This is a genomic window from Micromonospora sp. CNZ286 (genome assembly GCF_014207755.1).
Window position 1 is genome coordinate 3,534,821 of sequence record NZ_JACHIZ010000001.1, and the last position, 57,671, is coordinate 3,592,491.

At 74.9% G+C, this 57,671-nt stretch carries 40 protein-coding genes (2 of these 40 running past the window's edge); 15 read left to right on the top strand and 25 right to left on the bottom strand.

Annotated features, from left to right (window positions below; genetic code table 11):
* The 4 genes in view from FHX31_RS16140 to FHX31_RS16155 are tightly spaced (at most 45 nt apart) and all read right to left on the bottom strand, a layout consistent with a single transcriptional unit that may run on beyond the window.
* Positions 1 to 543, bottom strand: partial view of a hypothetical protein gene (locus FHX31_RS16140; protein WP_071095307.1) — the 5' portion only. 126 nt of this gene lie to the left of the window's left edge; the window shows 543 of its 669 coding nt (coding positions 1-543); the start codon lies at positions 541 to 543; the stop codon falls past the left edge of the window.
* A gap of 45 nt (positions 544 to 588) precedes the next feature.
* On the bottom strand, positions 589 to 1,560 hold the full coding sequence (locus FHX31_RS16145; RefSeq protein ID WP_184976680.1) for a pirin family protein: 972 nt from the start codon (positions 1,558 to 1,560) through the stop codon (positions 589 to 591).
* A 15-nt stretch (positions 1,561 to 1,575) separates the two neighbouring features.
* Complete coding sequence (locus tag FHX31_RS16150) at positions 1,576 to 2,409, bottom strand: hypothetical protein (RefSeq protein ID WP_123110407.1); 834 nt, start codon at positions 2,407 to 2,409, stop codon at positions 1,576 to 1,578.
* A 30-nt stretch (positions 2,410 to 2,439) separates the two neighbouring features.
* Positions 2,440 to 2,781 (bottom strand): MazG-like family protein, encoded by a 342-nt coding sequence (locus tag FHX31_RS16155; RefSeq protein WP_013285966.1) that lies wholly within the window; start codon positions 2,779 to 2,781, stop codon positions 2,440 to 2,442.
* A 92-nt stretch (positions 2,782 to 2,873) separates the two neighbouring features.
* On the opposite strand from FHX31_RS16155, the gene gdhA reads away from it, so the two are divergent.
* Together gdhA and FHX31_RS16165 are read left to right on the top strand one after the other, a co-directional pair.
* Positions 2,874 to 4,205, top strand: coding sequence for an NADP-specific glutamate dehydrogenase (gdhA, locus tag FHX31_RS16160; protein ID WP_013477050.1), 1,332 nt, complete (start codon positions 2,874 to 2,876; stop codon positions 4,203 to 4,205).
* A 152-nt stretch (positions 4,206 to 4,357) separates the two neighbouring features.
* Positions 4,358 to 5,719 carry a hypothetical protein gene (locus FHX31_RS16165; RefSeq protein ID WP_184976681.1) on the top strand — a complete coding sequence of 454 codons (1,362 nt, stop codon included), beginning with the start codon at positions 4,358 to 4,360 and terminating at the stop codon, positions 5,717 to 5,719.
* Between the two features lie 7 nt (positions 5,720 to 5,726).
* On the opposite strand, the gene FHX31_RS16170 is transcribed toward FHX31_RS16165, so the two are convergent.
* Positions 5,727 to 6,500 carry a DedA family protein gene (locus FHX31_RS16170; RefSeq protein ID WP_013285963.1) on the bottom strand — a complete coding sequence of 258 codons (774 nt, stop codon included), beginning with the start codon at positions 6,498 to 6,500 and terminating at the stop codon, positions 5,727 to 5,729.
* Positions 6,501 to 6,566: 66 nt separating this feature from the next.
* Between FHX31_RS16170 and FHX31_RS16175 the strand changes: the two genes are divergently transcribed.
* The gene (locus FHX31_RS16175; RefSeq protein WP_047891978.1) at positions 6,567 to 7,259 is read left to right on the top strand and encodes a carbon-nitrogen hydrolase family protein; all 693 of its coding nucleotides are present in this window, start codon (positions 6,567 to 6,569) and stop codon (positions 7,257 to 7,259) included.
* A 3-nt stretch (positions 7,260 to 7,262) separates the two neighbouring features.
* On the opposite strand, the gene FHX31_RS16180 is transcribed toward FHX31_RS16175, so the two are convergent.
* From FHX31_RS16180 to FHX31_RS16195, 4 genes are all read right to left on the bottom strand, one after another.
* Complete coding sequence (locus FHX31_RS16180) at positions 7,263 to 8,705, bottom strand: serine/threonine-protein kinase (RefSeq protein ID WP_013477053.1); 1,443 nt, start codon at positions 8,703 to 8,705, stop codon at positions 7,263 to 7,265.
* Between the two features lie 62 nt (positions 8,706 to 8,767).
* Positions 8,768 to 9,604 carry an SAM-dependent methyltransferase gene (locus FHX31_RS16185; RefSeq protein ID WP_091331809.1) on the bottom strand — a complete coding sequence of 279 codons (837 nt, stop codon included), beginning with the start codon at positions 9,602 to 9,604 and terminating at the stop codon, positions 8,768 to 8,770.
* Positions 9,605 to 9,679: 75 nt separating this feature from the next.
* Positions 9,680 to 10,567 carry a helix-turn-helix domain-containing protein gene (locus tag FHX31_RS16190; protein WP_030269104.1) on the bottom strand — a complete coding sequence of 296 codons (888 nt, stop codon included), beginning with the start codon at positions 10,565 to 10,567 and terminating at the stop codon, positions 9,680 to 9,682.
* A 105-nt stretch (positions 10,568 to 10,672) separates the two neighbouring features.
* Positions 10,673 to 10,930, bottom strand: coding sequence for a DUF397 domain-containing protein (locus FHX31_RS16195; RefSeq protein ID WP_013285958.1), 258 nt, complete (start codon positions 10,928 to 10,930; stop codon positions 10,673 to 10,675).
* 223 nt (positions 10,931 to 11,153) lie between these two features.
* On the opposite strand from FHX31_RS16195, the gene FHX31_RS16200 reads away from it, so the two are divergent.
* On the top strand, positions 11,154 to 11,789 hold the full coding sequence (locus FHX31_RS16200; RefSeq protein WP_030269102.1) for a GGDEF domain-containing protein: 636 nt from the start codon (positions 11,154 to 11,156) through the stop codon (positions 11,787 to 11,789).
* A gap of 88 nt (positions 11,790 to 11,877) precedes the next feature.
* Here the strand turns inward: FHX31_RS16200 and FHX31_RS16205 are convergent, their stop codons facing one another.
* Positions 11,878 to 12,372, bottom strand: a complete 495-nt coding sequence (locus FHX31_RS16205) for a type II toxin-antitoxin system PemK/MazF family toxin (RefSeq protein WP_013285956.1) — start codon at positions 12,370 to 12,372, stop codon at positions 11,878 to 11,880.
* A gap of 218 nt (positions 12,373 to 12,590) precedes the next feature.
* On the opposite strand from FHX31_RS16205, the gene FHX31_RS16210 reads away from it, so the two are divergent.
* Positions 12,591 to 13,103: an NUDIX hydrolase gene (locus FHX31_RS16210; RefSeq protein WP_013285954.1), complete on the top strand. Its 513-nt coding sequence runs from the start codon at positions 12,591 to 12,593 to the stop codon at positions 13,101 to 13,103.
* A 42-nt stretch (positions 13,104 to 13,145) separates the two neighbouring features.
* The gene (locus tag FHX31_RS16215; RefSeq protein ID WP_184976682.1) at positions 13,146 to 14,360 is read left to right on the top strand and encodes a hypothetical protein; all 1,215 of its coding nucleotides are present in this window, start codon (positions 13,146 to 13,148) and stop codon (positions 14,358 to 14,360) included.
* On the opposite strand, the gene FHX31_RS16220 is transcribed toward FHX31_RS16215, so the two are convergent.
* The 11 genes from FHX31_RS16220 to FHX31_RS16270 all read right to left on the bottom strand — a co-directional run bounded on the left by FHX31_RS16220 (position 14,306) and on the right by FHX31_RS16270 (position 44,398).
* On the bottom strand, positions 14,306 to 15,955 hold the full coding sequence (locus FHX31_RS16220; protein WP_184976683.1) for a DUF885 domain-containing protein: 1,650 nt from the start codon (positions 15,953 to 15,955) through the stop codon (positions 14,306 to 14,308). The two genes, FHX31_RS16215 and FHX31_RS16220, sit on opposite strands and share 55 nt — an antisense overlap.
* Positions 15,956 to 16,049: 94 nt before the next feature.
* Positions 16,050 to 21,536: a non-ribosomal peptide synthetase/MFS transporter gene (locus FHX31_RS16225; RefSeq protein WP_184976684.1), complete on the bottom strand. Its 5,487-nt coding sequence runs from the start codon at positions 21,534 to 21,536 to the stop codon at positions 16,050 to 16,052.
* Complete coding sequence (locus FHX31_RS16230) at positions 21,536 to 24,655, bottom strand: non-ribosomal peptide synthetase (RefSeq protein WP_184976685.1); 3,120 nt, start codon at positions 24,653 to 24,655, stop codon at positions 21,536 to 21,538. Before FHX31_RS16230 ends, FHX31_RS16225 begins: the two co-directional genes overlap by 1 nt.
* Positions 24,652 to 24,840, bottom strand: a complete 189-nt coding sequence (locus FHX31_RS16235; protein WP_013285950.1) for an MbtH family protein — start codon at positions 24,838 to 24,840, stop codon at positions 24,652 to 24,654. Before FHX31_RS16235 ends, FHX31_RS16230 begins: the two co-directional genes overlap by 4 nt.
* 1 nt (position 24,841) lies before the next feature.
* Positions 24,842 to 25,795, bottom strand: a complete 954-nt coding sequence (locus FHX31_RS16240) for a TauD/TfdA family dioxygenase (protein ID WP_013285949.1) — start codon at positions 25,793 to 25,795, stop codon at positions 24,842 to 24,844.
* Between the two features lie 32 nt (positions 25,796 to 25,827).
* Positions 25,828 to 31,278 (bottom strand): type I polyketide synthase, encoded by a 5,451-nt coding sequence (locus tag FHX31_RS16245; protein WP_184976686.1) that lies wholly within the window; start codon positions 31,276 to 31,278, stop codon positions 25,828 to 25,830.
* Positions 31,279 to 31,307: 29 nt separating this feature from the next.
* Positions 31,308 to 34,811: a non-ribosomal peptide synthetase gene (locus FHX31_RS16250; RefSeq protein ID WP_184976687.1), complete on the bottom strand. Its 3,504-nt coding sequence runs from the start codon at positions 34,809 to 34,811 to the stop codon at positions 31,308 to 31,310.
* Positions 34,808 to 37,111, bottom strand: a complete 2,304-nt coding sequence (locus tag FHX31_RS16255) for a lantibiotic dehydratase (protein ID WP_184976688.1) — start codon at positions 37,109 to 37,111, stop codon at positions 34,808 to 34,810. The genes FHX31_RS16250 and FHX31_RS16255 overlap by 4 nt, the downstream gene beginning before the upstream one ends.
* Positions 37,108 to 40,218 carry a thioesterase domain-containing protein gene (locus FHX31_RS16260; RefSeq protein WP_184976689.1) on the bottom strand — a complete coding sequence of 1,037 codons (3,111 nt, stop codon included), beginning with the start codon at positions 40,216 to 40,218 and terminating at the stop codon, positions 37,108 to 37,110. The genes FHX31_RS16255 and FHX31_RS16260 overlap by 4 nt, the downstream gene beginning before the upstream one ends.
* Complete coding sequence (locus FHX31_RS16265) at positions 40,215 to 43,664, bottom strand: AMP-binding protein (protein WP_486481680.1); 3,450 nt, start codon at positions 43,662 to 43,664, stop codon at positions 40,215 to 40,217. Before FHX31_RS16265 ends, FHX31_RS16260 begins: the two co-directional genes overlap by 4 nt.
* A 341-nt stretch (positions 43,665 to 44,005) precedes the next feature.
* Entirely contained in the window at positions 44,006 to 44,398 is a 393-nt protein-coding gene (locus FHX31_RS16270) for a DUF2267 domain-containing protein (protein ID WP_013477067.1), read from the bottom strand.
* 148 nt (positions 44,399 to 44,546) lie between these two features.
* Between FHX31_RS16270 and FHX31_RS16275 the strand changes: the two genes are divergently transcribed.
* Together FHX31_RS16275 and FHX31_RS16280 are read left to right on the top strand one after the other, a co-directional pair.
* Complete coding sequence (locus FHX31_RS16275; RefSeq protein ID WP_184976691.1) at positions 44,547 to 46,661, top strand: molybdopterin-dependent oxidoreductase; 2,115 nt, start codon at positions 44,547 to 44,549, stop codon at positions 46,659 to 46,661.
* A gap of 94 nt (positions 46,662 to 46,755) precedes the next feature.
* The gene (locus FHX31_RS16280; protein ID WP_184976692.1) at positions 46,756 to 47,460 is read left to right on the top strand and encodes a CBS domain-containing protein; all 705 of its coding nucleotides are present in this window, start codon (positions 46,756 to 46,758) and stop codon (positions 47,458 to 47,460) included.
* Positions 47,461 to 47,507: 47 nt separating this feature from the next.
* On the opposite strand, the gene FHX31_RS16285 is transcribed toward FHX31_RS16280, so the two are convergent.
* The 3 genes from FHX31_RS16285 to FHX31_RS16295 are packed head-to-tail and all read right to left on the bottom strand — an operon-like array spanning position 47,508 to position 50,697.
* The gene (locus FHX31_RS16285; RefSeq protein WP_071095336.1) at positions 47,508 to 48,845 is read right to left on the bottom strand and encodes an MGH1-like glycoside hydrolase domain-containing protein; all 1,338 of its coding nucleotides are present in this window, start codon (positions 48,843 to 48,845) and stop codon (positions 47,508 to 47,510) included.
* Positions 48,842 to 49,660, bottom strand: a complete 819-nt coding sequence (locus FHX31_RS16290; RefSeq protein WP_184976693.1) for a sugar phosphate isomerase/epimerase family protein — start codon at positions 49,658 to 49,660, stop codon at positions 48,842 to 48,844. Before FHX31_RS16290 ends, FHX31_RS16285 begins: the two co-directional genes overlap by 4 nt.
* Positions 49,660 to 50,697 (bottom strand): zinc-binding dehydrogenase, encoded by a 1,038-nt coding sequence (locus tag FHX31_RS16295; protein WP_123110394.1) that lies wholly within the window; start codon positions 50,695 to 50,697, stop codon positions 49,660 to 49,662. Before FHX31_RS16295 ends, FHX31_RS16290 begins: the two co-directional genes overlap by 1 nt.
* 121 nt (positions 50,698 to 50,818) lie before the next feature.
* Here FHX31_RS16295 and FHX31_RS16300 point away from each other — a divergent pair, with 121 nt between their 5' ends.
* Genes FHX31_RS16300 through FHX31_RS16320 form a run of 5 tightly spaced genes read left to right on the top strand, consistent with a single transcriptional unit; the run spans position 50,819 to position 55,295 of the window.
* Positions 50,819 to 52,210 carry an ABC transporter substrate-binding protein gene (locus tag FHX31_RS16300; RefSeq protein ID WP_123110393.1) on the top strand — a complete coding sequence of 464 codons (1,392 nt, stop codon included), beginning with the start codon at positions 50,819 to 50,821 and terminating at the stop codon, positions 52,208 to 52,210.
* Complete coding sequence (locus FHX31_RS16305) at positions 52,207 to 53,166, top strand: carbohydrate ABC transporter permease (RefSeq protein ID WP_123110392.1); 960 nt, start codon at positions 52,207 to 52,209, stop codon at positions 53,164 to 53,166. Before FHX31_RS16300 ends, FHX31_RS16305 begins: the two co-directional genes overlap by 4 nt.
* On the top strand, positions 53,166 to 54,032 hold the full coding sequence (locus FHX31_RS16310; protein WP_013285935.1) for a carbohydrate ABC transporter permease: 867 nt from the start codon (positions 53,166 to 53,168) through the stop codon (positions 54,030 to 54,032). The genes FHX31_RS16305 and FHX31_RS16310 overlap by 1 nt, the downstream gene beginning before the upstream one ends.
* A gap of 22 nt (positions 54,033 to 54,054) precedes the next feature.
* On the top strand, positions 54,055 to 54,657 hold the full coding sequence (locus FHX31_RS16315) for a phosphatase PAP2 family protein (RefSeq protein WP_013477075.1): 603 nt from the start codon (positions 54,055 to 54,057) through the stop codon (positions 54,655 to 54,657).
* A 32-nt stretch (positions 54,658 to 54,689) separates the two neighbouring features.
* Positions 54,690 to 55,295 (top strand): class I SAM-dependent methyltransferase, encoded by a 606-nt coding sequence (locus FHX31_RS16320; RefSeq protein WP_184976694.1) that lies wholly within the window; start codon positions 54,690 to 54,692, stop codon positions 55,293 to 55,295.
* A gap of 39 nt (positions 55,296 to 55,334) precedes the next feature.
* Here the strand turns inward: FHX31_RS16320 and eccB are convergent, their stop codons facing one another.
* Positions 55,335 to 56,744 (bottom strand): type VII secretion protein EccB, encoded by a 1,410-nt coding sequence (gene eccB / locus FHX31_RS16325; protein ID WP_184976695.1) that lies wholly within the window; start codon positions 56,742 to 56,744, stop codon positions 55,335 to 55,337.
* 258 nt (positions 56,745 to 57,002) lie between these two features.
* Here eccB and trxA point away from each other — a divergent pair, with 258 nt between their 5' ends.
* Both trxA and FHX31_RS16335 read left to right on the top strand, forming a co-directional pair.
* Positions 57,003 to 57,353: a thioredoxin gene (gene trxA / locus FHX31_RS16330; protein WP_013285931.1), complete on the top strand. Its 351-nt coding sequence runs from the start codon at positions 57,003 to 57,005 to the stop codon at positions 57,351 to 57,353.
* A gap of 53 nt (positions 57,354 to 57,406) precedes the next feature.
* Positions 57,407 to 57,671, top strand: the 5' portion of a protein-coding gene (locus FHX31_RS16335; protein WP_013285930.1) for a metal-sensitive transcriptional regulator. 5 nt of this gene lie beyond the right edge of the window; 265 of the gene's 270 nt are visible here — the first part of the coding sequence; it begins with the start codon at positions 57,407 to 57,409; its stop codon lies beyond the right edge, outside the window.

Sequence of the window (57,671 nt, forward strand, 5' to 3'; positions counted from 1 at the left end):
CCCGAGCCGGCGGGCCGCCGCGAGCGCACGCCGGTCGGCCACCGGCGCCGCCTCGCGCCACAGCGCCTGCGCCTCGCGCAGGAACAGGTCGCACACCTCGTCGTCCACTCCGGGCAGCGCGGTCAGCAGCCGCCGTTCCTCGCCCGCATCCTGGTGCGCGGCGGTCCGCAGCCGGCGCAGGTCACCCCGGTACGCCTCGACGATCGTGCGGGCCAGGTCGCCGAGGGTGTCGGCGATCGCGGGCAGGTCACCGCGCAGCCCGGCGGCGCGCAGCACGCGTACCCGGTCCTCATGGCGGGAGCGGGCCATCCGGGCCGCGGTGTCCCACCCGGCGTCGCGCAGCGCGGTGGCCGCGTCGACGGACCGGTGGAAGTCGCCCCGGCGGGCCAGCAGAACGGCCAGGTACAGCACCTGGAACAACTGGGCCGGGTTGTTGGTCACCCGGAACCCGAAGCACTCGGCGAACCCGCGGCCGTCTCCGGCGAGCCGGCGGGCGAGCCGCTTCTTGTCCGCGACGTCGCGCGGGGCGGTGGTTGTCGGCATGCCGCCGACTACCCCGGCGACGGCGCGGCATTCGGGGTACGACGGTCAGCCGCGGACGTCACCGCCGCGATCACGGGCCTTGAGCCGGGTGGTGGGCAGCGCGGGCGCGGGCAGCGGCGGCGCCGCGTCGTCGGCGACCACGCCGAAGCGGCGGCCGGCCATCCAGTCCTCCCGGGCGGCCACCACCTCCTCGTGCGAGCGGCCGACGAAGTTCCACCACATCACCAGCGGCTCCTCGAACGGGGTGCCGCCGAGCAGCAGCAGCCGGGTGCCCGGCTCGGCGCGCAGCGTCAGCGCGTTCCGGCCGAGGCCCAGGTAGAGCAGCGCGCCGGGGGCCAGCGCAGTGCCGTCGCACTCGGCGGCGCCGGACATGGCCAGCAGCCCGTACTCGAAGTCCGGGCGCAGCGGCAGCGTGGCCGGCGCCGGCCCGCGGACCTCGATCTGCGCGCCGACCAGCGGGGTGTGCACGACGGCGGGCGAGCGTTCCCCGCCGAGGTCGCCGACGAGCAGCGTGACGTCCAGGTCGCCGTCGCGGAAGCGGGGCAGGTCGGCGTGGTGGGCGAAGTCCGCGTCACCGGCGCGGGCCGGGTCGGGCAGCGCCACCCACAGCTGCACGCCGTGCATCAGCGGCGGGTGGACCAGCGGGGAACGCTCGGAGTGGGCGATGCCGCGCCCGGAGGTCATCACGTTGAGCTGGCCCGGTCGGATGGGCTGCACGTTGCCGAGGCTGTCGCGGTGCAGGATCTCCCCGTCGAGCAGCCAGGTGACGGTCTGCAGCCCGGTGTGCGGGTGCGGCGGCACCTCCATGCCGGGCCGGTCGGCCACGTCGTCGGGCCCGAAGTGGTCGACGAAGCACCAGGCGCCGACCATCCGGCGCTGCCGCTGCGGCAGCAGCCGGCGCACAGTGGTGTAGCGGCCGAGCGGGACGTCGTGGCCGGGCAGCAGCACGCTGCCCGGGTCGGTCGGGCCGACGCCCGGCGGGAGCGTCTGCGCGGGCAGGGATTCGGTGCGGTCCACCGCCCGACTGTACGCTCACTCCGCGGTGACGCTCACCGCGTTCGCGCCCCCGACCAGGTCGAGGTAGAGCCGGTCGGCAGCCCGGTCCCAGCCCGGTGAGCTGACCAGGTCACCGGCGGCGATCCCGCCGCGACGCTGGTCGTACAGGGTCAGGGAGCCGGCGCCGGAGGCCACCCGCACCCGGGCCGGCGGCCCGCCGGGCACGGTGACCGTGAGTTCGCTGACCCCGCCGGTCATCCGGACGGTGAGCGAGCCGTCGAGCCGTGGCAGCAGCAGCCGGGTACGCGACGCGCCGCCGACCAGGTCGATCCCGGCGAGCCGGGCCTCGCCCAGGTCGAGCCGCTGCTCGCTGACGCCGCCGAGCAGCCGCAGCCGCCAGGTGACCCGGGAGTTGAGCACCACCTCGACGGCGGCCGGGCCGGGGCGGCCGTTCTCCTCGATCCGCAGCCGGACCCGGTCGCCCACGAGCTGCGGGCGGGGCGTCACACCCGAGCCGTCCGGCGCGCCGATCCGGTAGAGGTCGTCGCCGAGGTCGGCGGCCCGCAGCGTGAACCGGGTCAGCCCGTCGACCAGCTCGAACTGGGCGCGCTGCCGGTTGCCGCGGGGCGCGGCGAGCGTCTCGGCGCCGGCCACCTCGGCGGCGCCCGCCCCGCCGGAGCCGCCGCCGGGAGCGGGCGACGGCGGGGCGCCGCCGGAGAAGACCACGCCGAGACGGGCCGGGTTGGACAGCGTCACCGCCACGGCCACCGCGCCGAGCACCACCACCAGCACCGCCGCCGCCGCGAGCAGCCGGGCTCCGCCGGACCAGCGGGGCCTGGCCAGGCCGGGGTCGTCCTCGAATGCGGTCATGGTCGTCCCCTCTCGCCGGTCCCCATCGGGTCATACGTCTGCGTCGGCGTCTCGGTTCATTCCCACTCCGGTACGCGAGCGCACCTTGCCGGCGCACGCGGCCAGCACGGCGTGCGCGTCCAGACCGAGACTCTCGATGGCGACCAGCGCGGTGAACGCCACGTCGGCCAGCTCGGCGGCGACCTCCTCGCGGGTGTGCGTCACCCCCTTGCGCGGGTTCTGCCCGAGCAGGCCGATCCAGGCCGCGGCGACCTCGCCGGCCTCCTCGCCGATCTTGAGGATGCGACAGGTCAGTTCGGTGTCGCCGCGGCCGTTCGCGGCGTCGAGCCAGGCGCGCGCGTCCCGCGCCGTCGTCCAGATGGTGGCGTCCACGCGGACCAGTGAACCGCACCCCACACACCGTTCGTATCCTGGGGCGACGCAGGCCGGAGGGCCTGCGTCCCAGGCGAGAGGAGGTGCCCGTGATGCCGGAGATCGTCGAGTCGGTGTTCGCCGGCGTGGTCGCCCGGAACCCGGGAGAGCCCGAGTTCCACCAGGCGGTCCGCGAGGTGCTGGAGAGCATCGGTCCGGCCCTGGCCCGGCATCCGGAGTACGCCGAGGTGGTCGAGCGCGTCTGCGAACCGGAGCGGCAGGTCATCTTCCGCGTGCCGTGGGAGGACGACCGGGGCCGGGTGCGGGTCAACCGCGGGTTCCGGGTGGAGTTCAACAGCGCGCTCGGCCCGTTCAAGGGCGGCCTGCGCTTCCACCCGTCGGTCTACCTGGGCATCGTGAAGTTCCTCGGGTTCGAGCAGATCTTCAAGAACGCGCTGACCGGGCTGTCCATCGGCGGCGGCAAGGGCGGCGCGGACTTCGACCCGAAGGGCCGCTCCGACCGCGAGGTGATGCGGTTCTGCCAGAGCTTCATGACCGAGCTGTACCGGCACATCGGCCCGCAGACCGACGTGCCCGCAGGTGACATCGGGGTGGGCGGCCGGGAGATCGGCTATCTGTTCGGGCAGTACAAGCGCATCACCAACCGGTACGACGCGGGCGTGCTCACCGGCAAGGGCCTGGCGTACGGGGGCGCGCAGGTGCGCCGGGAGGCGACCGGGTACGGGGCGGTGTTCTTCGCCGACGAGATGCTCCGCCAGGCCGGGGACAGCCTGGAGGGCAAGCGGGTCGTGGTGTCCGGCTCCGGCAACGTGGCCATCTACGCGATCGAGAAGGTGCACCAGCTCGGCGGCACCGTGGTGGCGTGCTCGGACTCCGGCGGCTACGTGGTCGACGAGAAGGGCATCGACCTGGCGTTGCTGCGCGAGCTGAAGGAGCAGCGCCGGGGACGGCTGGCCGAGTACGCGGAGCACGCGCGCAACGCGGTGGCGGTCGCGGACCGCAACGTGTGGGAGGTGCCCTGCGACCTTGCGCTGCCCTGCGCCACGCAGAACGAGATCGGCGGCGCGGAGGCGGCCGCGCTGGTAGCGGGCGGCTGCGTCGCGGTGGTGGAGGGGGCGAACATGCCCACCACGCCGGAGGCGGTGCGGATCCTCGGCCGGGCCGGGGTGCGGTTCGCCCCGGGCAAGGCCGCCAACGCCGGCGGGGTGGCGGTGAGCGGGCTGGAGATGCAGCAGAACGCCAGCCGCGACACGTGGACGTTCGGCGAGTCGGAGCAGCGGTTGCGCGAGATCATGCGGGACGTGCACGACAGGTGCTGGGCGACCGCTGAGGAGTTCGGCCTGCCCGGCGACTACGTGGCCGGGGCGAACATCCAGGGGTTCCGGCGGGTGGCCGAGGCGATGCTGGCGCACGGCCTGGTCTGAGCGGTCCGCGGGACGGACGCCGGCGGAGCGGTCACTCAGCGATTGACAGCTCTCGACGCCCGGCCTAGGTTCAGGGCGCTACCGGCCGGTAGGCATCCGTCCCGCGTCGTCACCCCCGTCCCGGGGTGGCACCCGTCCCCCGGGGAGCAGCGATGCAGCCCTCACCCGTCCGTCGCCGGCTGCTCGCCGTCGGCGCGGCCCTCGCGCTGACGCTCGGCCTCACCGGCGCGGCCCCCGCCGCCGCCACCACCGGCCGCGACGACGGCAGCGGCCCGCTGCCCGGCTACACCATCGTCAACCCGCCGCTGCCGCCGCTCGTGGTCGGCGGGGCCGCCACCACCGTGCGGCAGGGCGTGCACGCCAACGCCGGGTACGTCATCGAGATCCCGGCGCGCTGGAACGGCGAGCTGGTGATGTGGGCGCACGGCTACCGCGGCCAGGGCACCGAGCTGTCGCCGGAGCCGCCCGGCTTCGACCTGCGGCAGCGCCTGGTGGCGCAGGGGTACGCGTGGGCGTCGTCGTCGTACGACCGCAACGGCTACGACGTGCGCTCCGGCGTTCGCGGCACCCGCGCCCTGGCCGACCTGTTCAGCCGTACCGTCCGGCGCCCGCACCGGGTACTGATCGCCGGCGTCTCCATGGGCGGTCACGTCATCGGCCGGTCGCTGGAGCAGTACCCGGGCTACTACGCCGGGGCGCTGCCGATGTGCGGGGTGCTCGGCGACCAGGAGCTGTTCGACTTCTTCCTGGACTACAACCTGGTCGCGCAGGCGCTGGCCGGGGTGCGCGCGTACCCGACGCCGCCCGACTACCTGACCTCGGCGGTGCCCCGGATCCAGGTCACGCTCGGCCTCGCCGGGCTGACCCCGGGCGGCGCGGACACCACCAATGCGCTGGGCAAGCAGCTGCGCGCGGTCACAGTGGACCGTTCCGGCGGGCCGCGGCCGGGCGCCGACGCCGCGTTCGCGGTGTGGAAGGACTTCCTGTTCGGCATCGCCGTCGGCGAGGCGGACGGCTCCCCCGCCCGGCGGCCCGGCCAGCTCGCCACGAACCTGTTCACCAGGTACACGCCGAACCAGCCGGTGAACCTCAACGCCACGGTGCAGCGGGTCGCGCCGGAGAACCTGCGCCAGCGGCTCGCGCCCGGCCTGACCGAGGTGCCCCGGATCGCCGGGCGGCCCACCGCGCCGGTGCTGAGCCTGCACGGGCTCGGCGACCTGTTCGTGCCGTTGCGCATGGAGCAGGCGTACGCCCGGGACGTGGCCCGGCACGGCCGGTCCCGGCTGCTCGTGCAGCGGGCGGTGCGCACCGCGCAGCACTGCGAGTTCAGCCCGGCCGAGGCCGGCGCCGCCTGGGACGACCTGGTCCGCTGGGTCCGCACCGGCAAGCGGCCGGCCGGTGACGCGGTCACCGACCGGCGTGCGGTGGCGGCACCGGACTTCGGCTGCCGGTTCAGCGACCACGCCGCCCGGGCCGCCGGCGCCGGCACCCGCCCGCTCTACCCGCCGTGCTGACCCTGCCTCAGTCCTCCGCCCGGGAGTACCAGCCGCCCCGGTAGACGGTGCCCTGCGGGGTCGGCTGCGGCTCCGGCGGCGCCTCCGCCTCCTGCGGCACGTCCCCGGCGGTGCGGCGGGAGCGGCGGACCCGGCTGACCACGAACCAGCAGACACCGGCCACCACGGCCACGATGACGACCTTCTGGAACGTGCCCGCGTACGCCTCGACCACGTGCCACTGCTCGCCGAGCAGGTAACCGGCGAGCACGAACGTGGTGTTCCAGATCAGGCTGCCCAGCGCGGTGTAGAGCAGGAATACCGGAACCGGCATCCGTTCCACTCCGGCCGGGATGGAGATGAGACTGCGGAAGATCGGAATCATCCGGCCGAAGAACACCGCCTTGACGCCGTGGCGCAGGAACCACGCCTCGGTGCGGTCCACGTCCTCCAGCTTGATCAGCGGCAGCCGCGCGGCCAGGGCGCGCATCCGGTCCCGCCCGAGGGCCGCGCCGATGTAGTACAGCGCCAGCGCGCCCACGATCGACCCGAGCGTGGTCCAGAAGATGGCGCCGGCCAGGCTCATCCGGCCCTGGCTCGCGGTGAAGCCGGCCAGCGGCAGGATCACCTCGCTGGGGATGGGCGGGAACAGGTTCTCCAGGGCCACCGCGAGGCCGGCGCCCGGCCCACCGAGCCGTTCCATCAGGCCGGTCACCCAGCCGGCTACTCCGTCGCCGGACGGTTCCGCGGCCCGCGCGGTGCTCGCCCGGGGGACGGCGAGCAGCTGTGCGTTTCCGATCATCGGACCAACGTTACGGGGCGAAGCCGCGGACGACCACGCGTCATGGAAACCATTATCGTGTACGTCATGCGTACGCCGTTGCGGATCGCCGTCGCCCAGCCGCTGACCCGCTCCCACGACGTCGAGGGCAACGCCGCCCGGCACGCCGACGCGGTACGCGCCGCCGGGGCGCGCGTGGTGGTCTTCCCGGAGATGTCGCTGACCGGGTACGAGCTGACCGCCGCGCCGCTGGACCCGGCCGACCCGAGGCTCGCGCCTCTGCGGGCGGCCTGCGCCGAGACCGGCACGCTGGCGCTGGCCGGGGCGCCGGTGCCCGGCCCGCACATCGGGGTGCTCGTGATCGACGCGGAGGGCGTGCGGGTCGCGTACCGGAAGATGTTCCTGGGTGGCGCGGAGCCGCGGCACATGCGACCGGGCCGGGAGCCGGCGGTGCTCGATGTGGACGGCTGGCGGCTGGGGCTGGCGGTGTGCAAGGACACCGGCACGCCGGAGCACGCGGCGGCCACTGTGGCGCTCGGCGCGGACGCCTACCTGGCCGGGGTGCTCGAGTCGGCCGACGACGCGGCCGTGCCGGACGAACGCGCCCGCCGTGTCGCCGCCGAGCACGGTGTGTGGGTGGCGACGGCCAGTTTCGCCGGCTCGACCGGAGGCGGGTACGCGCGGGCCGCGGGTGGTTCCGGGATCTGGTCACCGGCGGGTGAGCCGGTGGTCCGCGCCGGCACGGGCGTCGGCGAGGTGGTCACCGGGACGCTGCGCTGACGGTCAGCCCTCGTCGGCGCCGCCGCGCAGCCGTTCGTAGCCGTCGATCAGCTTGCGCAGCGCGGCGGCGGTGACCGGATCGATCTTGTCGTCCTCGGCCGCGTCCTCGATCTTCTCCCGCAGGTCCTCGACCCGCTTGTCGCGGTCCTTCGGCTTGCCCCGGTCCAGCTCGGCGGCCTTCTTCCGCAGGTCGTCGGCCGTCTTGCGGTCGATCAGCCCGATCGCCTCGGCCCGGTCGAGCAGCTCACCGAACCGGTCGCCGAGCTGACGCAGCGTCACCGGCTCGGCTGCCGCCGACGTCGGCGCGGCACTGCTGGGCTCCGGGGCGGGCGGTTCGGCGGCACGCGTCGACGGGCCGGCGGTGGGCGCGGCGGCCGGCGGCGTGCCGGAGCCGTCGCCCCACACCAGCGAGCCGACCACCGCGAGCAGCAGCACCACGGCACCGGCGACGAGCAGCCCGAGCAGCCGGTTCGACGAGACCGCCGGGCGCGGCGGCGCGACGGGACGTGCCGGCGGGACCGGGCGGGACGCGGCGGCCGGGGACCGCTCGACGAGGGTGGGCGGGTGCGCCACCGGCGCCACTGTGGGCAGGATCGCGGTCGGCGGGTCCACCGGGCGGCCCGCGCCGAGCCGGTCGGCGAGCCGGGCCGCGGTGGGCCGCCGCTCCGGGTCCGCCGCCAGGCAGGCCAGGACCAGGTCGGCGATCTCCGGCGGCAGGCCGGGCACCCGCAGCGGCGGGACCGGCGGCCGGTTGCGCCGCACGTCCAGCACGTCGTCCCAGCTGCGCACCGGCAGCGGCGCCTGACCGGTGAGGCTGCGGTACAGCAGCACGCCGAGCGCGTACACGTCGCCGGCCGGGTTCGCCGGGCCGGGGTCGAGCCGTTCCGGGGCGAAGTAGGCGGGAGTGCCCATCAGCAGCGCGCCGGTCTGCCCGGTGACCGGGTGCGGGCCGGCGGGCGCGGCGATGCCGAAGTCGAGCACCTTCGCGCCGGTCTCGGTGAGCATCACGTTCGCCGGCTTGACGTCGCGGTGCACCACGCCGATCCGGTGCGCCGCGGCCAGCGCCCCGGCGACCTGCCCGGCCGTGCGGACCGCGTCCGGCCAGGCCAGCGGCCCGCCGGCCAGCCGGTCGGCGAGCGTCTGGCCCTCCACCAGCTCCATCACCAGGTACGGGACCACGACGCCGCCGTCCAGCGTCGCCTCGCCGTAGTCGTACACCTGGGTCACGTGCGGGTGGGTGAGCCGCGCCGCCGCGCGGGCCTCGCGCTGGATGACCGCCCGCAGTTGCGGATCGGCGGCGAGCTGCCCGGCGAGGGCCTTGACCGCGACGGGCCGGTGCAGCACCTCGTCGTCGGCGCGCCACACCTCGGACATCCCGCCGAGGCCGATGCGTTCGCGCAGGACATATCGGTCGTGCAGGCGCAGGGCGGGCGTGAAAGGCGACATGATGCCTCCAGTCTGCCCGTCCGGTCCCCGTGCCCGTCAACCGCCCGGCGCGAGGGCCCGGGTCAGGGCTTGCGGGCGACCCCGCCGTACATGCTGACGTCGACCACCGACGGGCGCGGCTCGGGCTCGCCGTCGGCGCGCCACTCGGCGACCGAGCAGACGCCCGGCTCGACCAGCTCCAGGCCGTCGAAGAAGCGCACGACCTCCTCCCGGCTGCGCAGGTTGATCACGCCGTGCGGACCGCCGCCGCGGGCTGCCGCCTTCGCCTCGGCGGCCAGCTCGTCCGGCAGGTAGTCGTGGGTGGCGTGCGAGGCGGCCAGGTAACTGCCGGCGGGCAACGCGTCCAGCAGGCGGCCGACGATCGCGTACGGATCTTCGCCGTCGGGCACGAAGTGCAGCACCGCCAGCAGCATCAACGCCACCGGCTGGGAGAGATCCAGCGTGCGGCGCAGGTCGGGGTGGGCGAGGATGCGCTCCGGGTCACGCAGGTCCGCGTCGAGGTAGGCGGTGGCGCCCTCGGGCGAGCTGGTGAGCAGCGCGCGGGCGTGGGCCAGCACGATCGGGTCGTTGTCGACGTAGACCACCCGGGCGCACGGGTCGGTCGACTGCGCCACCTCGTGCGTGTTGTCGGCGGTGGGGATGCCGGTGCCGATGTCCAGGAACTGCCGGATGCCCGCCTCGCCGGCCAGGTGCCGCACCGCGCGACGCAGGAACCGCCGGTTCTCCAGCGCGCTGATCCGGATGGTCGGGAACCGGGCGGCCATCGCGTCGCCGGAGTCGCGGTCGGCCTGGAAGTTGTCCTTGCCGCCGAGCCAGTAGTTGTACCGGCGGGCGGGATGCGCCACCGTGGTGTCGATCCGGCCCGACTCGGATGCCGTACCTGGTGCGTCGCTGGTCAAGGCCGCCTCCACGACTCGCGTGCCACCGTCCACTGTCTCCGGTCGCCGTCATGCTACTGCCCGGCGCCGCGCCGCTCAGGCCGGGTACAGCTCGTCGCGCATGCGGGCCAGCAACTCGGGGGTCCGCTCCGGCGGCGCGGCCTCCACGCACAACCTCTCCATCGCCTCGGCGTAGAAGTCGAGGTCGTCGCGCTTGTCCAGGTAGATCGCGCTGGTGAGCTGCTCGATGTAGACGATGTCGGGCAGGTCGGCGTCACCGAAGCGCAGGATGCTGAACGCGCCGCTGGCCGCGGCGTGCCCGCCGGCGGCGAACGGGACGATCTGCAACCGCACGTGCGGGCCCGAGGTCGCCTCGATCAGCGCGTCCATCTGCTCGCGCATCACCGCGGTGCCGCCGATCGGGCGGCGCAGCACCGCCTCGTCGAGCACCGCCCACAACTGCGGCGGGTTGGGGCGCCGCAGCAGTTCCTTACGCTGCATCCGCAGCTCCACCCGCCGGTCCAGCTCCGCCGCCGACGCGCTGCGGTGGCCGAGCAGGATCACCTCCCGGGCGTACGCGGCGGTCTGCAACAGGCCGGGCACGAACTGCACCTCGTACGTGCGGATCAGCGCGGCGGCCGCCTCCAGGCCCAGGTACGACTGGAACCAGGCGGGGAGCACATCGCCGTAGCGGTGCCACCAGCCCGGGCTGTTCGCGTCCCGGGCCAGCTTGAGCAGCGCGTCACGGTCCTCCGGAGCGGTGACGCCGTAGAGCGTGAGCAGGTCGGCCACGTCGCGCTCCTTGAAGCCGACCCGGCCCAGCTCCATCCGGCTGATCTTCGACTCCGACGAGCGGATCTCCCAGCCGGCCGTCTCGCGGCTGACCCCGGCGCTCTCCCGCAGCCGGCGCAACTGCCCGCCGAGCAGCATGCGCAGCACTGTCGGACCGCTTGTCGGACCACCCTCGACGGGCACCGTCGCCACCTGACCGCCCTCGCATCCCGACCGCCCCGGCCGGGCACCCTCCCGGACCGACGAGTAAGCATGCCATGAACCGACAGTGAGGTGAACTCCTCCGGACGGACGGAGTCAGTCCCGTGTACGGGACGGCGGGATCAGGTGGTCGAAGTCGCCGTCCCGGGCGCCGAGCACGAACGCGGCGATCTCGTCCACTGTGTAGATCAGTGCCGGACCCTCGGGGTGCCGGGAGTTGCGGACCGCGATGCCGCCACCGCCGGGCAACTCGGCCAGTTCGACGCAGTTGCCGCTGGGGTTGCTGCGGCGGCTCTTCAACCAGCGCATCGGTGGCAACTCGGTCACGGGCACGCCGTTCGGGGGTTGCTGCATGGGCGTCCTTCGGGATGAGCCAGCCGAGGCCGCGGGAGGAGCGGTGGGTGGCGACGTCTGTCGACTGAGGAGTGAGATGCACGTGCATCTGCTATTGCATCTGCAATGGACAGAGAGCATGATAACCGAAATACGGTGTGCCGGTTCGTTCACGCACGGTGACCCGAGCCCGGCCCCGGGACGCCGCTCCGCGCGGCTTCGGGACTGCGGTGAGGAGGACGCGTTGGCGGATCCGATGACCATCGCCTCCGGCATCTCCGCGGCGGGCGCGCTCGTCTCCGCCTGGCAGTTACGCCGCCGCGCGCTGCGCGCCGAAGCCGAGATCGAGCTGCTCCAGGCCGAGCTGGCCGCCGAGCGGCACGCCGCCAGCCACGATCCGCTCACCGGGCTGCCGAACCGCCGCGCGTTCTTCCGGCTGGCCGCCGCCCTGCTCACCGACCCCGCCGGGCAGCCACTCGTCGCGGTGGTGCTCGACCTGGACAACTTCAAGCAGGTCAACGACCGCTACGGACACGCCGCCGGAGACCAGGTGCTGGTCAGCGTGGCGCAGCGGCTCGCCGCGTTCGCCGGCCCCAACCTGGTGGCCCGGCTCGGCGGCGACGAGTTCGCCGGTCTGCTGGCCAGCCCGACGGCGGACCGCCGGTGGATCGAGCACGCCACCCGGCGGCTCTGCGAGGCGCTCGCCGCGCCGATCCCGCTGGGCGCGCGCAGCATCCAGGTCACCGCCTCGGTCGGGCTCGCGCCGGTGCACTGCCCCACCCAGCTCACCGACGCGCTCTGCCGCGCCGACGCGGCCATGTACGAGGCGAAGACGCTCGGCGCCGCCCGTCCGGCCCGCCAGCTCGTCGCGGAGTGCTGACCGGCCCGGTCCGGCGCTGCTCCGTGCCCGGTCGGTCCGCGTGCCCGGTCGGTCCGCCTCCCGGTCGGTGCAGGTCCCGGGTGCGCGGTCAGCGCCAGCCGTAGCCGGCGCGCAGCGCCTGCCCGACCCGGTCGAACCGCGGCCGGTCCAGCACCGCGCCCTCGCGGCGGATGCTGTCCTCGCGCATGGTGAGCACCCGGTCCAGGCGTACCCAGCTCGGCCGACTGTCCCGGTCCCACTCCCCCGGGCCGAGCGCCAGCCAGTGCCGCTGGCCGTCCCGGTCGCTCTGGCTGGACAGCATCAACCCGAACAACGTGCGGCTGTGCCGCCCCACCACCAGCACCGGACGGTCCTTGCCCTGGCGGGGATCGTCCTCGTAGGGCACCCAGGTCCACACGATCTCGCCCGGGTCGGCCTGCCCGTCCGGCTCCGGGGCGTACGACAACTCGCGGCGCTGCAACGCGCTGACCTGGCGGCGGCGCGCGACCTGCGCCGGGATCGGCCCGCCCGTGCGGGCCGGGGCGGGCACGACCCGGGTGATCCGGCCGAGCCGCGACGCCACGTTCTTCAACAGACCTGCCACGGCGGGCAGCCTAGCGGCCGGGGTGCGACCGCCCGGGAATCGGGTCGCCGGGCCGGGTACGCGATGCCATCATGCGCCGGTGACGGTGCCCCGCCACCAGATCCGCGCCGCGTCCACCGCCGGCGCCGCCGGCGGGGCGCCTCGCGAGGCGCGCTGTTAACAAGGGGCCCTTCTACTACCGGAGGCGTTAATAGGGGGCCCTTCCTTACGCTGGGGGCGTGGAGTTGCCCGACGATCTGCCGCTGTTCGAGCGCAGCGCGGTGCGGCTGGTGGTGCTCGACGCCGCCGACCGCCTGCTGCTGTTCCACACCCGCGACCCGGACCACCCGGACCTCGGCGTGTGGTGGGAGCTGCCCGGCGGCGGCCTGGACCCGGGTGAGACGTACCGGGAGGCGGCGGTACGCGAGCTGCGCGAGGAGACAGGTATCGCGATCGGCCCGGACGAGGTGGGCGCGCCGACGTGGCGGCGGCGGGCCAGCTTCCGGCACCGGCAGCGCCGCCACCTCCAGGACGAGGTGGTGGTGACGGTACGGCTGCCCGGCCCCGGGCCGGACGTGGACGAGGCGCTGCGGCTGGACTACGAGGTGGAGGACTACTTCGGGTTCCGCTGGTGGCCGCTGGCCGAGGTGCTCGCCGAGCGGCCGCGCTGCTATCCCGGGCGGCTGCCCGAGCTGCTGCCGGCGTTCCTGGCCGGGAAGGAGATCGATGAGCCGTTCGAACTGTGGTCGTGACCGGGGCGTGCCACCGGGCGCGGCGGCGGGCAGAGTGGAGCCGTGACTCCTCTGCGCGCACCCCTGGCCCGTTACGCCGAGCGGCTGCACCGCGCCGCCGGTGACACCCACCACGTCGCCTCCCCGCTGGGCGCCTGGCTGCTGCTGGCGCTGGCCGGCCCGGCCGCCGCCGGCGACGCCCGGGCGGCGCTGACCGAGGCGCTCGACGCCGACCCGGACGACGCCGCCGCCGAGGCCCGGGCGCTGCTCGCCGCGCCGCACCCGATGGTCGCCGCCGCCACCGCGCTGTGGGAGCGCACCCCGGCCGACGAGCTGGCCGCGTGGCGGGCCGCCCTGCCGGAGAACACCGAACGCGGTCCGCTGCCGGACCAGGCGGCGCTGGACGCCTGGGCCCGGGAGCGTACCGGCGGGCTGATCGACCGCTTCCCGGTCGACGTCGCCCCGGACACCCTGCTGGTCCTGGCCAGCGCGCTCGCGACCCGGGTGTCGTGGGCCGACCCGTTCGACACGGCCCCGGGCACGGATCTGGGCGCGGGCAGCGCCTGGGCCGGGCGGCTGAGCCGGGTGCTGCGGACACCGCCGTTCGGGCACCGCTGCTGGGTGGCGGCCACCGACCGGGCCGGTGACGTGGCGGTGCACGCGGTGCCGGCCCGCACCGGCGACGACGGCGCGGGGATGCTCGTGGTGTCGGTGGCCGCCGCGCCCGAGGTGCCCGCGGCCGACGTGCTGGCCGCCGCGCAGGAGCTGGCGAGTGCCGCCGCGCTCATCCCGGACTCCGTGCCGGGCCGCCTGTCACTGTTCGACCTGCCGCTGGGCGAGACGCCGCTGTGGACGCTGCGGGAGAAGCCGGTCAACACGTTCGCCCCGGACGGCCGGGAGGAACGCGCCACGGCGGTGCTGCCCTGCTGGTCGGCGCGCAGCGGGCACGACCTGACCGCACCCGGGTTCGGCTTCGACGCGGCGGCCCGGGTGCTCGGCGAACTGCTGGGCCTGGCCGGGCCGGGGTTCGACGCCGCGCAGTCCGCGGTGGCCCGGTTCGGGCGCTACGGTTTCGAGGCCGCCGCGGTGACCGCGTTCGGCATGGTGGCCGGCCTGCCGCCGGAGGGTGTCGCCCGCGTCGCCGAGCTGCGGTTCGGTCACCCGTACGCGGTCGTCGCGGTGACCACCGACCCGGCCGGTGGGCCGTGGCACGCGCTGCCTGTCTACTCCGCCTGGGTGGCCGACCCGGAGGAGCTGCCCGCCGACGAGGCCGGATAGGCGGCGAGCGCGCTCGTGAGCTGGTCCAGTCCCAGCGAGCCGAGTTCCAGCGCCCGGTTGTGGAACGCGCGCCGGTCGCCGGGGAACGCCGCGCGGCCGTCCCGCCACACCCGCTCCCCCACCTTGTAGGTCAGCGCCTGCCCGGGCCGGCCCAGGTAGCGGGCCAGTTCCAGTGGCGCGTACGGGCCCTGGTGGCAGCGCTCGCGCAGCAGGTCCAGCGCGGCGTCCGGCGTCCACCGCGCGCCGCCGCCGGAGGGCATCGGCAGCTTCAGGTGCAGGCCGATGTCGAGCACCACCCGGGCCGCCCGCAGCAACTGCATGAACAGGTGTCCCAGCCGGGCGCCCGGCTGCTCGTAGAGTCCCAGCTCGTCCATGAACCGCTCGGCGTACAGGGCCCAGCCCTCCTGGGCGCCGGAGAGCCCGCCGAGCAGGTTCAGCCGCTGACCGGGGCCGCCCCGGCACGCCTCCGAGCCGAGGTGCAGGTGGTGGCCGGGGACGCCCTCGTGGTACGCGGTGCTGTACGCCCACCAGGTGGAGAAGTGCTCCCGGCCCTCGGGCAGCAGCCACGAGACCCGGCCCGGCCGGGTCAGGTCCCGCGACGGCGCGATGTAGGCGGTGCCGCCCGACGTGGTGACCCGTGACTCGATGCGCCGCAGCGGTGCCGGGATGTCGAAGTGCGTGCCGTGCATCCGCTCGGTGGTGGCCTCCAGCAGCTCCTGGAGCCAGGCGGCGAACGCGTCCCGGCCGCGCAGGACGCCCGGCGCGTCGGGACGGTCGAGCCGGTCCCGCACCTCGGGCACGGTGCCGCCCAGGGTTCTCGCCTCGGCGATCAGTTCCGCCTCGATCGCGGTGAACTCGTCCCAGCCCCACGCGTACAACTCGCGCAGGTCCGGTTCCGCGCCGAGGAAGGCCCGCACCCAGAGGGCGTACCGCGCCGGGCCGAACGCCTCGTCGTCGTGCGCCCGGGGCGTCAGGTCCGCGGTGAGCGTCGCGGCGAATCTCCGGTACGCCTCCCGCGCGCCCTCGGCCGCCGCCTGCAACGAGGCGCGCTGCGGACCGTCGCCGTACCGCTGCACCAGGGCGATGTCGTCGTCGATCCAGGCGCGGCAGCGCCGCGTCACCAGCTCCACCTGACGCCGGGCCGGCAGGTGACCGCGCGCGGCGGCGAGCACGAGGCTCCGGGCGTACCCGTCGAGTGCGGCCGGGATCGCGGCCTGCCGCGCGCCGACGCGGGCCCAGCCGTCCTCGGCGGCCGCGTGCCCGGCGTCGCGGCCCGGTACGGCGGACTCGACGCACTGCCGGATGAGCTGGAGCGGGCCGGTGGCCGCGGCGTGCAGTTCCCGCAGGTCCTCCCCGGCGTCGTGGAAGGCGATCCGGGCGCGCAGCCGTTCGGCGAGGTGGGCGTGCAGCGGGGTCGCGGGCAGCGCCTCGATCCGGCGCAGGGCGCGGGCGGCGAGGTCGGCGCGGGCCTGGTGACCGTCCGGGCTGTAGTCGGTGAGGCCGTCGACATCCTGCTCGCCGGCCTCGACCACTGCGGCGCACGGATCGAGGCGCCCCATCTCCCGCAACAGCGCGTCGGTGACGTCCTCGCTCATCGCACCGATGCTAGCCCCGGTGATCAAGGAGTTCGCGCCGGCCGGAAGCCCGGAACCGACGCGAACTCCTTGATCAACCTGATGGGAGGCAGGGTCAGACCGAGACGAGTTCCTTCTTCTCGGCCTTGGCGGCCAGGCGCTTCTCACGCTCCTGGGCACCGATCAGGTCGTCCGGCAGGGAGTCCTCCACCTCCAGGTCGAACCGGCGCAGCAGCCGGATCGCGAACCCGCCCAGCGTGATGAGGATCAGCGCCGCGCCGAAGCAGATGTACGCGAAACCGATGCCCCGGCCCGGTCCGGTGCCGATCACCGCGCCCACCGAACCGGCCAGCGCCCCACCGGGTGCGAGCATCGGCTCGAACAGCGCGGTGGCGCCGGGCGCGAGCAGCGCGAACCCGATCGGCAGCGTCGACCAGGAGATGGTCTGGTTGAGGCTGAACACCCGGCCGTGGAAGCGCTGCGGCACCTTCACCTGGACGATCGTCGCGTAGATCGACTGCGCGGTGGTCATCGACATGGCCAGCCAGCAGAAGCCGACGCAGATCATCGCCACCGACGCGTCCAGGCCGATCAGCACGCAGCCGATCGCGGTGCCCAGGTTGCCGATCAGCACGCCGATCATCCGGCGCTTGCGCGGACCGCCCCACAGCGACATCAGCACGCCGCCGAGCACCGCGCCGACCGCCTCGGCCAGCGCCACCTGCGCCACCTGGGTCGGGCTGCCGAACGACAGCACCAGCGGCGTGATGAGCACCAGCGCGGGCGCCAGGAAGATGTTGCCCAGCGCGAAGTAGCCGAGCATCAGCCGGAACCCGCGGTGCCGCCACGAGTAGCGCATGCCGTTGGCGATGGCCACCAGCAGCCGTTCCCGGGGCCGCCAGCCCAGTGCGTCCGGGAAGCGGACCACGGCGAGGGTGAGCACCGCGAACACGTAGCTGGCCACGTCGACCAGCAGGATGCCCTTCAGCTCGATGGTGGCGAGCAGGCCGGCCGCGAACGCCGGCATGAGCAGCGTGGCCACACCGGTGGACAGCTGGGTGATGCCCATGGCGTGCCCGAGGTAGCGCTTGGGCACCAGCTGCGGCACCGCCGACTGGAACGCGATCCGCTGGAACGAACCGGCCACCGAACTGAGCGCCACCAGCATGTAGATGTGCCAGAGCACCAGGTTGTCGGTCCACAACAGGGCCGCCAGCACGAGCTGGACGGACCCGGCGAAGCAGCTCGCCGTCATCATGATCCGGCGCCGGCTGACCCGGTCGACAAGCGCGCCGGCCACCGGCAGCATGAGCACGCCGCAGATCAGCGCGAGCGCCCAGAGCAGGCCGAGGTTCGCCACCGAGCCGGTGCGGTTGAACAGCCAGATCGGCAGCGCGAACGCGGTCAGCGCGGAACCGGTGCTGGAGATGAGCTGACCGGTCGTGATGGCCATGAACCGGCCCATGCTCGGCTTGACCGTCTTGGTGGGCTTGCGGTCCTCGCCCACCCGCAGCGTGTCGGCCACCACCCAGCCGGCGTCCTCGCCCCGGGCCTCCGGCGTCAGCGCGCTGACGTCACCGGCGACCACCGCCGGGTGCACCTGCGTGACGATCTCGGCCAGTTCCTCGGCGCGGTACTTGAGGAAGAAGTGCCCGGCCTGGTCGAGGACGACGAGGCCGAGCGTGTCGCTGAGGAACTGCCACTCGGCGTACCGCTCGCGGTAGTAGTCGGTCACCGGGTCCTCGGAGCCGACCACCGAGATGATCGGCGTCCGGAGCTTCGCCGCCTGCTGGTCCAGCAGCCGGGTGAAGTACTCCTCCGAGGCGCGGGAGTCGGCCCGCATGTTGCTGATGATCCGGTCGGCCTGCTCCGGGTCCAGCTCGTCGGTGTCCACACCCATCGACTTGAGCCAGCTCGCGGAGTGCCTGTTGCTGCTGAGCCGCTCGAGGCGGTCGCGGAGCGCCGCGATCACGCCCTTCGGGCGGGCGAACGGGAACATGGCGCCGATGTAGACGGCCTCCAGCTCCCGGCCGGCCGCCTCGACCTTGCGGGCCACGTCGGCGAGGATGGCGCTGCCCACGCCGCAGTGGCCGTACAGGGCGATCGGTCCCTCGACCCGCTCCAGGATCTCGTCGGCCACCCGGCTGGTCAGCTCGTCGAACGGCAGCGCGTCCTCGCTCAGACCCACGTCGTGGCCGGGGATCGCCAGCGACCACAGCCCGTACCCGGCCGGCAGCGCGTCGGCCAGCGGCTGGTAGACGATCGCGCTGCCGCCGCCGTACGGGACGCAGACGTACGTCAGCACCCGCTTGCCCACCGGGATCGGCTTGGTCAGCTCGTAGAGCAGCCGGCGCGGCCCTTCCTGCGCGGCGTCGCCGGAGATGAACGCGGCGAGGTCGCGGATGGTGCGCTGCTGGAACAGGTCCATCACGCCGACCGCCCGGCCGCCCAGCTCCGCCTTGCGGATCTTGGCGACGACCTGGGTGGCGAGCATCGAGTGCCCGCCCAGGTCGAAGAAGTCGTCGTCGATGCCGAGCGTGTCCACGCCCAGCACCTCGGACCAGATCGCGGCGAGCGCCCGCTCTATGTCGTCGCGCGGCTCCACGAGCGCCACCGACGCCTCGCGGGTGACCACCGGCGCGGGCAGCGCCTTGCGGTCCAGCTTGCCGTTGGGGGTCAGCGGCAGCGCGTCGAGCGTGACGAACGCGGCCGGCACCATGTACTCGGGCAGCGTGTCCTTCAGCGCCGCCTTCAGCGCGGCGTGCTCGGCCTCCCCGACCAGGTACGCGGTGAGCCGCTTGTCGCCCGGGCTGTCCTCGCGGACGATCACCGTGGCCTCGGTGACGCCCGGCTGATCGCGCAGCGCGCTCTCGATCTCGCCCAGCTCGATGCGCAGACCGCGCAGCTTGACCTGGTGGTCGATGCGGCCCAGGAACTCGATCACCCCGGCGCCGTCCGGGCCGACGACCCAGCGGGCCAGGTCGCCGGTGCGGTAGAGGCGAGCGCCCGGCTCGGCGGAGAACGGGTCGGGGACGAACTTCTCCGCGGTCAGCGCGGGTCGGCGGTGGTAGCCGCGGGCCAGCCCGGCACCGCCGATGTGCAGCTCACCGGCCACCCCGACCGGGCACTGCGCGCCGGACGGGTCGAGCACGTGCAGCCGCAGGTTGGCGATCGGCGCGCCGATCGGCACGCTCGTCACCTGCGCGAGCCGGTCCGGCTCGCACGCCCAGGCGGTCACGTCGATGGCCGCCTCGGTCGGGCCGTACAGGTTGTGCAGGCCGCACCAGGGCAGCCGGGCGGTGAAGTCGGTGGCCGAGGCCAGCGGCAGCTCCTCGCCGGAGCAGATCACCCGGCGCAGCGCGGTGGCCGCCTCCACGCCGTCCTCGGCGAGGAAGACGGTCAGCATCGACGGGACGAAGTGGGCGGTGGTGATCCGCTCGGACACCAGCAGGTCGCGCAGGTAACCGGCGTCCTTGTGGCCGCCGGGCTTGGCCAGCACCAGGCGGGCGCCGGTGCGCAGCGGCCAGAAGAACTCCCACACCGACACGTCGAAGCTGGCCGGGGTCTTCTGGAGCACCGCGTCGTCGGCGCCGAGGCCGTACGTCTTCTGCATCCAGTCGAGCCGGTTGACGATGCCCCGGTGTGTGTTCGGCACGCCCTTCGGGCGGCCGGTGGACCCGGAGGTGTAGATGACGTACGCCAGGTTCTCCGGCCCGGCGGCCGGTGCCGGGTCGGTGTCGGGCCGGTCGGCCCAGACCGTGGCGTCGTCGAGTTCGAGCACCGTGGCGCCGGTGTCGGGCAGCACGTCGCGCAGGTGCGACTGAACGAGCACCACAGGCGCGTCCGCGTCGCCGACCATGAACGCGAGCCGGTCGGCCGGGTACTCCGGGTCCAGCGGCAGGTACGCGCCGCCGGCCTTGAGCACGCCGAGCAGGCCGGCGACCAGTTCCACCGACCGTTCCGCGCAGACGCCGACCAGGGTCTCCGGGCCGACACCGGCCGCGCGCAGCCGGTGCGCGACGCGGTTGGCCTGCGCGTTCAGCTCGGCGTACGTGCGGCTGTGCCCGTCGATGGTGACCGCGACCGCGTCCGGGGTGGCCGCGGCGCGCTCCTCGATCGGGCCGTGCAGCGTCTCGGTGCGCGGGAAGTCGGCTGTGGTGTCGTTCCAGGCGGCCAGCAGGTCCCGCTCGGCGGCGGGCAGCAGCGGCAGCCGGGACACCGGGGTGTCCGGCGCGGCGACGACGGCGTCCAGCAGCGCGGTCCACCGCTGCGCCATCCGCTCCACCGTGGCCCGGTCGAACAGGTCGGTGTTGAAGACCAGCTTGCCCCAGAGCCCGTCGACGGTCTCCACCGCGTGCAGCTCGAAGTCGAACCGGGTGGCCTGCAACTCCATCGGGGTCCAGGAGAACGTGACCTCGTCGGTGCGGGACACGCCGCGGAAGCGGCCCATCTCGTAGTTCTGGAGCACGAACATGGTCTGGAACACCGGGGAGCGGCTGACGTCGCGCGGCAGGCCCAGCTCGTGGACCACCTTGGCGAACGGCACCTCGGCGTGCTCGAACCCGTCGAGCACGGTACGGCGGGTGCGCTCCAGCAGCTCGGCGAACGTCGGATCGTCGGCCAGGTCGGCGCGCAGCGGCAGCATGTTGATGAACATGCCGACGACGTTCTCCAGCTCCGGCGCGGACCGGCCGGCCACCGACGCGCCGATGGCGAAGTCGTCCTGGCCGGCGTGCCGGGCCAGCAGCACCTGGTACGCGGCGAGCAGCGTCATGAACAGGGTGCCGCCGCTGTCCCGGGTGAGCGCGTTGAGCGTCTCGGTGGCGGACGGGTCGAGCTGGAACTCGACGAAGTCACCCCGGTAGGTCTGGGTGGCCGGGCGGGGCCGGTCCAGCGGCAGTTCCAGCGGGGTGATGCCGGCCAGCTGCTGCTTCCAGTAGTCGACGTGCGCCCGGGCCTGCGGGCCGTCCAGCTCCTGGGCCTCCCAGACGGCGAAGTCGCCGTACTGGATCGGCAGGGCGGGCGGTTCGCCGCCCCGGTAGAGCGTGATCAGGTCGCGCAGCAGCACGTCCACCGACCAGCCGTCGCCGACGATGTGGTGCTGGGCGAGGAACAGCACGTGGTCGTCGGCGGTCAGCCGGATCAGCAGGGCCCGCAGCAGCGGGCCGTTGGCCAGATCGAACGGCTCGGCCGCCGCCGCGTCGACGAGGGCCTGCGCGGCGGCCTCGTCGGGCGCCTCCACCACTGTGAGCGGCACGTCGGCGGTGTCCGCGACGACCACTGTGGGACGGCCGTCGGCGTCGGCCGGGAAGCGGGTGCGCTGCGACTCGTGCCGGTCGGCGAGCGCGGTCAGGGCGGCGCGCAGCGCGTCCACGTCGAGTGGTCCGCGTACCCGCAGCGGCACCGCGATGTGGTACGCCGCCTCGCCCGGGGCGAGCTGGTCCATGAACCAGACCCGCTCCTGGGCGTAGGACAGCGGCACCTCCGCGCCGGACGGGCGGGGGGTGATCCGGGCCGCGGGGGCGGTCTGGCGGGCGCGTAGCCGTCGGGCGATCAGCGCCTGCCGGGCCGCCTCGCGGGCCGGATCCTTCAGGTCGGTCATCAGTTGGTTCCCTCTTCCGCCGCGAGCAGCGCGGCGACCTCGGTGTCGGAGAGCCCGTCGATTTCGGCGGCGATCCGCTGTTCGATCTGGGCGGCCAGTTCCGCCACCACGGGGCTGCTGAACAGCGCCCGCATGGGCAGGTCGACGTCCACCTCGGCGCGGATCCGGGCCATCGCCCGCATGCCGCGCAGCGAGTTGCCACCGAGGGCGAAGAAGTCGTCCAGGGCACCGACCTTCTCCACCTGGAGGATCTCGGCGTACACCTCGGCGACCAGACCCTCGGCCTCGGTGCGGGGCGCGACGTAGCTGTCCTGGGCCTGCTCGGCCGCCGCCGGGGCGGGCAGCGCGGCGCGGTCCAGCTTGCCGTTGGGCGTGAGCGGCAGCGCGTCCAGCCGGACCAGAGCGGCCGGCACCAGGTGCGCGGGCAGTTCGCGGGCCAGTTCGGCACGGACCGAGTCCTCGTGGGCCGGGCCCACCAGGTAGCCGACGAGCGTCGGCTCACCGCCGTCGGTGCGGACCGCAGCGGCGGCGGCGCGCACGTCCGGGTGGGCCAGCAGCGCCGCCTCGACCTCGCCCAGCTCGATCCGCATGCCGCGCACCTTGACCTGGTCGTCGCGGCGGCCCAGGTAGTCCAGCGTGCCGTCGGCACGCCAGCGGGCCAGGTCGCCGGTGGCGTACATCCGGGCGCCGGGCGGGCCGTACGGGCAGGGCAGGAACCGCTCGGCGGTGAGGCCGGGCCGGTCGTGGTAGCCGCGGGCGAGCTGGGTGCCGGTGACGTACAGCTCCCCCACCACGCCCGGCGGCACCGGCCGCAGCGCGGCGTCGAGCAGCAGCGCCCGGGTGTTCCAGGTGGGCGTGCCGATCGGCACCGGACCGGCCGGGACCGGCTCGCCGGGGGCGATGCGGGCCGCGACGCAGCCCACTGTGGCCTCCGTCGGGCCGTACTCGTTGATCACCGCCACGTCGGGGTGCGCGGCCCGCCAGGCGGCGAGCTGCTCCCCGGTCAGCGCCTCGCCGCCGATCACCAGGTCGGCCGTCGGCGACAGCTCGCCGTCGAGCAGCGGCAGGTGGCTCGGCGTGACCTTGAGGAACGCGGGCCGGCCACCGGCGCGGGCGGCGGGCTCGTCGATCGCGGCGAGCCGTACCGTGCCGCCGGCGGTGAGCGTGCCGAGCAGACCGGTGACGGTCAGGTCGAACGACACCGGCGAGTGCAGCAGCGCCACCCCGGCCAGCCCCGGGTAGGTGGCGCGGGCCCAGGCCAGGTACGCGGTGACCGCCCGGTGCTCGACCACCACGCCCTTCGGGCGGCCGGTGGAGCCGGAGGTGTAGAGCACGTACGCCGGGTGCTCCGGGCGCAGCGGCGCGACCCGGTCGGCGTCGGTGAGGTCGTCGCCGGACTGGTCCGAGCCGACCTCGCCGTCGAGCACCAGCGCGTCGCCGGGCACCAGGCCGGCCGTGTCCGGCGCGGTCACCACCAGCGCGGGCGCGGCGTCCTCCACGAGGTACGCGATCCGGCCGGCCGGATACGCGGTGTCCACCGGCACGTACGCGGCACCGGACTTGAGCACCGCCAGCATCGCCACGACCAGATCGCAGGAGCGGGGCAGCGCCAGCGCGACCCGGGTCTCCGGGCCGGCGCCGCGCGCCACCAGCAGCCGGGCCAGCCGGTTCGCGGCGGTGTTCAGCTCGCCGTAACCGAGCGTCACGCCGTCGCAGACCAGCGCCGCCGCGTCCGGGGTGGCGGCGGCCTGCCGCTGCACCTCCTCGACCACAGTGGTCACCGGCACGTCGTGGGCGGTGTCGTTCCAGGTGCCGAGCACCCGGTCCCGCTCGGTGTCGGTGAGCAGCGGCAGCGCGCCGACCGTACGCTCCGGCTCGGCGACGGCGGCGGCGAGCAGCCGTACGTAGCGGCGGACCACCGTCTCGGCCGTGGCCCGGTCGAACAGCTCGGTGCGGTACACCAGGCGGCAGTCGCCGGTGGTGATGTCGAAGGCCAGGTCGTCCTTCGTCGTGCCCAGCTCGACCGGGTCGAGGCCGGAGTCCGGGATCCAGTTCAGCGCGGTCTGGAAGATCGGCTGCACCGACGGGTCACGCTGCGGGTCGACCGCCTCGACGATCTTCTGGAACGGTGTCTGCCCGTGCTCCATGGCGTCGATCAGGCCGTTGCGGACGCGGCCCAGCAGCGCCGCGAACGTCGGGTCGCCGGAGACGTCGCAGCGCAGCGCCACCGGGTTGACGAACATGCCGATCAGCGGCGTCAGCTCCGGGTTGTCCCGGCCCGCGGTGGAGACGCCGACCACCACGTCGGCGTCGCCGGAGATCCGCGACAGCAGCGCCGCGAAACCCGCCAGCAGCACCATGTACGGGGTGGCCTGCGCGCCGGTGGCCAGCGCGCCGATGCGGTCCAGCAGCCCGTCGGGCAGCGTGAAGCGCACCTCGTCACCGGCGAAGCCGAGCTGGGCCGGGCGGGGCCGGTCCAGCGGCAGGCCGGTGACCGGCGGCGCCCCGGCCAGGTGACCGGTCCAGAACGCGAGCTGCCGGTCCAGCTCCTCGCCGGTGAGCTGCTGGCGCTGCCAGACCGCGAAGTCCGCGTACTGGATGGGCAGCTCGGGCACGGCGGGCTCGGCGCCGGTGCGCGCGGCCTCGCAGAACGCGACCAGCTCGGCGTGGAGCAGCACCGCCGAGTGGCTGTCGAAGACGGCGTGGTGCACCACGAACGCCAGCGCCAGCCCTTCCTCCATCCGGATCAGCCGGGCCCGCCACAGCGGCGCCGCGTCCAGCGGGATCGGCGTGCGGGCCATCTCGCCGCGGATGCGCTCGAACTCGGCCCGCTGCTCACCGGCCGGCAGGTGGGTGATGTCGGTGACGGGCAGCAGCGCCGGCTCGTGGGCGCGCACGACCTGCACCAGCGCGCCGTCGTCGGTCCGCAGGTGGGTACGCAGCGCCTCGTGCCGGGCGATGACCCGGTTGACCACGTCGCCGGCCGTGTCCGCGTCCACGTCGGCCGGGAACAGCCACGGGAAGGACACGTTGAACACCGGCGACCCGGCGTCGAGCTGGTTGGCCATCCACACCCGCTCCTGGGCGTAGGAGGCCGGGAAGGTCCACTCCTGCGTCATGAGAGGGCCTCGCGCACCGAGCGGGGACGCATGTCGGTCCAGACCTCGTCGACGTGGGCCAGGCACTCCTCGCGGCTGCCGGCGAAGCCGGTGTCGTGCCAGCCGGCGGGCAGGTCCCGGTCGGCCGACCAGATCGAGTACTGCTCCTCGTCGTTGCGGACGACCAGGAATCGGGGTTCGGCCATGTCAGTTCGCTCCTGCGTTCTCGGGGGTGTACGGCTCGGCCATCGCCACGGCGATCTTGCGGGGACCGGTGAACGGTTCCCGGCCGTGCGCGGCGGTCATGTTGTCCACCACCAGCACGTCGTCGCGCTGGTAGTCGAAGCGGACCGTCGCGGCCCGGTAGGCGGCGCGCAGGTGGTCCATGACGTCGGCGGGGATCTCGCCGCCGTCGCCGTAGTAGGTGTTCGACGGCAGCCCGTCGGCGCCGAACATGGCCAGCAGCCCCTCCTGGTAGTCGGCAGGCAGGGTGCTGAGGTGGAAGAAGGTGGCGTGGTTGAACCAGCGCGGGGTGTCCGAGCCGGGCCGGTGGTGCACCGCGTCGCGGACCGCGCGGGTACGCAGGCCGTCCTTGCCGACCCACTCCACTGTGATCCCGTTGTCAGCCGCGTACGCCTCGACCTCGGCGCGGCTCTCGGTGTTGAACACCTCCTGCCAGCGGGTGCCGAAGTCGCCGTGGAAGTTGCGCACCAGCATCCACCGGCGGCGGACGAACTCCTCGCGGACCGCCGGGTCGATCAGCTCGTACACCCGGCGCACGTCGGCCAGCGGCGTGGCGCCCTGGGTCTGCGGCGGCGTGACGCAGTAGAAGAACAGCGTCAGCGGCCAGCGCGCCTGGTACGAGTTCTCGTTGTGCAGGAAGATCTCCTCGTCCGGCGGGTAGTCGGTCGAGGTGTAGACCCGGCCCTTGATGGAGTGCCGGGGCGAGGAGCGCTCGGTGTAGGTCAGCGGCTCGCCGGCCAGTGCGCGGACGGCCTGGTCGAAGCCGTCCACGCCGCCCACGTCGAAGCCGCGGAACAGCAGCCCTCCGCTCGCGACGAGGGTGTCCCGCAGCTCGGCACGCCGGGCCGTGATCAGGTCGGTCAGCGCCCGGCCGTCGCTCTCGACGACCACCGGCAGCGTCGTGGTTGTCTCGCTCATGGTGCGGTGTCTCCTGGTTCTGGTCGGGGGTGTCAGCCGCGGGGCAGCCGCGGGATGGCCGGGATCGCCGCCGGGGCGGCCGGTGCGTCGGCGGGCGCCTCGGCGCGCAGCTCCTCGATCCGGGCGGCCAGGCCGGCCACCGTGGGGGTCTCGAAGAGGCTGCGCATCGGCAGCCGTACGCCTGTCGCCTTGCGCATGGCGGCGATGAGCTGCACGGCCACCAGCGAGTTGCCGCCGAGGGCGAAGAAGTCGTCGTCCACGCCGACGTCGGTGACGCCGAGGCCGTCGCGCCACACCTGGGCGATCGTCTTCTCCAGCTCGGTGCCGGGCGCAGCCGAGCCGCCGCCGCCGGCCGCGGCCGGGCCGGCCGGCGCGTCGGTCTCCTCGGCGAGGCTGTCGGTGGTGACCCGGGCCGCGCGGCGCCGGATGTCGGCGACGGTGCGGGTGGTGATCACCACCTGGGCGCCGAGACCGGCGGCGAGGCTGCGGCGGAACGCCTCCGCGCCGTCGACCGGGCGGATGTCCTCGGTGACCGGTGCCGCGGCGTCCGCGTCCGCCGCCGGGGCCTCGGCCAGGTTGCCGGTGACCGCGTCCTGGTCGACCCGGCGCAGCACGAAGTCGCTGATCGCGACCAGCTCCCGCCCGTCCGGGTCGCGCAGCGACAGGTCGGCGGCGACCACCTCGTCGGTGGCTGCGGGCCGGTGCCGCAGGTGACTGTGGAACGTCGCCGGCAGCGCGCCGCGCACCACGATCCGGCCGTACGACAGCGGCAGGTAGGTGCCGGAGCCCTGCCCGCGGCCGAACGCGGTGGCCACGTCCAGCAGCGCCGGGTGCATGCCCCAGGAGGGCAGGTCGCCGACCGCGGCGGCGGGTGCCTGCACCCGGGCCAGCTCCTCGCCGTCGGCGAGGTGGTGCTCGGCCAGCGCCGCCCAGCGCGGCCCGAACGTGAGCATGCTGGTGCGTCCCCGGCCGAACGAGGCGTCGTCGTCGACCCGCCGCCCGTTCACCGCGGGCACGGCGGCCGGCGGCGCCGCGTCGGTGGTCCACCCGGCGGTGCCGCGGACGTGGGTGCGCGCCTGGCCGGCGGCGAGGCTGGCGACGGCGAAGTCGGTGCCGTCCTCGGCCGGGGTCAGCTCGACCCGGTACTGGGCCACGGTGCCGTCCGGCACCGAGAACGGCTCCAGGAACACCACGTCCCGCAGCTCCACCGCGGCGTCCGGTCCCGGCGCGGGCAGCGCCGCGACCACCGCGGCGCGCACCGACTCCAGGTGGGCGGTGCCCGGCACCACCGGCACCCCGCCAATCCGGTGCTCGTCGAGCAGCCAGTGGGTGTCGGCCGAGACCAGGCCGTGCAGCACCGTCCCGTCCGGACCGGCCACCATCGTGGTGAGCACCGGGTGGGCGACCGCCGTGGTCACGGTGTCCCGCCCGGCGGCCCGGAACGCGGCAGGCGCGGCGGTCTCCACCGCCATGCCGACCTCGGCCCAGCCGCCCCAGTTCTGCGACACCACCGGCGCGCGGAACCCGGTGCCGGAGCGCGCGAAGGCGTCCAGGAAGTTGTTCGCGGCGCAGTAGTCGACCTGGCCGAACCCGCCGATCACCGCGGTGATCGAGGAGCAGAGCACGACGAAGTCCAGCGGCAGGTCGCCGAAGACCCGGGCCAGCGCCAGGGTGCCGGCCAGCTTCGGGGCCAGCACTCGCCGCGCCTCGTCGCGGTCCTTCACCTCGGCCATGCCGCCGCCGGGCAGACCGGCGGCGTGCACGATGCCGTCCAGCCCGCCGAACCGGCGCTCCGCCTCGTCGCGGACCCGGCGCAGGTCGTCGGCGTCGGTGACGTCGGCGGCGAGCACCAGCACCTCGGCGCCCGCGGCCTCCATCCGGCGGATCGCCGCGATGGCCCGCCCGGCCCGGTCGGCGCCGCCGTGCACCGCGAGGTGCGCGTCCCACTCGTCCCGCTCGGGCAGCCCGGAACGGGCCAGCAGGACCAGCTTGGCGCGGACCCGGCGGGCGAAGTCCTCGGCGAGGGTGACGCCGATGCCGCCGAGACCGCCGGTGATCAGGTACCGGCCCTCCTCGCGCAGCACGCCCGGCTCGTCCTCGGCGGCAACTGTGACCTGCTCGTAGCCGGCCAGCCAGCGCCGGTCGCCGCGCAGCGCCACCTCCGGGTGCTCGGCGTCGACCGGGCTGCGCAGCTCGGCCACCAGGGCGGCCACGCCGCGCGCGGCCGGGTCGGTGTCGAGCAGCCGCACGGTCAGGCCGGGCAGCTCGGCCGGGAGCACCCGGGCCAGGCCGGCCAGCGTGGCGTGCTCCGGGCGGGTCAGGTCGTCGCCGCGTACGTCGCCGATGCCGGCGGTGACCAGGTCCAGGCGGACGCCCGCCTCGTCGGCCGTCACACCGGCGCCGGCCAGGGCCTGCACCAGGTGCAGCGCGCCGAAGAAGCCGCGCTCCTGCGCCGCCCAGGCGGCCGCCGCGTCGGTGCCGGCCGGGTCGCCGTCGAGCGCGAACGCGTGCACGATCCGCCGGGGCAGGTCGGCGCCGAGCGCGGCGACCAGTTCCTCGGCGTCGGCGCGTACGCCGGGGCGCAGCCGGAAGCCGTTCGCGGTGGCGGTGAACGCCTCGCCGGCGCGTACCTCGACCGGGTCGTCGCCGGCGGCGCGCAACGCGGCCACGAGCGCCTCGCCGCGCGGGCCGTCGGCCAGCACCAGGCAGCGGCCCAGCGGCTCGGCCGTGCGGACCGGCGGGGCCTGCCGCCACGCCGGCACCGCGAACCACTCCGGCAGCGGGCGGGGGCCGGTCTCGACGGGCGCCGCGGCCAGCTCCTGCTCCGGGTCCGGGTCGATCCAGTAGCGGCGCCGCTCGAACGGGTACGTGGGCAGCGGCACCCGCCGCGCGTGCGGGTCGGCCGGGACGCTCACCGGCACCCCGGCGCACCACAGCGCGCCGGCCGTGCCGAGCAGCGCGGCCACGTCACCGGTCTGCTCGCCGGGGCCGGGCAGGCTGCCCAGCGGGGTCAGCGCGCGCTGTGCCTCGCCGGCCTTGGCGATCTGCATCCGGGCCAGGTTGGCCAGCTGCCGGCCGGGGCCGCACTCGACGAGCGCCCAGGTGCCCTCGGCGAGCAGCGTCGCCACGCACGCGCCGAAGCGGACCGGGCGGCGCAGGTGCGCGGCCCAGTACGCCGGGTCGGTGGCCTGCGCCTCGGTGATCCAGGTGCCTGTCACGTTCGAGACGAACGGCACCGCCGGGGCGCGCAGCGGCACTGTGGCCATCAGCGCGGTGAACTCGTCCAGGATCGGGTCCGTCATCGGCGAGTGGAACGCGTGCGAGGTGCGCAGCAGCTTCGACTTGTTCTTGCCGCCGAGGCTCGCCGCGAACTCCTCCACGAGCGCCGTCTCACCGGCGACCACACAGGTGCCGGGGCCGTTGACCGTGGCCACCGACAGGCCCTCGGGCAGCTTGCCGGTCACCTCCGACTCGTCGAGCGTGACCGCCAGCATCGAGCCGGCGGGCAGGGAGTGCATGAGGCGGCCCCGGGTGGCCACCACGCGCAGCGCGTCGGCGAGGTCGAGCACCCCGGCGACCGTCGCGGCGACGTACTCGCCGATGGAGTGGCCGATCATCGCGGCCGGGGTCACACCGGCGGCCCGCCAGGCGGCGGCGAGGGCGTACTCGACTGTGAACAGGGCGGGCTGGGTGTAGCGGGTCTCGGTGAGCTTGTCCGCCGCCTCCGGGTCGCGGCCGAGGATCAGGTCGCGGATGTCCAGGCCCAGCTCGGGGCGGAGCAGTTCGGCGCACTCGTCGACGGCGGCGGCGTACGCGCTGTCCTGCCCGTACAGTTCGGCGCCCATCCCGGCGTACTGCGAGCCCTGGCCGCTGAACAGGAACGCCACCCGGGGCGCGGGGCCGTCGGCGACGCCCCGGTGGCCCTTGCGCCGCTCGCGCAGCGCGGCGGCGGCGGACGCCGGGTCACCGGCGACCACAGCGGCGCGGTGGGCGTACACCTGGCGGCCGACGCGCAGCGTGTGCGCCACGTCGGCGAGCGCCACGTCGCTGCCGCTCTCCAGGTGGTCGGCGAGCCGCCGCACGGCGGTGTCCAACGCGGTCGGCGTCTTCGCCGACACCTGGAGCAGGTGCGCCGGGCGGGCGGACGGCTCGTGCCGCCCCGCGGCCGGGGCCTCCTCCAGCACCACGTGGGCGTTGGTGCCACCGATGCCGAAGGAGCTGACGCCGGCCCGGCGCGGTCCGCCGTCGGTGTCCCACTTGGTCAGCGTGTTCGCCACGTAGAACGGGGTGTCGGCGAAGTCGATGGCCGGGTTCGGCGTCTCGTAGTTGATGGTCGGCGGGATCAGCCCGTGCTCCATCGCCAGCACCGTCTTGATCACGCTGACGATGCCGGAGGGCTGGCTGAGGTGGCCGATGTTCGACTTCACCGAGCCGATGCCGCACCAGCCGCGCTCGTCGGTGTCCTTGGTGTAGACGGCGGACAGCGCGGCGACCTCGATCGGGTCGCCGAGCGCGGTGCCGGTGCCGTGCGCCTCCACATAGCTGATGCTGCGCGGGTCGACGCCGGCCAGCTCGACGGCCTGGGCGACGGCCTCCATCTGCCCGTCGATGCTGGGGGCGGTGAAGCCGACCTTCCCGGCGCCGTCGTTGTTGATCGCGTTGCCGAGCACGACCGCGCGGATGGTGTCGCCGTCGGCGATCGCGTCGGAGAGCCGCTTGAGCAGCGTCACACCGACGCCGCTGCCCCACACCGTGCCGTTCGCTCCGGCGTCGAACGGCCGGCACCGCCCGTCCGGCGAGGTGAAGCCGTCCATGCCGAGGTAGCCGACGTGCGGCAGCTCGATGTTGACGCCGCCGGCCAGGGCCATGTCGCACTCGCCGTTGCGCAGCGCCTCGCAGGCCAGGTGGAACGCCACCAGCGAGGTGGAGCAGGCGGTGTGCACGGTCATGCTGGGCCCGCGCAGGTCCAGCCGGTACGACACGTTCGTGGCCACGTAGTTCGGCGAGTTGCCGGTGGCGAGCGAGACGGCGCCGTGCGGATTCCCCCCGACCCGCTTGTTGCGGAACACGTTGCGGTGCAGGTACGTGTTGCCGCCGGTGCCGGCGTACACGCCCACCGCGCCGTCGTAGCGGCCCGGGTCGTAGCCGGCGTCCTGCAACGCGGTGTAGCAGGTCTCCAGGAACAGCCGGTGCTGCGGGTCGGTGATCTCGGCCTCGCGGGCGGTCATCCCGAACAGGCCGGCGTCGAACTGGTCGTAGCCGTCCACCAGCGGGGCGCGGTTGACCCAGCCCGGGTCGTCGACCTCCTGCGGCTGGGCGCCGCGGGCGAGCTGCTCCTCGCGGGACAGCTCGGTCGTCGACTCCACGCCGTCGACCAGGTTGCGCCAGAACTCGTCGACGTCGGCCGCGCCGGGGAGGCGGGCGGCGAGCCCGACGATGGCGATGGGCTCGACGCCGTCGTCGGCGGGAATGTCGTTCTGCATGGGAGTTCCTTCATTCACAAGGGATCGCGTCACGGGTGAGGTCGGCGTGGTGGCGGGGTACGGCGGGCGCGGCCCCGCCGGGCGGCGGCGCGCATGGCGGCGCGGGCCAGTTCCGGCCGGTCGGCGGCCCCGTCGAGGCTGGCGGCGAGCGCCCGTACGGTCGGGTGGCGGAACAGGTCGAGCATGGTGATCGAGCGGCCGGTGGCCTCGGTGAGGCGGGCGTGCACGGCGGCCAGGGCCATCGAGTGGCCACCGATGTCGAAGAAGTTGTCGCTCACGCCGACCGCGTCGCGGCCGAGCACGTCGCGCCAGATCCCGGCGATCAGCTCCTCGGTCGCGGTGAGCGCGTCCGACCCGGCGGGCAGCGGCGCGCGGGCCGGTTCGGCGGTGGCGACGCTCATCGCGCCGAGCGCCGCGACCCGTACCGCCGGGCGGGGCAGCTCGGGCGCGACCTCGGCGGCCGGGGCGTCCGGGTCGGCGGCGAGCGCGCCGACCAGGGCGGCCAGGTCGGCCAGCAGCGCTTCGATCCGCTCGCCCTCGAACAGGTCCGGGTTGTGCACCACCTCGACGCCGGCCCGCCCGTCGCGCTCCACCACGTAGACGGTCAGGTCGAACGGCGACCCGGGCTTCGGTACCGGCACCGGCTCGACGGCCAGGTCGGTCAGCGTCAGCCGGGGCGCGACGAAGTTGAGCACGTTGAACAGCACCTGCACCAGCGGGGCGCGGGAGGTGTCCCGGCCCACGCCGAGCGCCTCGACGATGCGTTCCAGTGGCGCGCCCGGGTGGGCGGTGACCTCGTGCAGTTCGGCGGCGGCCCGGTCGACCTGCTCGGCGAAGCTCGCGCCGCCGGAGCGGACCCGCACCGGCACGGTGTCGATGAAGAACCCGATCACCTCGTCGAACGCGGCCAGCCGCCGGTCGGCGACGATCGCGCCGAGCACGTGCTCGTCGCCGCCGGTGACGCGCCGCAGCAGCTCACCGAACGCGGCCAGCAGCACCGCCGCGACAGTGCTGCCGCGCGTCGCGGCCAGGTCGCGCACGGCCCGGTCGGCGGTCTCGTCCAGCCGTACCGCGGCCTCCGCGCCGGCGTACGTCTGCACGGCCGGGCGGGGACGGTCGCGGGGCAGGTCCAGCACCGTCGGCGCGCCGGCCAGGTGCGCGGTCCACCAGGCCAGGTCCGTCTCGCCCCGGCGCCGGTCCCGGTCGGCGCGCCACACCGCGTAGTCGGCGTACGTGGCGGGCAGCGGCGGGCGGCCCGGCACCGACCGGCCGAGCGCGCGGGCGTACGCGAGCGCCAGCTCGTCGTAGAGCAGCGCCTCGGACCAGCCGTCGAAGACCGCGTGGTGCACGGTCACCGCGAGCACGTGCTCCTCGGCGGCGAGCCGGAACACGGTCACCTGCCAGGGCGGGCCGGTGGCCAGGTCGAACGCGTGCCCGGCACCGGCCGCGAGCATGCCGGCCAGTTCGGCGTCCGGGTCGGCGGCGCCGGTCAGGTCGACCACCGGCACCGCCACGTCGGTGGGCTCCTCGCGGACCGCGTACGGCACCCCGCCGTTCTGCGGGATGCGCCAGCGCAGCACGTCGTGCCGTTCCGCGACGGCCCGCAGCGCGGCGCCGAGCGCGGTGACGTCCAGCGGCCCGCGCAGCCGGTGCGCGACGGCGATGTTGTACGGCGCGCTGGACGGGGCGAGCTGGTCCATGAACCACAGCCGCCGCTGCGGCGGGGACAGCGTCGGCGGATTGCCTGTGGTGAGCCCGTCGGCGTCGGCGGGGTCGGCGGCGCGGACCCGGTCCACGAGCGCGGCGAACGTGCGGTCGGCGAACAGCACCCGCGTGTCCACCTGCCGGCCCAGTTCCGCGCGCAGCGCGGCGACCAGCCGCATCGCGGCGACGGAGTTGCCGCCGGCGGCGAGGAAGTCGCTGTCCGGGGCGGGCGCGGCGCCGAGCAGCCGGGTCCAGACGCGCCGGACCGCCGCCGTCACCGGGTCGTCGTCGGCGGACGCGTCGGCCACGGCGGCCGGGGTGGCCGCGGCCAGCTCGCGCAGCGCCGGCCGGTCCAGCTTGCCGGTGGTCGCGCTGACCGGCAGCGCGTCCAGCCGCACCGTCCGGGCCGGCAGCATCGCGGTGGTCAGCCGCGTCGCGGCGTACGCCCGCAGCTCGTCGTCGTCGGGCGCGCCGGCCGGGGTGAGGAACGCGACCAGCTCGGCGCCGGCCGGGCCGGGTACCGCCTCCACCGCGACGCGCTCGACGCCCGGGTGGGCGGCGAGCACCGCCTCGATCTCGCCCAGCTCGATGCGCTGGCCGCGGACCTTCACCTGGCGGTCGGCGCGGCCGAGGTAGACGATCCGGCCGTCCGGGCCCTGCCGGACCAGGTCACCGGTGCGGTAGAGCCGCTCGCCGGGGACGTCGCCGAACGGGTCGGGCACGAACCGCTCGGCGGTGAGGCCGGGCCGGTTGAGGTAGCCGTCGGCCAGGCCGGGCCCGCCGATCAGCAGTTCGCCGGTCTCCCCCGCCGGCACCGGACGCAGGTCGGCGTCGACCACGTACGCCCGGTGGTTGGGCAGCGGCCGGCCGATCGGCATCGGGTCGGTGTCGGCCGGGGTGAGGTCGCAGGTGACCGCCAGCACGGTGGTCTCGGTCGGGCCGTAGCCGTTGAGGAACCGCCGGCCGGGCGCCCAGCGGGCGACCAGCTCGGCCGGGACCGCCTCGCCGCCGCAGAGCAGCACCCGCCACGACGGGAACCCGGCCGGGTCCAGCAGCGACAGCACGGTCGGGGTGATGAAGCCCCAGGTGACCTCGTGCTCGGCGACGAACCGGGCCAGCCGTACCGGGTCGGCCCGGTCGTCGGCGCCGAGCAGCTGCACCGCGCCGCCGAGCGTGAGCGGCACGAACAGGTCCATGGTGGCCGCGTCGAAGCCGAGCGAGGCGATGCCGAGGCTGCGGACCGACGCGTCGGCCCCGGTCAGCGCGCTCACGCCGGTGACGAACTCGACCGCGTTGCGGTGGGTGGTCAGCACGCCCTTCGGGCGGCCGGTGGAACCGGAGGTGAACAGCACGTACGCCGGGTCGCCGGGGCGGGCCGGGCAGGGCGCGAGCGGGGCCGGGCCAGGCAGGCCGAGCGCCGTCACGCCGGGCTCGTCGCCGAACTCGGCCGCCGCCGCGTCACCGACCACCACGCGTACGCCCGCGTCGCGGGCGATCCCGCGCAGCCGCGCCCGGGGGCCGCCCGGCTCCAGCGGCACGTACGCGGCGCCGGCGAGCAGCACGCCCACCACGGTGACCACGAGGTCGGGGGTGCGCGCGCCGCACACGCCGACCCGGTCGCCCCGGCCGACGCCGTGCTCGCGCAGCGCGGCGGCCACCCCGGCGGCCCGGTCGACGAGCTGCCGGTAGGTGAGCCGGGTGTCCCACTGGCGCACCGCCACCGCGTCCGGGGTACGGGCCGCCTGCGCGGTGACCAGGTCGGCCAGGGTGGCGTCCGGCCACGGCAGGTCCGGGCCGTGGACGGCGCTGACGGTCAGGGTGTCGGTCACCGGAGTGCTCCAAGCTGCTCGGCCGGGTCGGTGATCTGGAGGCGCAGTTCGCTGACGTAACCGCGCCCCCGGGCGTCGGGCACCCACGCCTCGGTGGGTGCGGGCAGCAGTTCGGAGACCACCACCGGCACGTCCGGGCCGGTACGCAGCGCGGCGTCGACCATCGCGCACAGCGACTGCGCGTACAGCGGGCCGGTCAGGTCCACGTAGCAGGGCTTGATCTCGGTGCCGACCTTGACGAACACCCGCTCGGGCAGGCCGGTCTCGGCGCGCCAGCGGCGTACCGCCAGGTAGCGGGCGGTCTCGTCGGCGTGGCCGCCCAGCCCGCACGCCCCGGCCGTGGTACGCCAGGTACGCCGGGCCACGACCAGCCGGTCGATGGTGATGCGGGGCGTGTACGCGGCGGCGCCGAGCAGCTTGAACGCGTCCAGCAGCAGCGAGCCGAGCAGCGTGGCGAACACCTCCATCAGCGGCCAGCGGGCGCCGTCGGGGAAGACCGCGGTGAGCTGGTCCCCGGTGCGTTCGACCACCACGGCGGTGGCCGGAACCAGGCGGTCCACGTCGGCGCCGTGCGCGGTGTCGATGCCGAGCTGACGGTCCGCCGGGCCGGTCAGCGCGTACGTGGTGCGGGTGGTGCGGCGGGGGAAGCTGTCCGGCCAGAGCACCCGCAGCCGGACCGGACCCAGGTCGGCGTCGAGGTCGGCGCGCAGCGCGGCCGGGTCCGGGTGGAACGGGCTGAGCACCGCGCTGTCGAACGCGACCGAGGCCGGGTGCAGCTCGCCGAGCACCAGCAGGAAGTCGCCGCGCTCGACGGCCTCCGGCGAGGCCGCACTGAGCTGCACGTCCGGGTTGTGCAGCCGGGCCGACGGCCAGCCGGGCCGCTCGGCCGGGAAGAGTTCCCGGGCCCGTTCGGTCAGGTCCGCGGCGCGCAGCCGCAGCTCCGCCTGCCCCTCGGGCAGGTCGGCCAGGCCGAACAGCTCGGCCCAGCGCGCGGTGAGCGTGGCGCCGGCCCGGCCGATCGGGCCGTCCGGGGCCACGAGCGTGCCCTGGGCCAGCAGCCACAGGTCGGCCAGCCGCACCGGGCCGTCGGCGGCCAGTTCCTCGTGCAGCTCGGTGAAGAGCTCGCCGCAGCGGGCGGCGACCTCGCCGGTGAACCAGCGGGCGGTACGCAGCACCACCGCCATCGGCTCGGCCAGCGCGTCGATCACCGCCGACCCGATCCGGAACTCCAGGTCGCGGGCGGTCTCCTCGTAGCAGACCGTGCGGGCGGCGTACATCTGTCCGCTGTGCCGGGTGGCCGGGCGGCCGGTGACGGCGGTGAACTCGGCGTTGAGCGCGGCGAGCGCGGCACCGAGCCGGTCCGGGTCGCCGGCCGCGGCGGTCACCTCGTCACGGGCGGCGCGGAGCCGGCCGAACTCGGCCGCCGTCGCGGCACGGACCGGCTCGTCGCCGATCGCGGCGATCCGCGCGGCGAGCACCTGCTCGGCGTCGGGCGCGATCGGCAGGTTGGCGCCCCAGCTGAGCCGCCCGCGCTCCACCCACCGGTCCAGCAGCAGGTAGACGTCGTCGGGACTGTGCACCTCACCGGCGTCGCAGAGCCGGTGCGCCAGCTCCAGCGCCGGGGTCCGCCCGTCGCAGGCGCCGAGCAGCAGCGCCTCGACCGGGGTCAACGCGATCGGCGGGTGCAGCGGCGCCCGCAGTTCCCGTCCGGCGACGGTCAGGTGCGGTTGCAGGGCGGGTGCCCACCAGCGGCGGACCGCGAGGTCGTCGGCGAGCCGGTCGGCGTACGCGATGAGCGCCCACGCCTCGAAGTACACCCGCCGCCGGTGCACCAGCGCGGCGCCGGGCGCGGTGTGCACGCCGGGCCGGGTGGCGTCGAACGTGCCCCAGCAGACCGGGCCGAAGAAGCCGATCGTCTCGGCCTTGCCGCAGTAGCGCTGCCAGTAGCGCAGCAGGCTCAGCTCGCGCTTGCGGCGGCGGACGTTGCGGACCTGCGGGTCGGTGCGCAGCAGCCCGTCCAGCGCGATGAGCATGTCCGGGTTCTGCCAGGTCACCGCCTCGCGCAGCAGCGGGTCGGCGGCCAGCTCGCCGGCCACCGCGGAGGACTCGGCGAACGCGTCGCCCAGCGCCTTGCCGAACACCTCGGGGCCGGTGTCACCGGCGAGCAGCGCGTCCGCGGCGGCGGCGCAGTCCGGCGCGGCGAACCGGTCCAGCCCGGCGGCCGGGAAACCGGCGGTACGCAGGACCACGTCCCGCCACACCGACCAGCCGGTGTCGCCCAGGGGCAGCAGATGGCTCACCGGTGGTCCTCCCGCCGGGCGTCGGTGATGTGCAGGCGCAGCTCGCTGAAGTAGCGGCGGCCCTGCCCGTCGGGCACCCACGCCTGCTCCGGTGCGGGCAGCATCTCGCTGACCGTGAACGACACGTCGTCGCCGCCGTCGACCCGGGCGGCGCGCACCATCGCGCACAGCGTGGTGGCGAACGCCGGCGCGGACAGGTCCACGAAGCACGGCTTGGTCTCGGTGCCGAGCTTGACGTACACCTGCTCGGGCAGGCCGAGGCGGCGCCGCCAGTCCCGGACGGCGAGGAAGCGGTCCCGCTCGCCGTCCGGCACGGCGAGGCCGCTCTCGCCCACCGTGGTCCGCCACGTCTGCCGGGCCAGCACCAGCCGGTCCACTGTGATCCGGGGCGTGTACGGCGCGGCGGCGACCAGCTTGAACCCGTCCACGGCGTGCGCGCTGAGCGGCTCGGCGAAGATCTCGACGAGCGGCCAGCGCTGCCCGTCCGAGGCGGTGGCGACCAGCTCGCCGTCCACCTCCTCGACGACCAGGTCGACTGTGGGCAGCACGCGGGCCGGGTCGGCGCCCGGGGCGTCGAGGAACGCCAGGTGCCTGTCGGTCGGGCCGGTCAGCGACTCGGCGGTACGGCTGGTGCGCCGCGGCCAGTCGGCCGGGAACAGCAGCCGCACCCGCCGCTGCCCCATGTCCACCGCGAGCGCGTCGCGTAGCCGCTCCACGTCCGGGTGCGACGGGGTGAACACCGCGCAGTCGAACGACGACCAGGCGGCGTGCAGCTCACCGAGCACCACCGTGTAGTCGCCGCGCCGCAGCGCGTCCGCGTCGGTGGCACAGATCTGCAGGTCGGGGCTGTGCATGGCGGCGTTGGACCACCCCGGACCGTCGCCGGGGAACACGGCGTCGATCCGGCCGGCGAGGTCGGCCGCGCGCAGCCGTACGTCGGTGGTGCCGGCGGGCAGCGTGTCCAGGCCGAACAGTCCGGCCCACCGGGCCGCGAAGTCCGCCGCCACCGCGTCGACCGGCCGGTCCCCGTCGCCCCAGAACATCCCCTGGGCCAGGAACCACAGGTCGGCCAGCGGCACCGGGCCGCGGGACTCGGCGCGCAGCTCCTCGTACAGGCCGCGCAGCACGTCCAGGTAGGCGCGGGCGAGCGCGTTGGCCAGCCAGCGGGCGGCGCGCAGCAGCACGTCCAGCGGGGCGGCCAGCTCGGCCAGCAGCGGCGCGCCGAACACCACGTCCAGGTCCCGGGCGCTGTCCTCGTAGCAGACCGTGCGGCCGGCGTACATCTGTCCGGCCCGGCGCACCGCGGGCACGCCGGTCAGCTCGGTGAACGTGGCGTCCAGGGCGTCCAGGGCGGTCCGCAGCCGGTCCGCGTCGCCTGCCGCGGCGGCGACGTCGTCGCGGGCGGCGCGCAGCTGGTCGAACCCGGCGCGGGCGGCGGCGCGGGCCGGGTCGTCGCCGATCGCGTCGATGCGGTCGGCCAGCACCCGCTCGGCGTCCGGGCTCACCGGCAGGGCCGCGTCCCAGGTGATCAGTTCCCGTTCGACCAGCCGGTCGAGCAGCGCGTAGCCGTCCTCCGGGCGGCGCAGCCCGATCGCCGGGTCGGCGACCAGGTCGGCGGCGGCGCGCCGGCCGTCGGCCGCGCGGAGCAGCGCGGCCTCGACCGGGGTCAGTGTCAGCGGCGGGCGGCCGGGCCGCAGCACGTCGCGGTCCCGGACGGCCAGGTGGGCCCGCAGCATCGGCGGCCACCACCGCCGCACCGCCAGGTCCGCGCCGATCCGTTCGGCGTACGCGGACAGCGCCCACGACTCGAACCACACCCAGCGCCGCCGGGTCAGGCTGTCGCCGGGGTTGACTCGGGCAACTTCCGGCTGCGCGGGATCGACAGTGACCCAGCAGCTGGGGCCGAAGAAGCCCACAGTCTCGTTCTTGCCGCAGTAGCGCTGCCAGTACTTCAGCAGCGCCCGTTCCCGGTCGCGGCGGCGCACGTTGCGGGCCGCGTCGGCGCCGCCGCGCACCAGCCCGTCGAACGCCACCAGCGCGCCCCGGTTCTGCCAGGTGACCGCCTCGCGCAGCAGCGGGTCGGCGGCCAGCTCGCTGAACCGCTGCGCGCCGGCGCGCAGCGCCTCCTCGAACTCCTTGGTGAACCGGTCCTCACCGGCGCCGGTGGCCAGCAGCTCGTCGGCCGCCGCGGCGGCCCGGGGCGCGGTGAACAGCTCCAGCCCGTCGGCCGGGAAACCGGTGGTCCGCAGCATCGCGTCGCGCCACACCGACCAGCCGGTGCCGCCGAGCGGAACCCGGTGCGCGGCGCCGGCGGTCCCGCGACCGGCGGCGCGCACCGGGTCCGGACCCGCGTCCGGCGTGCCGGGGCGGGTGTCGGTGGGCGCGGCGGTCAGGTCGGCCCGGATCAGCGCGACCAGCTCGGTCAGCCGGTCGTGCAGGAAGAAGTGACCGCCGTCCAGCTCGTGCAGGGTGAACCCGGCCGCGGTGTGCTCGGCCCAGGCGGCGCTCTGCTCCCGGCTGACCGCCCGGTCGGTGCGGCCGGCGAACACGACGATCGGCACCGGCAGCGGCTCGCCCGGCACGTGGCGGTAGTCGTCGACCCGGCCGAAGTCGGCGCGCAGCAGCGGCAGCAGCAGTTCCACCAGCTCGGGGTGGTCGAGCAGTTCGGCGGGCAGGCCGCCGCCCTCGCCGAGGCGGCGCAGCAGCTCGTCGTCGCCGGCCCGGGACAGCCCGTCGAACGGGCCGGGCGTGGCGACGTGCGGGGCGCGCGCGCCGCCGACGTAGAGCCGCAGCGGCAGCGGGCGGCCGGTGCGGCGCAGCTCACGGACCACGTCGAAGCCGAGCCGTCCGCCCATCGAGTGGCCGTAGATCGCGTACGGGCGGTCGGCACGGGAGGCGATGGCGTCGGCCACCTCGGCGACGCTGAAGCGCGGGTCCTCGGTGATCCGGTTCTCCCGGCCGGGCAGTTGCACCGGCACCACGTCGACGCTCGGACCGAACTCGGCCGCCCAGCGCCGGAACGCGCTGGCGCCCGCTCCGGCGTAGGGCAGGCAGAACAACCGCACCGGCGCCTCGGGTCGGCTTCCGGCGGAGACGAACCAGTTCACCGCGGACCTTTCTGCACGGGGTCGATCCAGTGCCGGCGGCGCTGGAACGGGTAGGTGGGCAGTCCGGTGCGCCGGACCGTGCCCTCGGGGTGCAGCGCGTGCCAGTCGACGTCGCGCCCGGCGACCCACTCGGCGGCCGTCTCGCGCAGCGGGCCGCCGTCACCGGCGATGCGGGCGCCGGTGTCCAGCAGCACGTCCAGCGCGGAGAGCGCGGCCGGCAGGTCGGCGGCGACCACCGCCGCCCGGTGGGCGAACGCCCGCCGGCCCAGCGCCAGCGTGGCGGCCACGTCGGACAGTGCCGGGGCGGCCCCGGCGAGGTGGCTGCGCAGGCGGGCCAGCGCGGCCCGCAGCGCCGCCGGGGTACGCGCGGAGACCGGCAGCAGCCACGGTCCCCCGCCGGGCGGGTCGGCCGGCTCGGCGGGCGGCGGCTGTTCCACCACGACGTGCGCGTTGGTGCCGCCCAGGCCGAACGCGCTCACTCCGGCGACCCGGCGCGCGTCGTCCGGCCAGTCCCGCGCCTTGGTGGGCACGTAGAAGGGTCCGGCGGCCAGGTCGATCTCCGGGTGCGGGCGGGTGAAGTGCAGGTTCGGCGGGATCACCCCGTGCCGGACGGCCAGCACCGTCTTGATCAGCCCGGCGATGCCGGCCGCGGCGTCGAGGTGACCGATGTTGGTCTTCACCGAGCCGAGCGCTGTGGACTCGGCGGGCGCGGCGCCCGCGTACACCTCGTGCAGCGCGGCGACCTCGATGGCGTCGCCGAGTGGCGTACCGCTGCCGTGGCCCTCGACGAAGCGGACCTCGCCGGGTGCGACCTCGGCGGTGGCGAGCGCGTTCGCGACGGCGGCGGCCTGTCCGGCCGGGCCGGGTACGGCGAAGCCGGCCCGGTCCGGGCCGTCGTTGGTGACCGCCCAGCCCGGCAGGATCGCGTAGATGCGGTCGCCGTCGGCCTGCGCGTCGGAGAGCCGGCGCAACGCGACCACGCCCGCGCCGGAGCCGAAGCCGGAGCCGGCGGCGGCCTCGTCGAAGGCGCGGCACCGGCCGTCGGGCGAGGCGAGCCCGCCCGCCCGGTGCCGGGGCCACATCACCGTGGACCCGCCGGCCAGCGCCAGGTCGCACTGGTAGTCGGCGAGGCTCTGCGCGGCGACGCACACCGCGACGAGCGAGCTGGAGCAGGCGCTCTGCACGGCCATCGCCGGGCCGGTCAGGCCGAGCCGGTAGGCCACCTGACCGGGCAGGTGGTCGGTGAACTGGCGGCCGACGAGCCGGGCCTCCCAGTCGTCCGGGTCGACGTCGCCGACCACCGCCGGGTTGTCCATGAGGTGGAACAGGAAGTAGCGGTTGGCCGAGGTGGCGGCGTAGACGCCGACCAACCCGGGGAAGCGCGCCGGGTCGTGCCCGGCGTCCTCCAGGGCCTCCCAGGCGGTCTCCAGGAACAGCCGGTGCTGCGGGTCGGTGCGGGCGGCCTCGTCGGCGCCGAAGCCGAAGAAGTCGGCGTCGAAGTCGGCCACCCCGTCGAGGCGGCCGGTGGCGCGGACGTGCCGGGGGTCCGCGCGCAGGGCCGGGCCGACACCGAGCGCGGCCAGCTCCTCGTCGGTGTGGTCGTGCACCGAGTCGACGCCGGTGCACAGGTTCCACCAGAACGTGGCCACGTCGGGCGCGCCGGGGAACCGCCCGGCGACGCCGACCACGGCGATCTCGTCGCCGGTGTAGTCGCGGGCGGCGCGCACCGGCGCGGCGGGCGCGGGCAGCACCGGGGCGCGGACGGCCTCGGGTGGGGCGTCGAGCAGCGCCGCCTGGGTGGCGACGGTCGGGTGGTCGAACAGGCGCAGCATCGGCAGGCGTACGCCGAACCGCTCGGCGAGGCGCTGCTGCACCTGGCCCAGCAGCAGCGACTGCCCGCCCACGTCGAAGAAGCTGGCGGTGCGGGCGACCGCGTCGCGGCCCAGAACCGCGCACCAGATGTCGTGCACGGCGCGTTCGGTGTCGGTGGCCGGGGCCTCCTCGGCGGGCACCTCGGTGACCGGGTCGGGCAGCGCCCGCTCGTCGATCTTGCCGGTGACGGTGAGCGGGAACTCGTCGACCACCACCACCGCGCGGGGCACGGCGTAGTCGGGCAGCGCGGCGGTCAGCGCCGCGCGCAGCGCCGCCGGGTCCGGGCGGGCGCCGGCCGGGCGGGCGTACGCGAGCAGCTCGCCGTCGCGCACGATCGCGCGCACGCCCGCCACGCCGGGCTGGGCGGACAGCACCGCTTCGATCTCGGTCAGCTCGACCCGGTGCCCGCGCACCTTGACCTGCCGGTCGAGCCGGCCGAGGCAGACCAGTTCCCCGCCGGGCAGCAGCCGGCCCAGGTCACCGGTGCGGTACGACAGCAGCCCGTCGGCGTCGGCGCCGAACCGGTCGCTGTCCTGGTTGAGGTAGCCGGGGGCGAGGTGGCGGCTGCGGACCACGATCTCGCCGGTGTCCGGGGCGAGGTCCAGCCGGTAGCCGGGGAACGCGACACCCACCGGCAGCGGCCCGCGGGCATCAGGGTCCACCTCGGACAGCTGCTGCACGTGCCGGGCGGCGAACGTCATCTCGGTGGCGCCGTAGCCGTTGACGAGCACGCAGCCCGGGGCGAAGCGGTCCCGGCCACGGGCCGCGTCGGCCCAGGTGGCCTGCTCGCCGCCGAGCAGCACCGCCCGCACCGTGGGCAGCCGGCGCGCGCCGAGCGTGTCGAGCAGGAAGCGGTAGACGGTGGGCGTGCAGTGCAGCACCGTGGCGCGGTGCCGGTCGAGCTGGTCGACGGCGTGCGCCAGCCCTTGGCGGCGCAGGTCGACCGGTACGACTGCGGCGCCGGTGAGCAGCGCCGGGTAGAGGTCGGGGATGGCGGCGTCGAAGCTGAACGACGCGAGCAGGCTGAGCCGGTCGTCCGGGCCGACGCCGAGCGCGGCGATCTGGTTGTCGACGACGTGGGCCAGGTTGCGGTGGGTCTGTCCGACCGCCTTGGGTACTCCGGTCGAGCCGGAGGTGAACAGCACGTACGCCAGCGCGTCCGGGTCGGCCGCGACCGGGCGCAGCGGGGCCGGCGGCGCCTCGTCCAGCGCTACGACCGGGCGCCCGGCGGCCAGTGTGGAGGCGAGGTCGCGGTGCTCGGCGGCGCAGGCCACCGCGGTGACCCCGGCGGCGTCGACCATGTGGCGCAGCCGCGCGACCGGGAAGCCCGGGTCCAGCGGCACGTACGCGCATCCGGTCGCGAGGGCGCCGAGCATCGCCGCCACGGTGGGCGCACCGTGTGCGGTGAGCAGCGCGATCCGGTCTCCGGCGCGCAGGCCCGCGGCGGCGAACACGGCAGCGTGCCCGCCGGCCGATCCGGCCAGCTCGGTGTAGGTGACCTCGTGGGTCTCACCGAGAAGTGCCGGACGTCCGCCGTGTACCGCCGAGATCGCGCCGAAACGATTGATGATCATCGTCTCTGCCATGTCAGGAAGCGGGTTGCGCTCCACAGAGGGCAGGCAGGCAGCAATCGACGAATGTGATCATTGATCCCCCCCAGGACTTCACATTGGAAGCAGAATATGGCTCGATCCGTGCGCCGGAAGAGCGGCGATGAGGCTTGAGCCGAAGAGGGGACGGCACCTTGGAACCTCGGACGGAGGAATTCGTCCGATCATCCCTCTAGCGCGTAGACGTTTTTCAGCGTACGTGACAACCGACAAATTATTTTACGGTGAAAATACTTCCAGGCTGTGGAATCTTTCGCCGCGACGGCCTCGGTGCCGCAGCTCGACCCGGATCGCGGGGAGCCTGCTCAGACATCGTACGGCGGTCGTGGGATGGGGTCCACCATGGCGTCGAAGCCCTTCGGGAGCTGCGCGACGAGGTCGTGGAACTCCCCCACCGTCACCGTGTCGCGCAGCGTCGCGAGCACCGCGACGGCACCCACCTCGGCGACCGCCGGGTCCACCGCCGCGCGTTCGGCCACGCGGTACAGGAAGTCGACAGCGCCACCGGTGGTGGCGGTGCCGGCGGGCTCCAGATAGCCGCCCACGTCGTCCGGCAGCTGCGCGGCCAGGTCCGTCGTCTCGTCCGCGGTGATCCGGTCGGCGAGGGTCTGCAACACGGCACGGGAGACGGTCGCGGCCTCGTCAGTGGGCAACTCGGCCCGCCGCGCCACCGCCTCGACGAACAGGGGGAACCGCATCCCACCCCTCCCCTCGCCGCCGGCGGGCACCACGCCCACAGCGGTCGGCCCCGGCGGGTACCCGCCCCCACCCCGGCCAAACGCCCCACCCAGCGGGAGGCGGAAAAGTCGGAGGGCAGGTGACCGGTCGCGTCGGTAGCATCCGCCCATGGCCCCCGTCACGACCCACCCCGGCGCCTGCCCGCTGGACTGCCCGGACACCTGCGTCTGGCAGCTCACAGTCGACGACGGCCGGGCGGTCGCGCTGCGCGGCGACCGCGACCACCCGTTCACCAGGGGCGCGCTCTGCGGCAAGGTGAACCGCTACCTGGACGCGGTGAACGGGCCGGACCGGCTCACCACGCCCTGGGTCCGCACCGGCCCGAAGGGCACCGGCCGGGTCGCGTACCGGCCGGCGAGCTGGGACGAGGCCCTCGACCGGGTGGCCGCCGGGCTGCGCACGAGCATCGAGCGGGACGGCCCGGAGTCGGTGCTGCCCTACTACTTCGCCGGCACCATGGGCCTGGTTCAGGGCTGGACCATGGGGCCCCGGCTCTTCGCCCACCTGGGCGCGTCCCGGCTGGACACCACCATCTGCACGGCGGCGGCGCGGGCGGCGCTGCGCTCGCTCTACGGCGCCTCGGTCGGCTTCGAACCGGAGTCGATCGTCGAGGCGAACCTGATCGTGCTCTGGGGCGCCAACCCGCTCGTCACCAACCTGCACCTGTGGCCGTTCGTGCAGCAGGCCCGCGAGCGCGGCGCGTACGTGGTGACGATCGACCCGCTGCGCACCGACACGGCGGCCCGCAGCGACGAGCACGTCGCGCCGCTACCAGGCACCGACGCGGCGCTCGCTCTCGGGCTGATGCGGCACGTCCGCGACGCCGGGGCGGCCGACGAGGCGTGGCTGGCCGCGCACACCACCGGCTGGCCGGAACTGCGCGCCCGGCTCGACGACTGGCCGGTGGAGCGGGCCGCCGCCGAGTGCGGCCTGCCGGCCGGGACGATCCGCCGTCTCGGTGAGCGGATCGCCACCACCCGGCCCACAGCGGTACGGGTCGGGCTGGGCCTGCAACGGCACCACGGCGCCGGGCAGGCGATCCGGGCGATCTGCGCGTTGCCGCTGGTCACCGGCGACTTCCGGTACCCCGGCGGCGGGGCGCTGGTGACCACCAGCGGCCACCACCGCGTCGACAACGGCCCGGTGATCCGGCCGGCCGGCATGCCCGCCCCGCCGGCCCGGTCGCTGAACATGAGCCGGCTGGCCGCGGTGCTCACCGAGGAGGCCGACCCGCCTGTCACCTCGCTGGTGGTGTTCAACGCCAACCCGGCGGCGACCGCCCCGGACCAGGCCCGGCTGCTGACCGGGCTCGGCCGCGCCGACCTGTTCACAGTGGTGCTGGAGCAGCGCTGGACCGACACCTGCGACTACGCCGACGTGGTGCTCCCGGCCACCATGCAGCCCGAGCACCTGGACCTCCAGACGTCCTACGGGCACCACTACACGACGCTGAACCTGCCGGTCACCCGCGCGCCGGGCGAGGCGCTGCCGAACACCGAGATCTTCCGGCGGATCGCCGCCGCGCTCGGGATCGACCACCCGGCGTTCCGGGACAGCGACGAGGACCTGGCCCGGCAGTTGCTGGCCGACGCCCCGATCACGTACGAGGAGCTGCGCGAGCGCACGTACGCCCGGCTCACCGGCGTGCCGGTGGGTTCCGCGCCGTACGCCGAGGGCGGTTTCCCCACCCCGGACGGGCGGGCCCGGCTGCACGACCCGGCGCTCGCAGCGCTCGGGGTGGACCCGCTGCCCGGGTACACGCCACCGGCCGAGGCGGCCGACCCGGAGCTGGCCCGCCGGTTCCCGCTGACGCTGCTCACCCCGGCCAACCGTTACCTGATGAACTCCACGTTCGCGTCGCTGCCGTGGCACACCCGCCGCGCCGGGCCGCCCCTGGTGCACCTGCACGCGGACGACGCGGCGGCGCGCGGGCTCGCCGACGGCGACGCGGTACGGGTGCACAACGACAGGGGCGCGTTCCTCGCCGCGGTGGCGGTGGACGAGGCGACCCGGCCGGGGTGCGCGTTCACGTACAAGGCGTACTGGGCGCGACGCAGCCCGGGGCGGTCCACCGTCAACGCGGTCACCGGCGTCCGGGACACCGACCTGGGCGAGGCGCCCACGTTCCACGACTGCCGGGTGGAGGTCGAGCCGGTGCCGGCCGAGTTGCTGACCGCCGAGCCGCCCCTCGACGAGGTCGCGGAGCCCGTCGCGGCTGGGTGATTCGGGACCTCCGGCCCCCTGACCTGGTCTTTGCGCCCCTGCTCCGGCCCGTCGCCGCCGCCTAGCGTCGGAGGCGGACACAGGGAGGTTCGCCATGCGTACGTGGCAGGTGCAGGACGTGATGACCAGGGACGTGGCGTCGGTACGGGAGGGCACGGAGTACCGGGAGATCGTCGACGTGCTGACCGGACGGCACGTCACGGCGGCGCCGGTGGTGGACGAGACCCGCCGGGTGCTCGGCGTGGTGTCCGAGGCGGACCTGATGTACAAGGTGGAGTTCCTGGGCCAGCCCCGGGAGCGGCGGATCCTGCCGGACCGGCACCGCCGCGAGGCGCGGGCGAAGGCCGGCGCGACGCTCGCCGCCGACCTGATGACCGCTCCCCCGGTCACCATCACGCCGGACGCGACGATCGTGGAGGCGGCCCGGCTGATGGACGCGCGCGGCGTGAAGCGGCTGCCGGTGGTGAACGACCTCGGCCGGCTGGTCGGCATCGTCACCCGCGGCGACCTGCTCAAGGTGCACCTGCGCCCGGACGCCGGCATCCGGCGGGACGTGGTCGAGGAGGTGCTGTGGCGCAGCCTCGGCGTCCGCGACGGCGTGGTGGACGTGACAGTCGACAGGGGCGTGGTGACGCTCACCGGCCAGGTGGAGTGCCGGTCCACCGCGCAGCTCGCGGTCCGGCTGACCCGGCAGGTCAGCGGCGTGGTCGAGGTGGTCGACGCGCTCGGCTACGCGATCGACGACGCGCCGATGTCGGCGCTGCGCATCGGCGGCGCCACCCCGGCCGGCATCGCCTGAGCCCTGGACGGCCCGGTGGGCGCCGGCGTGCCCGGCGCCCACCGCTGTCACTCCTGGGCGAGCGCGTCCAGCACCAGCGCGGCGGTCCAGCTGAACGCCGGTGAGCCGAGACCGGCGCCGGTGTCCGGGTGGAAGTACTCGTGGCAGCCGGCCCGGTCGACCAGGTCGAGCAGCGACTCGCGCAGCCCGGCGGCCAGGTCGACGCGGCGGTGGGTGCGCAGTCCCTGCCAGAGCAGCCAGCCGGTGTTGATCCAGCTCGGGCCGCGCCAGTAGCGCAGCGGCTCGAAGTCCGGCGCGGTGCGGTCGTACGTGGGCAGCGGCCGGTCCATCCGGGCGGCCAGCCCGAAGCGCGGCGAGCACGCCTCGGCCAGCAGCGCCGACACCTGTGCGGCGGGCAGTTCGGGCAGCGCCAGCGGCATCAGCCCGAGCACGGTCCGGGCCGGCACGAGCCGGTCGGCGCGCACGTCGCGGGGACGGAACGTGCCGGCGACCGGATCCCAGAGGCGGGTGACGAGCGCCTCGGTGATCCGGGCGCCCCGGTCGCGGTGCGGCCCCGGGTCGGCGCCGATCACAGCGGCGATGCGCGCGAGGGCGTACTCGGAGACGCCGAGCGCGGCGTTCACCAGTGGGCACTCCACCAGGAACGGATGCCGTCCGAGCAGGCCCTCGTCCCGGTAGCGGCCGGCCCGGTAGCTCTCCACGAGCGCGACGTACCGCGCGTAGTCCAGGTCGGTGGGGCGCTGCGCCGCGTCGGCGTGCGCGGTGTCGTGCCGCCGGTACGCGCGCATCACCGCCTCGTCGGCGGGCACCCCTGCGAGCGGCGCGTCCCAGGCGGGGCTGTTGTCCAGTCCGGACTCCCACGGGTGCACGATCGACGCCAGCCCGCCGCCGCCGGCGTCGCGCCGGCCGGTCAGGTAGCGCTGCTGCGCGACCAGCCTCGGGTAGAGCCGCCGCAGCGCGGCCACCGACGCCTCGCCGGGCGCGCGGCGGTGCACCAGCCAGGCGGCCGGGGCGTGCACCGGCGGCTGGACGATCCCGGAGGTGGCCCGGGCCGGTGAGCCGTCGGCGCGGGCCGAGTCCCAGAACTGCGGCCCGGGGAAGTACGGCCCGGCGCGCGAGGCCGGGTTGAACACGATGTGCGGCACCCGCCCGTCGACCCACTGCGCGGCGAACAGCGTGCGCAGCTCCCGCCAGGCCCGGTCGGGGCGGACGTGGGCCAGGCCGATCGCGATGAACGCCGAGTCCCAGCTCCACTGGTGCGGGTAGAGCGTGCGCGAGGGGACCGTGTGGTCGTGTTCCCAGTTGGCGTCCAGGGTGGCCAGCGCGAGGCGGCGCAGCCGGGCGTGGCGGTCGGCGTCGGCGCGTACCCCGGTGGTCAGCGTCATGCGGCGGCCCGCCGGGGACGGGCCTGGGCCAGCGCGGTGGCGGCCTGGCGCAGCGCGGCGACCGGCTCGCCGCGCAGCCGGCACTCCAGCGCCAGCCAGCCGGTGTAGCCGATCGCGTCGAGCGTGGCCAGCAGCGCGCCCCAGTCCAGGTGTCCGGCGCCGGGCTGGTGCCGGTTGGAGTCGCTGACCTGGACGTGCCCGAGGTACGGCGCGGCGGCGCGCAGCGCGGCGTGCGGATCGTCCTCCTCGATGTTCATGTGGTACGTGTCGGCGGCCACCCGCAGCGCCGGTGACCCGACCGTGCGGCACAGCTCGACGGCCTGGTCGAGCCGGTTGACCATGTGGTCCTCGTACCGGTTGAGCGGTTCCAGGAACACGGTGACCCCCTCGGCGCGGGCGTGCCCGGCCAGCTCGCCCAGGGCGTCGACGAGCACCCGCCGGTCGCCGTCAGCCGAGCGTGGTGGTTCGAACGGGGGCAGCCGGTAGGAGAACATGCCCCACGCGGCGGGGGTCATCGCACCGACGCCGCCCAGCTCGGCGATCACCGACAGCTGGGAGCGCAGGTTGTCCACCGCGTCGCGGGAACGGGCCGGGTCGAAGTCGCCGATGAAGTGGTCCATCTCGACGCAGACGGTCGGCATGACCACGCCGGCGGCGCGGGCACGGCGCAGCTCCGGCAGCCGCCGGGCCAGGGCCAGGTCGCCCCGCCCGCGCAGCTCGATGCCCTGGTAGCCGAGGGAGACGGCGAGGGCGTACTTCCGGGTCAGGTCGGTGCCGGGAAGCAACTGCTCCTGGCACGAGAGTGGAATGTCCATCAGAACCTCAGCACCACTTGGAGGACGTCACCGTCACCGCGGTCGAGCAACGCCAGGGCGTCGGCCACCGCGCCCGCGTCGACGACGTGGCTCACCAGCGGCAGCGGGTCGACGCTGCCCTCGGCCACCAGGTCCATGAAGGTGTGTGCGATCCGCGTCCCGGACCACCGGCCGGCCGTGCCGGGTGCCGGGTCCGGCCCGGAGACCTGGGCGGCCACGAGCTGGATCCGGTTGTGGTGGAACTCCTCGCCGAGTTCCAGCCCGTGGGCGTACCCCTGGTAGAAGCCGGCCGCGACGACGCGCCCGGCGTGCGCGGTGGCGCGGATCGCCTCGTGCAGCGCCGGGTACGACCCGGACAGCTCCAGGCACACGTCGGCGCCCCGGCCGTCGGTGGCGGCCCGCAGCGCGGCGGCGGGCGAGTCGGCGGCGGCGTCGACCACCCGGCGCGCGCCGAACCGGGTGGCGTGCGCGAGCCGGCCCGGCATCCGGTCGACGGCGACGACGCGGGCGCCGGAGAGCGCGGCCAGGCGCGTGCCGAGCAGCCCGATCACGCCCTGCCCGAACACGCCCACCCAGTCGCCCAGGTGCAGGTCACCGGCGAGCACCGCGGTCAGCGCGATGGCACCGGGCCGGGCGAACACGGCGGCGAGCGGCTCGAGGCCCGGTGGCAGCGGATGCGCGGCCGTCGCGGGGAGCACGGCCTCGGCGCGGTGCCCCCAGATCCCCCAGACGAGCTGGCCGGGCCGTCGCCCGGCCACGTCGGGGGCGACCTCGACGATCTCGCCGACCTCCTCGTAACCGAAACCCACCACCGGGTACGCGGGCGCGGCCTGGCGGGGCACGAACATGCGGGAGCCGGCGTCCCAGTCCTTGCGCAGTCGCGGGTTGCTGCCCCGGTAGAGCGTCAGTTCGGTGCCTGCGGAGATGCCCGAGTAGCGGGTGCGGACGCGGACCTGGCCCGGACCGAGCCGGTCGGTGGGGCAGGGCTCCAGGCGTACGTGCCGGGGCCCGGCCAGAGAGACAACCCAGTTGCTCATGGCGTCGCTCCGAGTGAAGTGCCGACCCCGATTCTAACCCAAAAAATGGGCATATGTGATTCGATTGATGAATCGATGGGTATTAGCGGCAGGCCGTGCTCTTTCGAGAGGAGTGCCACCGATGTCATCACCCTCCACGCGGCGGCTCGCAATCAGCCTGATCCTGGCACTGGCCGGGACCGGCGTGGCCGCATGCAGCGACGACGGGCAGAAATCCGACAGTTCGCAGATCACCGTCTGGAGCCTGGAAGACGTGGCGGACCGCGTCGCCGCCACCAAGGCGATCATCGCCGACTACACCGCCAAGACCGGCGTCAAGGTCAACCTGGTCACCGTCAACGAGGACCAGTTCCCGTCCCTGATCGCCTCCAGCGCCGCCGCCGGCGACCTGCCCGACGTGGTCGGCTCGGTCTCACTGGCCGGGGTGCGCACGCTGTCCGCCAACGAACTCCTCGACGCCGACGCCAACGCCGCCGTCGTCGACCGGCTCGGCCGGGACACGTTCACGCCCCGCGCGCTGGAACTCACCAGCGACGGCGGCACGCAGCTCGCCGTACCGAGCGACGGGTGGGGCCAGTTGCTCGTCTACCGCAAGGACCTGTTCGCCGCCGCCGGCCTGCCGGCGCCCGACACGTACGAGAAGATCGCCGCCGCGGCGGCGAAGCTGAACACCGGTGGCGTCGCCGGCATCACCGCGGCCACCTCCCCCGGTGACGTGTTCACCCAGCAAACGTTCGAGCATCTGGCGCTGGCGAACAACTGCCGGCTCACCGACGACTCCGGCAATGTCACTCTGGACTCCCCCGAGTGCGTTGAGGCGTTCCGCTTCTACGGCGACCTGATGCGGAACAACTCCGTCAAGGGCGCCCAGGACGTCGACACCACCCGGGCCACCTACTTCGCCGGCAAGGCGGCCATGCTGATCTGGTCGCCGTTCATCCTCGACGAGCTGGCCGGGCTGCGCGCCGACGCCCGGCCGACCTGCCCGCAGTGCCAGTCCGACCCGGCCTGGCTCGCGAAGAACAGCGGGTTCGTCACCGCGATCAAGGGCCCCAACGGCACCGAGCCGGCCCAGTACGGCGAGGTCAGCTCCTGGGCGGTGCTCGACGGCGCCGCCGACCCGGCGAAGTCGTTCGTGGAGTACATGCTCTCCGACGGCTACCCGCGCTGGTTCGGCATGTCCCCCGAGGGGCGTTTCCCGGTGCGCACCGGCACCCCGGAGGACAAGCAGAAGTTCCGGACCGCCTGGAACACCAGCCCGGCCGGGGTGGACACCAAGAAGCCGCTGTCGGAGGTCTACGGCGAGGACGTGCTCGCCACGCTGCGGCGCAGCCCCGACACGTTCCAGCGCTGGGGCCTGACCGAGAACCAGGGCAAGCTCGTCGGCGCCATCCTCGGTGAGCTGCCCGTACCCAAGGCGCTGGCCGACGTCGTCGGCGGCAGGTCCGACGCCCGCGCCGCCGCCGAACGCGCCCGCAAGGACGTCGAAGCGATAGCCAAGGGCGTCAATTGACCACCACCGCGCCGGAGGCCGGCCGCTCCCCCGCGCCGGAGCGACCCCGCCGACCCGGCCGACGCCCGCTGACGCTGCGCCGCCGCGAGTCCCGCGCCGGGCTCGCGCTGGTCACCCCGACCTTGCTCGTCGTGGTCGCGGTGATCGGCATACCCATCGTCTGGACGGTGGTGCTGGCCTTCCAGCGGGTACGCCTGGCGACGCTGCGCAAGACCGGCCTGTTCGGCGAGCTGACCCTGGACAACATCGACCGGGTGCTGCACACGCCCGGGTTCGCCGACACGCTCTGGACCACTGTGCTCTACAGCGTCGGCGGCACCGCCGGCTCGATCGTGGTGGGCCTGGTGGCGGCGCTGGCCGTACGTGGGCCGTTCCGGGGCCGCACGCTGGTGCGCGCGTCGATGCTGCTGCCGTACGTGGCGCCGGTGGTCGCCATGACGTTCGTCTGGCAGGTGATGCTCGACCCGCAGCTCGGCATCGTCAACGACTGGGGGCGGCGCTTCCTCGGCTGGGACTCCCCGGTGCCGTTCCTGTCCCAGGAGTCCACCGCGCTCTGGACGGTGATCGCGTTCGAGGCGTGGCGCTACTTCCCGTTCGCGTTCCTGTTCCTGCTGGCCCGGCTCCAGGCGGTGCCCGGCGAGCTGGAGGAGGCCGCCCGGGTCGACGGGGCGACACCCACGCAGCGGTTCCGGCACATCCTACTGCCGCAGCTCATGCCGGTGATCGCGCTGATCGGGGTGCTGCGGTTCATCATGACGTTCAACAAGTTCGACGACGTCTACCTGCTCACCGGCGGCGCCGCCGGCACCGAGGTGGTCAGCGTCCGGGTCTACCAGTTCCTCACCGCCCGCACCGACATCGGCGCGGCCGCCGCCCAGGCGGTCGTGCTCGCCGTGGTGCTGCTCGTGTTCGTGGCGATCTACCTGCGCTTCTTCGGCGCGCGACGGGAGGCGTGATGGACCGGGACCGGATCGAGACGGTGAGCCTGCGCTGGCTGCGCCGGCTGGTGATCGCCGGGTTCCTGGTGGTCACGCTGCTGCCGTTCTGGTACATGCTGGTGCTGTCGGTACGCCCGATCGAACGCCTGCTGCTCGAACCCGGCTCGCTCTGGGTGCCGTTCGGCGAGCTGACCGTCGCCACGTACGCCGAGGTGCTGAAGTCCGTCTCCGACGGCGGCCAGGGCTTCCTCACGTTCATCCGTAACAGCGGCCTGGTGGCGCTCGCCGCCACCGCGCTCACCCTGGTGATCGCCATCCCCGGCGCGTACGCGGTGTCCCGCCTGCGGTTCTTCGGCCGCCGGCAGGTCAGCGCGCTGTTCCTGGCGGTCTACCTGTTCCCGTCCATAGTCATCGCGATCCCGCTCTTCGTGGTCTTCACCCGGGCCGGGCTGCGCGGGTCGCTGACCGGGCTGGTGCTCGTCTACATCTCGCAGACGCTGCCGGTGTCGGTCTACATGCTGAAGAACTACTTCGAGACCATCCCGGTCAGCCTGGAGGAGTCCGCGGCGATCGACGGCGCCGGCCGGCTCGGCATCATCCGCCGGGTCAGCCTGCCCCTCGCGGCGCCGTCGGTGATGGCGGTCGCGCTGTACGACTTCATGATCGCCTGGAACGAGTACCTGTTCGCGCTGCTGTTCCTGGTCGACCGGCCGGACCGGTGGACCGTGTCGCTGGGGCTGTCCCTGCTCGCCGACGGCGTGGAGGTGCCCAAGACCGTGCTGATGGCCGGCTCGGTCATTCTCACGCTGCCGATCGTGGTGCTGTTCTTCGCCGGGGAACGCCTGCTCACCGAGGGACTCACCAGCGGAGCCGAGAAGGGCTGAGCATCCGTGCCAGGATGATCGGGTGCGAGGATCACGGGAGCGCCGGGCCGGCGCGCGGGCGGCCCGGCTGCTCACCGAGGCGCTCGCCCCGACCGTCCTGGTCACCGCGCTGCCGCTGATCGCCGCCGCCCGGGTCAGCCGCTCGGCGGGCCAGTTCCTGCTCTGGGGCGGCATCGCGCTCACGTTCTGCGCCGTCATCCCGATCGGTGTGCTCGTGCACGGCGTACGCCGGGGACGCCTCACCGACCGGCACGTCGGCGACCGCACGCAGCGGGCCCGGCCGCTGTCGATCGGGCTGGCCTCGGTCGCGGCCGGGTTGCTGCTGCTGGCGGCGGTCCGCGCGCCGGCCGAACTGTTCGCCGTGATCGTCGTGGTCTTCGTGGTCGGCGCGGCCTGCGCGCTGGTGAACCACTGGTGGAAGCTGAGCATCCACGCTGCGGTGGCCGCCGCCACCGTCGCCGTGCTGGTGCCGCTGGCCGGCCCGGCCGCGAGCCTCGGCTGGGTGCTCGTCGCGGCCGTCGGCTGGTCCCGGGTACGGCTGGGCGACCACACCTGGCCGCAGGTGCTGGCCGGCGTCGCGCTGGGCGGGCCGCTCGCCGCCGGCACGTTCCTGGCGCTCGCCTGACCCGTTGCCGCAAGATCAGCTACGGTGGCCCCATGGCCAAGCCGACCCGCTGGGTGACCGACACGAAGCCCGGCCACTCGCAGTGGTACGTGGACCGGTTCCGTCAGCTCGCCGCCGAGGGCGCCGACCTGTCCGGTGAGGCGCGGCTGCTCGACGCGCTCGTGCCGCCGGGCGCGCGTGTCCTGGACGCCGGCTGCGGCACCGGCCGGGTCGCCGCCGCGCTCGCCGCGCGCGGGCACGACGTCGTGGGCGTGGACGCCGACCCGACGCTGGTCGAGGCGGCCCGCGCCGACCATCCCGGCCCCCGTTTCCTGGTCGCCGACCTGGCCGAGCTGGACCTGGCCGCCCAGGGCGAGGCCGAGCCGTTCGACGCCGCGGTGCTGGCCGGCAACGTGATGGTCTTCCTCGCCCCCGGCACCGAGCGCGACGTGCTGGCCCGCGTCGCCGCGCACGTGCGCCCGGACGGCCTGGTCGTGGTCGGCTTCGGCACCGACCGCGGCTACCCGGTGGCCGACCTGGACGCCGACGCGGTCGCCGCCGGGTTGCGCCCCGAGCACCGCTTCGCCACCTGGGACCTGCGGCCGTGGCGGGACGACGCCGACTTCGCGGTGAGCGTGCTGCGCCGCCCCGCCGGCTGACCGCTGCTCTTTCTCCCCAGCGGATCGCGCGCTCGGCGCTCAGGCGGGCGCGGCGACCGTGCGGGCGGCCTCCGGGTCGAGCGGGCTACCGGCCGGCAGCAGGTCCACCAGGCCCGCCGGCAGCCGCGCCGGGCGCACGCCCGCGTACCCGAGCATGCCCGGCACGTCCGCGCCGGTCAGCGCGTACCGCCGGCCCAGGTCGGTGACCACGCAGATCGCGCCGCCGGTCGCGCCCGGCGCGGGCACCGCCTCCACGAGCGCGCCGCGTCCCGGCTCGACCACCACCGCGTCGGCGAGCCCGGCCCGGCCGCCGGCTGTCCGCGCGGCGGCGTTCGGGTCCGGCGCGGTGACGCCCAGGCTCAGCTCGCGGACGCCTGTGTCGTCGCCGGCCCGCACGCAGAGCGCGCCCTCGTCGGTGGCCAGCCGGGGCGGTACGGCGGGCGGCGCGCTCGCCCCACCGGGCACCAGACCGGGGAGCTTCGGCAGCGCGGCGAACCGGCCGAGCGTGATCGGTTCCGGCTCGCCCTGGCCGGTGCGGGCCAGCAGCAGCGCCGCCTGCAACTCGGTGATGCCGGCCAGCCCACCGCGCTTGGCGACCGCGTACTGCCGTCCGCCGCCGGAGTTGCGCACCAGGTAGACGTCGCCCACTGTCGCACCGGTGACCCGCTCGGACGGCTCGCCGAGGTCGTCCACCGGCGGCGGGGCCAGGTCGGCGCCGGCCGGTAGCGTGTTCAGCAGCGCCGCCGCCACCGGCACCGCCCGTTCCCGGGTGGCGGCGAGCGCGGCGAGCACCCGGTCCGTGTCGCGCAGCAGGTAGCGCCGGTCGTGCCAGAGCAGGTGCAGGCCGCCGTCCGGGTGCCGGGCGAGCAGGCCCTGGTCGCCGAGCGCCCGGCCGCCGGCGGCCTCCCGCCCGATCAGCAGCACCGAGCGTGCCTCGCCGCGCCCCGCCGCCGGACGCCCGGTCTCCCCGCGCCCGGCCTCGTCGCCCGCCACCGAGCAGAGCGTCCACGCGTCGCGGACGAGCCGGTTCGGCGCGGGCAGCGAGTCCGGCGCGTCGGCGATGCCGAGCGGCAGACCACGCGGCACCCCTTCGATGGCGCGGCGGCCGACCAGCACCGTCTTCGGCCGCTCCGTTCCGATGATCAGCAGCGCGGAGGCGTAGTTCGACACCGGGTGCAGCTTCTCGTCGCGGTAGACGAATCGCGCGCCCGACTCCTTCTCCACGATCACCGCGCCGGTCTCGCGCCACGAGTCACCGCCGCCGGTGAACAGGCCGTAGAGGGCGACGCCGCCGAGCGCGATCGCCGCGACCAGGACGCTGGCCAGACCGGCGCCGGCCAGCCGGCGGAACGGGGACTGCGGCGGGTCCGTCTCCCGCATGACGAGCGCGGCGACCGCCCGCTGGACGGTGAACTGGTACGAGTGCAGCTGGTCCTGCCGCGACGCCATCGTGTCCCTTCCGCCGGGATCGCCGGCGCACAGGATAAGCGCTCCGTCGATGTTCCGGCGACCCTGCGTGTCCCTCACTGACCCTCAGTTGTCGGCCCGCTCCGCCAGTACGCCGCGGTGGCTGGATCACACCCATCCGGACTACACCACCTCCCCGACCTGGAGTCGATCAAGCCAGCGGCCCGGCACCACCCCCCGGAATGGATACCCCCCGGGGTGTGTTACACATGCCGGAACCCGAAACCGACGGAGGTACTGATGGCGAGCGTGGCGTTGACCACCACCGACTTCGCGGAGACCGTGAACCGGGACGGCATCGTCCTGGTCGACTTCTGGGCCGGCTGGTGCGGCCCCTGCCGCGCGTTCGCGCCGGTCTACGAGAAGGCCAGCGAGCAGCACCCGGACATCGTCTTCGGCAAGGTCGACACCGAGGCCGAGCAGGCCCTGGCGGCCGCCGCCCAGATCCGGTCGATCCCGACACTGATGGCGTTCCGGGACGGCGTGCTGGTGTTCGCCCAGCCGGGCGCCCTGCCGACGGCCGGACTGGAGGAGCTGATCCGGGCCGTGCGCGACCTCGACATGGACGAGGTCCGGGCCAAGACCGCCTGACGGGTGGCGGCACTGGTACCCCCTGGGGTATCTTCGAGCGCAGGAGGTACGACGTGAATCTTCGACCGGAGATGACAGGCGAGGCGCTGACCCGGCTCAAGCGGGCCCGGGGGCAGCTCAACGCCGTCATCGAGATGATGGAGAACGGCGAGGACTGCCGCGCCGCGCTGACGCAGCTCGCCGCGGTCTCCAAGGCCATCGACCGGGCCGGTTTCAAGATCATCGCCTCCGGCATGCGCTACTGCGACGCCGCCCGCCAGGCGGGCGAGGAGCCGGAGATGACCGAGGAGGAGCTGGAGAAGCTCTTCCTGTCCCTGG

Bases quoted from the DNA above. Each gene is read 5' to 3' on its own strand.
- FHX31_RS16150 (WP_123110407.1), bottom strand. From the start codon at position 2,409: ATGACCGCATTCGAGGACGACCCCGGCCTGGCCAGGCCCCGCTGGTCC.
- gdhA (WP_013477050.1), top strand. From the start codon at position 2,874: ATGCCGGAGATCGTCGAGTCGGTGTTCGCCGGCGTGGTCGCCCGGAAC.
- FHX31_RS16165 (WP_184976681.1), top strand. From the start codon at position 4,358: ATGCAGCCCTCACCCGTCCGTCGCCGGCTGCTCGCCGTCGGCGCGGCC.
- FHX31_RS16170 (WP_013285963.1), bottom strand. From the start codon at position 6,500: ATGATCGGAAACGCACAGCTGCTCGCCGTCCCCCGGGCGAGCACCGCG.
- FHX31_RS16175 (WP_047891978.1), top strand. From the start codon at position 6,567: ATGCGTACGCCGTTGCGGATCGCCGTCGCCCAGCCGCTGACCCGCTCC.
- FHX31_RS16180 (WP_013477053.1), bottom strand. From the start codon at position 8,705: ATGTCGCCTTTCACGCCCGCCCTGCGCCTGCACGACCGATATGTCCTG.
- FHX31_RS16195 (WP_013285958.1), bottom strand. From the start codon at position 10,930: ATGCAGCAACCCCCGAACGGCGTGCCCGTGACCGAGTTGCCACCGATG.
- FHX31_RS16220 (WP_184976683.1), bottom strand. From the start codon at position 15,955: ATGAGCGAGGACGTCACCGACGCGCTGTTGCGGGAGATGGGGCGCCTC.
- FHX31_RS16225 (WP_184976684.1), bottom strand. From the start codon at position 21,536: ATGACCGACCTGAAGGATCCGGCCCGCGAGGCGGCCCGGCAGGCGCTG.
- FHX31_RS16230 (WP_184976685.1), bottom strand. From the start codon at position 24,655: ATGACGCAGGAGTGGACCTTCCCGGCCTCCTACGCCCAGGAGCGGGTG.
- FHX31_RS16235 (WP_013285950.1), bottom strand. From the start codon at position 24,840: ATGGCCGAACCCCGATTCCTGGTCGTCCGCAACGACGAGGAGCAGTAC.
- FHX31_RS16240 (WP_013285949.1), bottom strand. From the start codon at position 25,795: ATGAGCGAGACAACCACGACGCTGCCGGTGGTCGTCGAGAGCGACGGC.
- FHX31_RS16245 (WP_184976686.1), bottom strand. From the start codon at position 31,278: ATGCAGAACGACATTCCCGCCGACGACGGCGTCGAGCCCATCGCCATC.
- FHX31_RS16265 (WP_486481680.1), bottom strand. From the start codon at position 43,664: ATGATCATCAATCGTTTCGGCGCGATCTCGGCGGTACACGGCGGACGT.
- FHX31_RS16270 (WP_013477067.1), bottom strand. From the start codon at position 44,398: ATGCGGTTCCCCCTGTTCGTCGAGGCGGTGGCGCGGCGGGCCGAGTTG.
- FHX31_RS16275 (WP_184976691.1), top strand. From the start codon at position 44,547: ATGGCCCCCGTCACGACCCACCCCGGCGCCTGCCCGCTGGACTGCCCG.
- FHX31_RS16280 (WP_184976692.1), top strand. From the start codon at position 46,756: ATGCGTACGTGGCAGGTGCAGGACGTGATGACCAGGGACGTGGCGTCG.
- FHX31_RS16285 (WP_071095336.1), bottom strand. From the start codon at position 48,845: ATGACGCTGACCACCGGGGTACGCGCCGACGCCGACCGCCACGCCCGG.
- FHX31_RS16290 (WP_184976693.1), bottom strand. From the start codon at position 49,660: ATGGACATTCCACTCTCGTGCCAGGAGCAGTTGCTTCCCGGCACCGAC.
- FHX31_RS16295 (WP_123110394.1), bottom strand. From the start codon at position 50,697: ATGAGCAACTGGGTTGTCTCTCTGGCCGGGCCCCGGCACGTACGCCTG.
- FHX31_RS16300 (WP_123110393.1), top strand. From the start codon at position 50,819: ATGTCATCACCCTCCACGCGGCGGCTCGCAATCAGCCTGATCCTGGCA.
- FHX31_RS16310 (WP_013285935.1), top strand. From the start codon at position 53,166: ATGGACCGGGACCGGATCGAGACGGTGAGCCTGCGCTGGCTGCGCCGG.
- FHX31_RS16320 (WP_184976694.1), top strand. From the start codon at position 54,690: ATGGCCAAGCCGACCCGCTGGGTGACCGACACGAAGCCCGGCCACTCG.
- eccB (WP_184976695.1), bottom strand. From the start codon at position 56,744: ATGGCGTCGCGGCAGGACCAGCTGCACTCGTACCAGTTCACCGTCCAG.
- trxA (WP_013285931.1), top strand. From the start codon at position 57,003: ATGGCGAGCGTGGCGTTGACCACCACCGACTTCGCGGAGACCGTGAAC.